The sequence below is a fragment of the Pectobacterium polaris genome, from assembly GCF_002307355.1.
Classification (GTDB): domain Bacteria; phylum Pseudomonadota; class Gammaproteobacteria; order Enterobacterales; family Enterobacteriaceae; genus Pectobacterium; species Pectobacterium polare.
The window spans coordinates 3629690-3687360 of record NZ_CP017481.1 but is presented as its reverse complement, the minus strand read 5'-3'; the positions used below and the strand labels follow the sequence as shown (position 1 = coordinate 3687360).

Sequence of the window (57671 nt, the reverse complement as noted above, 5' to 3'; positions counted from 1 at the left end):
GACATGAAAACCAGCCTCTCGGCGGGTCTGTCGCACCGTATCGGAAAGAACTACCTGAACGATGTCCTGCTGCAATCCAGCAGCCGTAAACTCAGCAGCGCGATTATCGGCATCAACCACAGTCAGAAGCTGTGGGGCGGGCTGGCGACGCTCAACCCTGCATACAGCCGGGGAACGCGCTGGTTCGGCGCTGAAAGCGATGAAGGGAAATCTGATGATGCGCTGCGCGCCGAATTTAACAAGGTGACGTTGGCGGCCAGTTATTACTACCCGATTGCTGACAACCTTCATTACCTCACCAACTTCTACGGCCAGTATTCACCGCAGCGCCTGTATGGCAGCGAGCAGGTCACGCTGGGCGGGGAAACCTCCGTTCGCGGTTTCAAAGAGCAGTATCTTTCAGGCAATCGCGGTGGTTACTGGCGCAACGAACTCAACTGGCGAGCGGCGCAACTGCCGCTGCTGGGCAGCGTCACTCTGACGGCAGCGGTGGACGGCGGGCATCTCTTCTCACATCAGGCCGACAGCGAATCGGCGGGTACGCTGTGGGGCGCGGCGGTAGGCGCGGGTGTCGCGAATCAATATCTATCACAACAAATCACGGTTGGCTGGCCGTTGGCACATCCCAACTGGCTAAAACAGGATAGTGCCGTGGTGTATTACCGCGTTGGGCTGTCTTTTTAGTTTTTAATTTTTCGTTGTTAATTATTAAGACCGGGGATCAGGGATGAAACCAGTAAAAACCACACAACGCCTGCTGGCGTATACGTTGATCCATTTGATTGCGTTTCAGCCGCTGCTGCCGGCGATGGCGGCGGGCGTGCAGGTCGCTACGGGCAATACCGCGCTGGATCAGGCCGGCAACGGCGTCCCGGTCATCAATATCGCCACGCCAAACAGCGCGGGGATCTCCCACAATCAGTACCAGGATTTTAACGTCGACAAGCCGGGTCTGATCCTGAATAACGGCACGGCGCAGCTCAATCCGACTCAGCTCGGCGGGCTGATCCAGAACAACCCCAACCTGAAAGGCAAGGCTGCCGACGCCATTATCAACGAAGTGGTGTCCACCAATCGCAGTACGCTGGCGGGCTACCTGGAAGTGGGCGGCAAGCAGGCCAGCGTGATTGTTGCCAATCCGAACGGCATTACCTGCGACGGCTGCGGCTTTATCAATACCCCGCAGGTGACGCTGACCACCGGTAAACCGCAGTTGGATGCGCAGGGGAATCTGCAGCATATCGACGTGAAGCGCGGCGATATCACGCTGACCGGGCAGGGGCTGGATGCGAGCAAGAGTGACTACCTCAGCCTGATAGCCCGCACCGCGCAGATTGATGCCGGGCTGAATGCCAACGATACCCGGATTGTGCTGGGGGCCAATCAGGTCGATGCGACGGGCAAGGTGACGGCGCAGGCGGCGGACGGCGGCGTGGCTGGCAGTAATGTAAAAGTCGCGCTGGATACGGGCGCGCTGGGCGGCATGTACACCAATCGCATCAAGCTGGTTTCCAGCGATAAGGGCGTGGGCGTTAACCTCGGTAATCTGAGCGCGCGCAGCGGCGATATCACGCTGTCGGCCAACGGTAAACTCAGCCTCGGCGATGCGGTGGCGCAGGGCAGCATTCAGGCCGACGCGGAGGCGCTGGCGCTGCGGGGCAAGCAACAGGCGGGTGACGCGCTAACGCTGAACGCCCGACAGGACATCACGCTGCAGGACGCGACGCTGCGGGCCGGACAACACATCGAACTGACATCGGGTGGCGGACTGCAGGCGCAAAACAGCGTCATCAGTGCCGGCGTCGATGCGCAGGGCACGGTCAACTCCGCTCATCAACTCGTTCTTAAAGGTGACAATGTCACGATTAATGCTACCCAGCTTGCCGCCGGCAAGGTGACGGTCGAGGCGGGGCGCTCGCTGCAGCAGGATGCGCAAAGCGGCATCAAAGCGGAGTCGGTGCTTGAGATGCGCGGCGACACGGTGTCGCTGGCGGGGAGTACGGGCGCTGAGGATGTACGACTCGAGGCGAAAACGCTTAACGGTGCCGGCAGCGCGCTGCTTCAGGCGAAGAACAACGCCACGGTGCGCGTGACGCAGCAGGGCGACTGGCAGGGAAATCTGACGGCCGGTCATGCGCTGAGCGTTGACGGCGGACATCTGGTACAGCGCGGCACGCTAGCGGGGAAAACCCTCGCGCTGACGCTGGACTCGCTGGATAACCAGGGCGATATCGCCGCGCTGCAGGCACTGACGTTCAGCGGCAACACGTTGACGAACCGCAGCACGCTGGCCGCCGCCGAGCGGTTGACAGTTAACGCGCAGCGTCTGGACAACACCGGATTACTCAGCGCCCGGCACGAGGTAAAACTTGAACTGCAGGAGGTGCTGAACAATCAGGGCAACATCCTGACCGATAATCAGCTGTTTTTGCTGGCCGACAGCATCACCAATGGCGGCACACTGCAGGCCGCGACGCTGACCGCACAGGCTGACCAGCTTAGTAATCAAGGCGAGGTCACCGCTAACGCCCTCGACCTGACCAGCCAGACGACCGAAAACCACGGCACGCTCAACGTACAGCAGATGCTGGCGCTGCACGGCGGCAGTCTGGTGAATCACGGCACCCTGAGTGCAGGTGAAAAACTGGCGCTGACGCTGGGCGACGCGCTGGATAACCGCGGCCTGATGCAGGCTGGCAACATCCTGCAAATAACCGCCGACCGCCTCAGCAATGACGGTACGCTCACCGCCCCGGCATTACAGTTGCACACCGGCACGCTTGCTAATCAGGGCACGCTGCAGGCTGACAAGGCGCTGCAGCTTGACGCCACACGCTCACTGACGCAGTCCGCTCACGGCACGCTGCTAGCGGGCACCGACCTGACGGTGAACGCCGCACAGGCAGAGACCGATGGCGCGATTCAGGCGCAGCAGTTCCTGCTGAATGCCGAGCGCTGGCTCAACGTGGGCAAGACCAGTATTACCGGCGACGGACAGATTACGGCGACCCAACTGGACAACCGCGGCAGCCTGCTGGCCACCGGAAACTGGACGATGAACAGCAATACCGCCAGCCAGGCCGGGGTGTTGCAGGGCACTGTGCTGAATATTGAGGCCACTACTCTTACGAGCAGCGGGCAGGCACAGGCGCGGGGCGCGGTGAACCTGACCGTCGCCGATACCTTTACCAATAGCGGTGACTGGCTCAGCGCAGAGTCGCTGCACCTTCAGGCGGCGCAGACCGACAACCGAGGCACGTTGCAGGCGTTAACCCTCACCGCAGACGGTACGTCTCTCGACAACCGTGGCACGATGAGCGGTATCAATAATCTGTCGCTCTTCTTAACTGGCAATCTGGATAACAACGGCACGCTACAGGGTAACCAGCTGCGTGTGGACGCGGCACAGCTCGATAATCGGGGCTCACTTCACGGCACGGATGCGCTGACCCTGGCGATAGCCGATAGTTTGGTGAATGCCGGTACGCTGCAGGGCAACTTGCTCCGCGTGGATGCGGCACGTCTGACCAATCAGGGTACACTTCACGGTACTGATGCGCTGACGCTGGCTATCACTGGCAATCTGGATAACGCCGGTACGCTGCAGGGCAATCAGCTGCGCGTGGATGCGGCACAGCTTGCTAATCAGGGCACGTTGCGCGGCACGGATGCGCTGACATTGGCGATAGCGGGCAACCTCTCCAGTCAGGGCGAACTGCTGAGCGACGGTGACAGCACCACGTCAGCGCAGCGGTTTATCAATCAGGGCACCTTGCAGGCGAAAAACGTCACGCTGCAGGTGGATGAACTGGATAACGCGGGGAAAATCCTCGGTGTGTCCTCGCTGGCGCTGGCGGCCACCCGCGCGCTTACCAACCAGCAAGCAGGAAAACTGCTGTCTCAGGGCATCGCGACGTTAACGGCGGCAGAGGCCATCAATGCCGGAGAGTGGCAGGCGAAAGCTCTGACGCTGGCGGCAGAGGATCTGACCAATGACGGCCAGATTCAGGGCGATGAGGCTTTGTCCCTGGCGCTGCCCGCTACTGACGGCAAGGGCACCTTCGTTAACCGTGGCACCGTGACGACAGGCGGAGATGCCACGTTGTTCGCGCGCCTGATGGATAACCAGGGCACGCTGTCCAGTCTGGGGCGCACTGAACTGACTGGTGCGTCGCTGATTAACGACGGGCGAGTGGTCGCGGCGACAGGATTGTCGCTGCGGGGCGACTATCAGGGCCGCGGCCTGCTGAATACGGCGGGCACACTGACGCTGCACGGCGACACGCTGGCGAATCAGGGGCACTGGGAAAGCCGGGCGCTGTCCCTGCAAGGGAAGGACGTGACCAATCAGGGCACGGTGCTGGGGAACTCCGTCACTATGTCCGCCGATCGTCTGGTTAACCACGGTGACTTCACCGCTGTTGATACGCTGACGCTGTCGCTCGGCGACCGCCTGCACAATACCGGCGCGTTGCGCAGTCGCGCGCTGGGTGTTACGGCAACCGACCTCAATAACCGTGGTGACATTGTCGGGACGGACTCGCTGCAGCTCACGCTCGCCGGTCAGTTGGATAACGCAGGGATAATCAGTGCAAACAACACACTGGCGGTGACGGCAGACGCCGTCACCCAGCGCGAGAATGGCACGCTGGAAGGAAAAACCGTCACGCTGGACGCCGCTTCACTGGTCAATCAGGGCAAGATACTGGGTGTGGACGCGCTGACATTGTCGATTGCCGGTAACCTGTCCAATGACGGCAGCCTGCTGACCCAGAAAGCTGGAGTGGTAACCGCTCAGCAGGTGGACAATAGCGGATTGATACAGGCCGCGACCCTCTTGCTTGACGCGGATGAGGTCACCAATGCCGGGCAACTGCTGGGGATTGACGCGCTGTCGATAACCGCACAACGCGGGCTGACCAACCAACAAACCGGCAAACTGCTGACGCAGGGCGCGGCGGTGTTACAGGCCGCGCAGGCGGAGAATCACGGCGAGTGGCGGGCGGAGCGCCTGACGCTGCAGGCTACAAACTTCACCAACGCGGGACGGGTGCAGGCCGCAGGGGACATGGACATCGCGGTAGTACCCGCGAGTGCTCCTTCTCAGCGTTCATTCCTGCCGATGGCGCTATCACTGGCGGCAGATATCCAGCAACTCAACGCGTCATCTTCACGTCAGAGCGGTGGAGCAACAGACGGTGTGCTGGACAACCGCGGCACGCTGGTGTCCGGTGGCGACACGCAGCTGCGCGCCACGCAGATAGCTAATCAGGGCTCCCTCGCCAGCAACGGCACGGCAACCCTTATCGGTGAGACGGTGGAGAATGCCGGAGATATCGTGGCCGTCACCGGGCTGTCACTGGCGGGCAATTATCAGGGCCGCGGGTCGCTGCAGACTGACGGACTGCTGGACTGGTCCGGCACCACGCTCACCAACCGCGGGCGCTGGCAGGCGAACGCTATCCAACTGCAGGGACAGGCGCTGGACAATCAGGGCACGCTGCTGGGGCAGCGCACCGACATCATGGCCGCTAGCCTGTTTAACGGCGGCGAGATTGCTGGGGTTAACGCGCTGCAGCTGACTGTTGCCGATAGCCTGACCAATCAGGGGCAGCTTTATGGCGCGACGCTGGGGCTGTCGGCGACCGACCTGTTCAATCAGGGCGAGCTCGCCGGTGACGCGCTGCACCTGACGCTGCAGGAGACGGCGCGCAATAGCGGCTTGATTAGCGGCAGCCAGCGGGTAGTGCTTGAGGCGAATCAGATCGAACAGCAGGGTTCACTGGAAAGCCGCCAGCTGCAGGTGCAGGCGGATGCGCTCGACAATCAGGGCACGATGCTGGGTGTCGATGCGCTGACGCTGGCGATTAACACCACGGCGCGCAACAGCGGAAAATGGCTGAGTCAGGGCGACAGCATGCTGACCGCCCGCCAGTTGGACAACCGCGGCCAGTGGCAGGCGAAGACGCTGACGCTGACGGCGGATGAGGTCGAGAATGCCGGCCAACTGCTGGGGCTGTCGGCACTGACTCTGACGGCGAAAAACATGCTGACCAATGCGCAAACCGGCACGCTGCTCACGCAGGGCCTGGCGGTATTGCACGCGGCTACTGCCGAGAACGACGGTGAATGGCAGGCGGACAGCCTGACGCTGGACGCACAGCAGCTGACCAACACCGGTCACATTCAGGGTGATGCAGCGCTGACGATGACGCTGGCGAATGGTGACCTGAACAATCAGGGGACGCTGTGGAGCAAGCTCGCCACTGTTACTGCCCGGTCGCTGACCAACGCGGGTGATATTACCGGCGTTGACGGTCTGCAACTGACGCTGGATGACGCGTTAACCAATCAGGGCGCGTTGAGCAGCTATCTGCTGACCACGCAGGCCGACAGGCTGGACAACCACGGGAAAATTAACGGCCTCGACCAACTGGACATGACAGTCAACGAGAGCCTCGACAATACCGGCACGCTGTACGGAGCGGCGCTGACGCTGAACGCCAGCGACCTGACCAACAGCGGCACGATCACCGGCGTCGACAGCCTGAATCTACATCTGAACGGGGCGCTGAATAATACGCGTGACCTCAGCAGTAATGCGCTGGCGCTCAGGGCCAATGACGTCGTCAACCACGGTACCCTGACGGGTGTGAACGGGCTGACGCTGCAGCTTGGCAATCATCTGGATAATCAGGGCGCGCTGAACAGCCAGGCGCTCACCATTGCGGCCCGCGACGTGACCAACGGCGGACAGCTGAACGGCACGCGCGACCTGCAGTTAACGCTGGACGGTACCCTGACCAACACCGGCGATCTCACCGGCCAGCGCACCGATATCACTGCGAAGGACGTGCTGAACCACGGACAGATGCGGGGTTCCGATGACCTGCAACTGAATCTGCGCAACACACTGGAGAATCGCGGGCTTATCAGCGGCAACACCAAGTTAGGTATCGTTGCGAACCATATCGACCAGCAGGGCACGCTGGAAGCGCGGGCGCTGACAGTGGACGCGCAGACGCTGGATAATCACGGCAAGATGCTGGGCGTGGATGCACTGACGCTGGCGATTGCGGGGACGGCCCGCAATCAGGGCAACTGGCTGAGTCAGGGCAGCAGCACGCTGACGGCGGATCAGGTTGACAATCAGGGGCAGTGGCAGGCGGGCGATATCACACTGCAGGCCAATGATTTGAGCAATAGCGGGCAGATTTTTGGTCTCAACGCCCTGTCGCTGACCGCCGCCAACGGCCTGACGAATCAGCAAAACGGAAAACTCCTGTCGCAGGGGATGGCTGTGTTACGTGCGGCGAGCGTGATAAATGACGGCGACGCGCAGGCAGACCGCCTGACGTTTGAGGCGCAGCAACTGACCAACCGCGGACGGATGCAGGGGGACCACGGGTTAGCCATCGCGCTGGACCGAGCCAACCCCGCCAGCCTGCTCACTAATCAGGGTACGCTGCTCTCCGGCGGCGACAGCTGGCTGAGCGCCAGCCGGCTCGATAATCAGGGCACCGTGTCCGGCGTGGGTAAGCTGACGCTCGACAGCGGTGCGATAAACAATACGGGCACTGTTATCGCCGACGGGGCGCTGACGCTTGACGGCGACTATCAGGGCACCGGCCTGCTGCATACTGCCGACACCCTGACGCTGCGCGGCAATCAGCTGCGCAATGACGGGCGCTGGGAAAGCCGGGCGCTGGCGCTGAACGGCGGCGCGTTCAACAACACCGGCACGGTTATCGGTGAGCGCGGTATCACGCTAGAGCTGCGGGATGGCCTGACGGTCGGCGGTACCGGCCAACTGCTGACCAACGGTGCCCTGCAGGCGCAGGCGGGCACGGTCATAAACGACGGGCTCTGGCAGGGCAACACGCTGGCGCTGATGGCGGATGAGGTCGGGAATGCTGGCCAACTGCTGGGTCTGTCGACGCTGTCGCTGACGGCGAAAAATAAATTGACCAATGCGCAAACCGGCTCGCTGCTCACGCAGGGCCAGGCGGTGCTGAACGCGGCCGAGGCGAGTAACGAGGGCGAATGGCAGGCGGACCGCCTGACGCTGGACGCACAAAACCTGAACAACCGCGGGCATATTCAGGGTGATACATCGCTGAAGGCGACGCTGGTAAACGGCGAATTACACAATCAGGGGACGCTGTGGAGCAAGCTCGCCACTGTTGCTGCCCGGTCGCTGACCAACGCGGGTGAGATTACCGGCGTCGACGGTCTTCAACTGACGCTGGATGACGCCTTAATCAATCAGGGCATGTTGAGCGGCTATCAACTCACCGCACAGGCCGACAAGCTGGACAACCGCGGAAAAATCAACGGCCTTGACCGCCTTGAACTGACGGTGAGTGACAGTCTCACCAATCGCGGCACGCTGTACGGGGCGGCGCTGACGCTGAACGCGAATGACCTGACCAACAGCGGTGCGATCACCGGCGTCGACAGCCTGACTCTACATCTGAATGGGACGCTGAATAATACCCGCGATGTCAGCAGTAATGCGCTGACGCTCAGGGCCAATGACGTATTCAACCACGGCACCCTGACGGGCGTGAACGGGCTGACGCTGCAGCTTGGCAATCATCTGGATAATCAGGGAACGCTGAACAGCCAGGCATTCACCATTGCCGCCCGCGACGTGACCAACGGCGGACAGCTGAACGGCACGCGTGACCTGCAGTTAACGCTGGACGGCACCCTGACTAACACCGGTGACCTCACCGGCCAGCGGACAGGTATCACCGCGGTGGACGTGCTGAACCACGGGCAGATACTGGGCTCGGACGATCTGCAACTGGATCTGCGTAATACACTGGAGAATCGCGGGCTTATCAGCGGCAGCACCACGTTGGGTATCGTTGCGAACCATATCGACCAGCAGGGTACGCTGGAAGCGCGGGCGCTGACGGTAGACGCCGGGACGCTGGACAATCAGGGCAAGATGCTGGGTGTCGATGCACTGACGCTGGCGATTGCGGGGACGGCCCGCAATCAGGGCCACTGGCTGAGTCAGGGCAGCAGCACGCTGACGGCGGATCAGGTTGACAATCAGGGGCAGTGGCAGGCGGGCGATATCACGCTGCAGGCTGCTGAGCTGACCAACCGTGGACAGATTTTTGGTCTCAACGCCCTGTCATTGACCGCCGCCAACGGCCTGACGAATCAGCAGAATGGGAAACTTCTGTCGCAGGGGATGGCGGTATTGCGTGCGGCGAGCGTGACCAACGACGGTGATGTACAGGCGGACCGCCTGACGTTTGAGGCCCAGCAACTGACCAACCGCGGGCGGATGCAGGGGGACAACGGGTTAGCCATTACGCTGGACCGCACCAACCCCACCAGCCGGTTAACCAATCAGGGCACGCTGCTCTCCGGCGGCGACAGCTGGCTGAGCGCCAGCCTGCTCGACAATCAGGGCACCGTGTCCGGCGTGGGTAAGCTGACGCTCGACAGCGGTGCGATAAACAACGCGGGCACGGTGATGGCCGACGGGGCGCTGACGCTTGACGGCGACTATCAGGGAACCGGCCTGCTGCATACTGCCGATACGCTGACGTTACGCGGCAATCAGCTGCGCAATAGCGGACGCTGGGAAAGCCGGGTGCTGGCGCTGAACGGCGGCTCGTTCAACAACACTGGCACGGTTATCGGTGAGCGCGGTATCACGCTGGCGCTGCGGGATGGCCTGACGGTCGGCAGCACCGGCCAGCTGCTGACCAACGGGGCCCTGCAGGCGCAGGCGGGCACGGTTGCGAACGACGGGCTCTGGCAGGGCAATACGCTGGCGCTGACGGCGAACGACCTGACGAACGGCGGGACGCTGCTCGGGCAGGATAACCTTCGCCTCGATTTAGTGGGTATCTATCAGGGGAATGCACAGTCTCGCCTGCTGAGCGACGCCGAGGCCATCATCACGGCCGACCGCCTGACGCAAATCGGTGAGATAGCCGCGGGCACGCTGAACCTGACCACCCATGCGCTGGATAACGGCGGACGCATACTGGGCAGTCACGGCCTGACGGTGGCTAACCGTGACGAACTGATTAACCGCGCTGGGGCGGAACTGCTGACCAACGGCGAAGGCCGCCTCGACAGCGGCACGCTGCGCAATGCCGGTACGCTACAGGCCAACGACCTGCAACTGCGCGCAGGGGATATCGATAATCAGGGCCGCATTCAGGGCACCGACGCGTTGCGCCTGCTCGACGTGCTGCGCTATGTCGGCAATAAAAGCAGCCAGCTGCTTAGCAAAGGTACGGCCACGCTCCAGGCTAAACAGGCGGACAACGCCGGGTTATGGCAGGCGGGCACGCTGACGCTGAACGGTGATACGTTCAGCAATAGCGGCACTGTCGCGGGGCTGAACAGCCTGTCGCTCAATGGCGACCAGTTACGTAATCAGGGTGAGCTGTTCTCGCAAGGCGCGGTGACATTGTTCGGTAAGACGCTGGAGAACAGCGGCACGCTGACGGGTGTCGGCGGCTTTACGCTGGATCTCACCGACCGTGTCGATAACCTGGCCTCGGGGCGCTTGCTCAGCGGTGGCACGGGCGAACTGACGACCGGCGTGCTGAGCAATCAGGGGCTGTGGCAGTCGGACGCGTTACGGCTGACCGCCCGTGACCTGGAACAGCAGGGCAATCTGCTGGGCGTGCAGCGCGGGACGCTGCAACTGAGCGGCGCCTATCGGGGCGCGCAGGGCAGCCAGCTGGTCAGCGGCGGCGACCTTAGCCTGACAGCGCATGACATCACCAACCGCGGGCAGATACAGGGCAGCACGCTGACGCTGGGTGCGGAGGCGCTCACTAATCACGGCACCCTGCGCGGCGACCGTGCGCTTAATGCTATCGTTGTCGGCCAGTTCAGTAATGCGCCGCAGGCGCGTTTAAGCAGCGACGGCACGCTGAACGTGCAGGCCGCGGCGCTGGACAATCAGGGCGACATCAAGGCCACCACCACCACGCTGACGGGCAATACCATCACCAACGGCGGCACGGTACAGGGCATCACCGCGCTGCAACTGGATGGAAAAGATAAGATTATCAACCAGCAAGGTGGGCAGTTGCTGTCTGACGGCACCACCACGCTGAACGCAGCGGCAGTGGACAACCACGGTTGGCTGCAGGGGCGCGGACTGGTGCTCAACACCGCGCAGTTGACCCAGCAGGGCAGCCTGATGGCGCAGGACAAACTGACGCTAAAAATCCCGCAGTGGGTGAATAACGGGCTGGTGCAGGCCGGCGAACTGGAGATTATTGCCGATGAACTGGACAACCACGGCACGCTGCTGGGCCTGACACAGCTGGCGCTGCAGACGCAGCGTCTCATTAACCGTCAGGGCGCGAAGCTTTACAGCGCGCAGGACCTGCGCCTGAAAACCCATGAACTGCAGCAGGACGGGCAACTGGTGGCGCTGGGCAACCTGAGTGCCGAACTCACCGGGCCGCTGATCTTTACGCAAGCTATGGCCGCCGGACAGCAGCTGACGTTAAACGTGGCGGGTGACCTCGATCAGCGCGGCACCCTACAGGGGAAATCTGTCCAACTGACCAGTACTGGCACGCTGACGAATCAGGGCAACATTCTAGCGGGCGGCGGGGAGTCACGCGTCAGTGCAAAAGACATCGTGCAACTGGAAGCAGGCAGCATTCAGGCGGGCGGCAACCTGATGCTGGTGAGCGATAACACGCTGAATAACCAAGGACTGATTGGCACCACCGGTGACCTGCTGGTGCAGGCGGGGAGCGTCTTGCATAACAGCAGCATGCTCTACGCGGGCGGCAATATGCGCCTGCTGTCGGATTCCCTGACCAACGTGTTCGGCACCATTCTGGCGGGCAATAATCTGTGGGTGCAGCGCGATGCGCAGGGCAACGCCAGCACCTCGCTGCTCAACAGCTCCGGCACCATTGAAACCCAGTCCGGCGATATCACCATTAACACCGGCACGCTGACTAATCAGCGTGAGGGGCTTGTGGTGACGGAAGGAGAATCGACGGCGGAATCTGTGCCAGACTGGGTGGGTAAAACGATGGTATATATTCCGATTGAGTGGTTTAAAGAGGGAGATTATGGGATTCTTGAAGATGGTATAGGATTGGAGAGCGGGCGGCCTGGTGAGTATTGGTGGATGTATGCGGCGTATGAAAAATCTGAATTTATAAAAGTAGCATTAGAGACTAGCAGTACTAAAGTAATTGCTGGTGGGAAAGTAGGTACAATGAATTCAGGTGGGTCTTTCTATTCGTACTCTGCCTTCTTACTTAACAATGCCTCTCAAATTACTGCGATTAAAGATATTATATTAAAAGGGCGTGATTTTGAAAATCGATCATATCAAGAGGGTTATGTAAAAAAATACCTGACATATAAATATTTAGGAGGTGCTAATTTCTTTGCTAATAATGATAAAGATGCAATATATAAATTTAATGATAGTAGATATGGACGAAGGGAGGAAAGAGAAAAACGGTTCAATAATGATTTACAGTATTCACTGTATGAAACCTCCCCAACCTACGAAAAAACCGAGGGTGAAAGCTATAACGCGTTAATTCAGGCGGGCGGCACCATTACCGCCGATTTCAAACAAGATATCAGCAACACTACTCTGCAGCCGGGCAGCGGTGGCTTTATGCCAGCTTCCACCAAACCGGTGCTGGATGCCATCACCACGCTGTCACCCTTACAGAAGCAGACCACGCGCCAGCTGGCCAGTCAGGACTCGTCGTTTAACGCGGGTGCGGTAGACGTCACCCAGGCAGGGAGCGGACAGGCTGCGCTGTCAGGTAATGCCGCAGGCGTGAATGCGACGGGTAAAACCGTGACGTTGACACAGCAGGCGAGTACCGCGCTGCAAGCGGGCGCACAGGCGGAGAACATCACAACGGCGATCGCGGCGCCGAATACCACCGGGCCGCTGACGCTCACCACCGGTGACGCGGTGGTGTTACAGCCTTCGATTTCCGGTCACGTGAACAATCCCAATGCGGTCACACTTACGCAGCAGGCGAGTACCGCGCTGCAAGCGGGCGCACAGGCGGAGAACATCACGGCGGTCATCGCGGCGCCGAATACTACCGGGCCGCTGACGCTCAACACCGGCGACGCAGTGGTGTTGCAACCTTCTACTTCTGTTCACGTCAACAACCCCGATGCGGTCGCACTGACGTCGACAGGTCAGCGGCCCGATGGCGGCAAGAGCCTGACGCCGGTGAGCGTGGACAATACCGCAACGGGCGTCACGATAGCGGGCACGGTAGGTAGCCCCGCCACACTGACTACACCGGGCATGGCCGCGATTGACGCACCGAAGCAGGCGGTCAGTGTAGACACCCCGTCGGGCGGAACTTCGCCTTCTGCGCCACAGCCTCTCTCTGCCGCCGCGCTGCTGAGCGCCATCGGCAACGGGCTGCAAAATCTGAGTACCAATCCGCTTGCCGATTACCCGCTGCCGACGGGCAATAACGGGCTGCTGGTTGTCGATCCGAATGCCGACAGTCGTTACCTGATCCACACTAACCCGAAACTGGAACAGCTGGGGCAGGTGGATAACGCGCTGTTCAGCGATCTGCAGACGCTGCTGGGGCAACAGCCGTCAACGGTGGTGCCGGTCGAAACGAGCTCACAGTGGACGCAGGCCGACCGGGTACTGGGCTCGTCCTATCTGCTGGATAAGCTGAATTTGGATGCGGATCATGATTACCGCTTCCTCGGGGATGCGGAGTTTGATACCCGCTACATCAGCCAGGCGGTGCTGAAACAGAGCGGGCAACGTCACCTGAACGGCACCGGTTCCGATCTGGCACAGATGCAAATGCTGCTGGATAACGCTGCGGCAGCGCAGAAAGGCATGAACCTGCAGCTGGGCGTCAGCCTGACGCCGGATCAGGTCGCGAACCTCAGCCAGAGTTTGGTCTGGTGGGAAAATATCGAGGTCAACGGGCAGACCGTGCTGGCACCGAAGCTGTATCTGGCGCAGGCGGATAAAAGCAACCTGCAGGGCAGCGCGATTGTCGCGAATAAAGTCGAGCTGAACGCGGGCGGCAACGTCACCAACAGCGGCACGCTCAAGGCGGTTGAAGTGCTGGCAATCGCCAGCGGCGACAGGATTGATAACCACGAGGGCGGTCTGATTAAGTCAGACGGCGGCCTGAATCTGGTGGCGCTGAATAACATCACCAACAGCGGCAGCCGGATGGAGGGCAACACGCTGCAGCTCGCCAGCATTAACGGCGATATCATCAACCGGACGGAAAGCCGCAACTTCCAGACCGCGCAGCCGACGGCTTCCCACAGCGGTACGGGCTCGCTCACGTTCACCGAACTGGGTAAAACCGCCGAAATCGTCGCGGGCAACAGCCTGACGCTCAGCGCGGGCAAGGATATCCGCAACGTGGCGGCTACGCTCAACGCCGGACAGGACATGGCGTTGAACGCCAAAGGTAATGTGGCGATTGAGGCGCTGACGCTGACCAACAACCGTGTAGATATCGGGTGGCGCAGCAGCAACACCGCGCTGAACACGGGCGTGCAGGGCAGCACCGTCAATGCGGGCGGCGCACTGAGCGCGGTGGCGGGTCAGGATATTCAGATTGACGCCAGCTCGCTTTCCGGCGGCACGGCGCTGACGCTGGCGGCGGGCAATGACATCCGCCTGACGTCGCAGGACACGCTGAAAGAGACGTTGTATCAGGGCGGCAGCACCGCACAGCGCCGCACGCAGGACTTGGCAAACAGCCAGCTCCTGAGCGGGGGCGACCTGAATCTGGTGGCTGGAAGGGATGTGCTGTCCGAAGCGGCCAGCCTGAACGCCAAAGGCAATGCGACACTGGCAGCCGGACGCGATCTCAACCTGCTGTCTCAAGAGGAAGAAACCTACAGCGGCAACTGGTGGAACCGTCACGCCGACTGGCAGCAAAACATCACCCAGCAGAGCACCGAGTTAACGGCGGGCAAAGGCCTGAACCTGCAGGCGGGCAGAGATATCAACCTGCAGGCAGCACAGGGTGTGGCGAGCGGCGCGGTGACGGCACAGGCGGGCAACGACATCAACCTGCTGTCGGCCACCGAAACGCAGCACACGTTCTTTGAAGAGACGAAGGTCAAGAAAAAAGCCTTCTCGAAGACGGTGACGCATACCGTTCGCGATAATTTCCGTAGTGACGAGAAAGAAAGTGTCCTGTCTGGCGATAAGGTTGTGTTGCAGGCCGACCATGACATCAATATGTCGGGATCGGTGTTGTCCGGCGAGCAGCTTGTTGCACTCAGCGCTGGTAATGACATTGATATGGCGGCCAGCGTCGAAACGCAGCGTGTTTATGAAAAACAGACGAAGAAAAAATCCGGGCTGATGAGCGGTGGCGGTTTGGGCTTCACCATCGGGAAACAGTCCAGCAGTGCAGAGTATAACGGTGCGGAAACGCGTCAGAGTGAGTCGCGTAGTGTCGTTGGTGCCGTCGATGGCGATGTCATGATGCAATCAGGGCAACGTATTGCGATTAGCGGCAGTGACATTATTGCCGGCGGCGGAGAGGGACAGCGTGGAAATATCACGATCCGCGCGCAGGAGATCGACATTACCCCCGGCCAGGACACGCGGGATATCACGATCCGTTCTGAAACGAAAAGTAGTGGAATCGGTATCGCCCTGAAAGGCACGCCGTATGACAGCTATCAGAATCTGCGGGATATTGGAAAAACAGAAGGAATAACACAGAAAGCCCGGTTATACATGAGTGAAGCCGCTGCGATGGTGTTCGATGCACCTCAGATTGCGCTCTCGATAGGCCGTAACAGCAGTAAAACAGAGCAACATACGCAGGGGGTTTATCAAACGGGCAGCGCGTTAACCGCCGCCGGGGATATTCAACTTCAGACCACCCTTGCTGAAGGGACGACAAACGTATCCCGCCCCAATGCAGGAAATATTCTGGTATCGGGGAGCTCAATTCAGGCCGGGGGCAACCTGTTACTGGATGCCGTGCGGGATATCAACCTGCAAAGTGCCAGCGACTGGGAAAAAACGACGGAAAACCGTACCCAGAGTGGCTGGTCGTTCAGTGATGCTATTCCGGGGATCGGCTCATCGATTCGTCACCTCAGCGGTGGCCCTAACCATGGTGTCAGTCTGATACCGTTTGCCAGCGAGTCCGTACGTGAAAAGCAGCAGGGCGATACGCTGGCACAAACAGCCAGCACCCTGAGCGGCAAAAACGTGACGCTGAACAGCCAACAACGGGACATTCTTATCACGGGTAGCGCGGTCACGGGTATCAATGCTGTCTCTATTTCGGCTAATAATGGCAATGTCGTTGTTAACCCTGGGCAAAACCATGCACGCAATGAAACCGCTGGCAGCCGTAGCACCATCGGCGATCTAGGCGGCGATGGCTACAGCGGCACGATGGGGTGGCAGTCGAGTCGCTATCGCTCAGTCGATGACGTTAGTCAGCAAAGTGCGATTCGCAGCATTATTCAGAGTGGCAATGGTGATATCGGTATTGCCGCAAAAGAAAAGGTCGTGATTGCGGGAACGGATGTGCAGGCAGGAAAATCCCTGCTCGTGCGCGGCCGTGATATTACGGTCGACCCAGCAGTTGATACTGAGCATCGGTTGCGTGAGCAGCAAAGCAGCCAGTACGGTGTGACGACGGCCTTATCCGGCTACGCCGTAAGTGCCTTACAGGCCGTTGAACGCCTGTCGCAATCGGTCGAGGATAAAAGAGATCCGCGGCTGAGTGCGATCTATGCAGCACAGTCGGCGCTCAGCCTCGCAACACAGACCGTCGCGAACAATATGAATACGGCGGCGATCAAAGTCACGGTGAGTGTAGGCGGGGGCTCCAGCCAGAGTAAACAGCAACAAGATGCGGTGACACGTGAAGGAAGTACCTTATCTGCTAACAGCGATATTCGTCTGGATGCAGAAAAAGATATTACCCTTACGGGTGCGGATATTCGTGGGCGTCACATCGATTTGACCGCGGGTGATTCGCTGACGCTGGTGTCGGCGCAAAGTGAATCGCAGCTTACCGGGAATAGCAGCAGCCAGCATGCCGGTGTGGGTGTCGGTTTCGGGCTGGGCGGACAACAAAACGGCTTTACGATAGAGCTGTCTGCCAGCGGGCAGAAGGGAAAAGAAAACGGTAATAGCCAGACGCATCAACTGACGCACGTGGCTGCCACCGAATCGGTAAACCTCCGCAGTGGTGCTGACACCGTTTTAGCGGGTGCGGTTGTCTCTGGCAAGCATGTGGAAGCCGACGTCGGGGGGGACTTGCTTATCAGCAGCCCGCAGGATACGTCCCGCTATGATAGTAAGACGACCAGCGGGGGGCTGAATGTCAGCATCTGCGTTCCACCGATTTGTGGTGGGCAAACCGTGTCAGCCAGTGGTAATGCCAGCCTGAGCCAACAGATATTGAATAATCGCTATGCCTCAGTACAGGAGCAAAGTGGTATTCAAGCAGGGGAAAACGGCTTTACGATTCTTACCCGTGGTCACACTCAACTGGACGGAGCGATTATTTCCTCTGAAGCAACGGCAGAGAAAAACCGCCTCAGTACAGGAACGTTGGGCTGGCAGGATATTGTCAATGTGTCCCGTTATAGCGGGAGCGGATTTAGCCTCAGTGTGTCAACAGACAGTATGCCGACTGCGGGGTTAGGGTTGGTTAAGGGTTCCGCCACTGGCGTGACATATTCTGCGGTGTCTCCGGCAACGATTGAGATTCGAAATAGCGACGCACAGCAGCAGGATGTTAGCACGCTCAGTCGTGATACCTCCGGTGCCAATGGCAGCGTAAAAGACGGGTTTGATCGGAACAAGATTGAGGACAAACTGACCATTCAGCGAGAAGCGACGGCGCTGGGGGTTCAGGCTCTTGATGCTTATAAGACAAGCAAAAAAGGTGAGGCGGAAGAACAGGCCAGAACTCGTTTGATAGCTGAAGGTGTACCCGCTACGGAACTGGACGCGCGGATACGGACCAGCAATGAAGTGAAGCAGGTCGAAAAAGATTATGGCGTTGGCAGCGCCTTCTGGATGGCGGGATCTGCACTGACTTCACTCGCATCCGGGGGACTGGGCGGGAATCTGAATGGAGCCATCAGTGGTGCGGCAGCACCCTATCTGGCCGCGCTGGTGAAAGATGTCTCTGCGGGTAGCGAACCGGCTCGCATTGCCTTGCATACGGCACTCGGCGCTGTTCTGGCGCACACGCAAGGAGGAAGTGCAGCAGGCGGTGCCGCTGGCGGGTTGGTCTCCGCGGCGGGTGCAGACGTGCTGACCAGTTTGCTCTACCCGGAGGTGAAAAAAGGCGAGCTCTCTGCCGAGCAAAAACAGCTGATCGCCAATCTGGTGACGATCGCAGGCGCTGGTGCGGGAGGCATTGCCGGTGGTAATCTCGCTGGTGCAGGAAGCGGTGCGAATACAGCGAAGAATGAGGTTGAGAATAACTTCCTGAGTAAAGGAAGTCCGCAGGAATACACCGAACGCTATAAAGGATGTGGTGGAGAGGCTAAATGTGAGCAGGACATCCGCAAGGAGATGGCGAAAGAGTCAGCGGAAAATGTCCAGAAACTGAAGTCCTGCTGGGAAGCTGGCGATAGTGCCTGTGTTGAAGCTATCGGCAAGGAAATAGAGCTCAGCGAGAAGGCTTATACTGAATTACGTCAGCAGGATAATATGGCGGGCCGTGCTTACGAGTCTTTAGCGCAGCATTACGCAGATATCATTGCGAACTGTGCAGACTGTGGCTGGCTGGAAGCCGCACTGGCTAAGACTGTTGCGGGTGGGCTGACTGATATAGCGTATGGGGCGCTGGGTGTGGGGAGTTTGCCAAAACCGGGGCAAGCCGGTGGTTCAGCCAGAGATGCAAAATTAAGCCAATCTGAAATAAATGAGATTGTTAATATCCCTAAAGGGCAACGACCTGATCCATCAACATACATGTCAAAAGCTGAAATGGATGCGCATTTGGCTAAGTTTGAGGATGGTGCGGTGAGATTTACCTCAATGAGTGATGTGAAAAAATATGGAACTCTTGGTCCAGATAATGGGTTTGTGATGCCCAAATCTGAATTTGACAAATTGATAAAAGAATCAAGTGGTAATCTCAGGATCATAGAGAAAAGACTGGGGTTGGAATCGGGTTACTTAGGTAATTCAAATACGGGTGCTTTTTATATTAAGAGACAAGATCTTAAGAACTTGAAAATCCCATCAGGGAATGAATCTGGCGCAAATCAGTTTTGGTTGCCAGGAGGAAAGACATCTGGTGGTATTTCTGAGGCTGTAATGGATTTTTCACACAAGCCAAACGCCCTGTTGATTGATTTGAGTAAATATAATGGTGGTAAGTAAAATGAATGATATGGATAAATACTACACAATGAAACCATTTTCATATCCTGAGAAGGCACCATTGGCAGATGGCGAATTCTCAACCGAGAATTGGTGGAGGGTAAGGAAAATAAATGATGATCAGTATATTTTTTTCTGTTTGTCAGGAACACAGGGGACTGAAGAACAAAAAACGGAAATCACAGAAAGTGAATATAATCAATTGATTAATGGTTATTTAACAGCGAGTGACATTTGTTTGAAATATAAAATTGGCTAATGGGGATGCTGTAAATAATTCTGTGTGCAGGTTCCCCTATTGGATATGTTGAATAAAAAAATCCCGGTGACTAAAGATACCGGGATTTTTTTATCTGTCACTCAGTCATAATACGTATCACCAGTTGCCCCTGTTCAACAGTGATGACGACCGGTGTATCGGTCGCAAATCCCGCCGCCTCCAGCCAGTTGCCGGTAAGGTGCAGGCTGGGGCTGCGGCTGTAATAGCGTGTCATATCATGACGATTGGCATGGCGACGGCAGTCTGTTGTTGTGGGATACGGCGAAGCAGGTGCAGGATATCAGCTACGCTGAGCCGTGATGTTGAGCACGCGAATAACGCGCTCAGCCCGATCTTTAACAAAGAGAAAGAGCAAAAACGCCTGAAACAGGCGCAGCTGATTGGTGAAATCGGCGCGCAGATGATGGATATCGTGCGCACGGAAGGCGAGCTGAAAGCGCAGAAAGCGGCGGAAGCCAAGGGCGACGCCAAAGTCAACCGTCCGAAAGACGGTGATTCGGCGAAGGAATGGGAAGTCTATAAAAAAGCGCTGACGGAATCGCCGACCTACAAAGCCGAGATGAAGAAATACGGAACGGGCAGTGATTTCCAGCGTGCGGCACAGGCGGTCACGGCGGGCGGGGACATTCAGAAAGCGATTGCCAGCGGTGCCTCACCGTATCTGGCGCAGTTGGTGAAAGATGTCACGATACCGAAGGATGAAAGCAAAATCACGGCGTCGGATATCGCAGCAAACGCGATGGCGCACGCGGTGGTGGGGGCTGTTGTTGCCCAGCTATCATGTCAGGATGCGGCGACAGGGGCGATTGGTGCCTCCAGTGGTGAACTGATCGCCCGCGCCATCATGGCCGATCAATACCCCGGCAAGACGGCGAACGACCTGACGGAAGAAGAAAAACAGTCGGTCAGCGCGCTTTCCACGCTGGCCTCCGTGCTGCTGTCCGGTCTGGCAAGCAACAGCACGGCCTCCGCCGCCAGCGGCGCGCAATCCGGGCGTAATGCGGTGGAGAATAACTTCTTCGACATGTTGATTGTACAGATTGTTCTGATATCGCTCCTAAACTTCTGGATGCGGCGGGAGATCGAGGGAGAATCATTGAAGTCAGACCTACAACCCCAGATAGTAATTTGAGCGTCTATGAGAATGGTAAAGTCGATCATGAACAGGTTTTTCATCAGGTTTATACTGACGGTAAGTATGTTTACGATCCTAGGGTGTCATTAAAGCCTATTCCTAAAGGTGACTGGGAAAAACATATCAAATCTATAAATCCTAATGGAGTGATGATCTCTGATAAAATTCAAGGGTTAAAAAATGATGAATAGACAAGATAGATGCTTACTTTCTGTTATTGAAAAACTTGGGGAATTAGAGTGGAAACGCTATAGAGAGCGTTATCCTGAAATATGGAACAATGATCATTTTGAGAGGGCTGACTGCTCTAATATACCTCCTTCTACAAGCTTTCGTTTTAAAGAAGAAAATCTTCATGTAATTAATCTTCTCAAAGAGGCATTGGATTTTTATAAAGGGCGGCTTCAATGGAGTATGATAGAGCAACCTAAAAAATATACAGAAGGCGTAAATCGATGCATTATTCCTACATATGTAAAAGAACTAAGAGAAAAAAAGGATGAGACATTTGAGGTTTATGATTATATATCCGAGCACTTGCCAGAATTTGGCCTAATAGCATATGAAGATCTTGTTGGGTTGGCTGACCATGTGCGTTTAGCATTCAAAAATGCTGGGTATGATGTATGAATATTCGTGTGGAATTTTTATCGGTAAGAGTGTAAGCATCCCTTTAAACTGACCTTAAGGTATTGTAATGCTTGGGGGCTGATTCTGACTTATTATGCTGCCTGGCCATACTAGCGCTCCAGAACTGGTATCACTAACAGTATTGGATGGTACTGGAATTTATTAAACTGGGCAAGCGGAGGGCTAAATGAAGTTATTGTTATTTCCCCATATGGGCAACTAATAAAAATTAAGTAAGGTGCGTAAATGTCAATTGACATAACATGTTACACATCAATAGATATTGGTGAGTTGAAGGAAAGGCTAGATATGACGAGGAAACACACTGGTCATCTCTTTGATGGCTCATATATTATGTTTGAGCCGCATGTAATTTTAGGCCGCCAACAACTTGAGTTGATTGATGATCGTATAGAAAAGTACAACCAGGAAACTAAGTTATTAATTGCTGAGGAATTTGGCCTAAAAGAACCAAAATCCTATTTTTTAGTTGCGGTCAATGACAAATCCTTTCCCGATTTGAATATTTCTGAAATAGCAGATGTATTCAGGCAAGAGTTAGGGGAAAAGAACGTTATTGTGCTTCTAAATGGCGAAGATTTAATCTAAATTTTATGATGAATCCCATCCCTAAATACCGCGCTCAACAGCCACAATCACCGACTGTCCGGTATTAGGTTGAATAAAAATCCTCAAGCTTCTTCGAGTGATAGAGTTGCAGTAGAAAACGTTCTTAAAGATATGCTAAATGCTCTTAAGGGAAAAATAATGGTTGAATACATTAATGAGTATCTGAGTATGTTTACTCAGAGGTCAGAGTACATAAAAAATGAAGTAAACCAGAGCATCGAATATTGGTTACCAGATGATCCACCGACAATTTTATTGTTCTCATTGGTAGGTAAGGCATTAGTGAACCAATTGGTGTTGTTAAGAGAGTCAGATAAATTAAATTTTTTCCAGCATATCGAAATGGGAATAACTTCAGAAAATACTGATTTAGCAACTGCGGTAGCAACTGGGCTTGTTGAAGCGTTAGTTACAGCTTCCGATGAAGATGAGTCTGTGTGGGAAAAAATTGAAAATTATCTACATAGTGAATCAAAAAATCATGCGTTATCGTGGAGGGATTTTGGGAAGTAATCGAAGAGTATCGTTTTATTACAAATAATTTTAAAAATGGCCCTCTGAAGAACGTATAATTACTGATACGTTTTATTTTATATCATGGGTAAATAAAAGTAGGATATTAAATGACAAACTCACCTCATATAAATCATGCCATTGAACTATCGCTTGCTGAGGGTAATTCAGTAAAGGAGATCTCAGATGGATGGACTGACTTTTCTCAGGTGATATTTTTTTCTAAAAAAATGTCTCGCAAGTTATGTGTTGAAATAAAAAACAAAGAGCCAATGCTAAGGTATTTCTCCTCGGATAGGACACCGCATAATGAAGCTGATGAAGGATTTATATGTGATGAGTCTAAGATTGCGGTTTCCTATCCAAAATGAATTTTTATAACAAAGTGATCCAAAAATAACGCTCACCAAAAGCACGAAGGAGAAAAATAGATGATCCCCGTCGGATATTTAGCTAAAAGAGTCGCACTAAAATCTGACTGGCTTAGCTCTGAGCAGATAAAAGACATTTACTCGGTGAGCTGTTGTGTCTCTGATGCCTTTTGTGAATATATTCAGTTTTGGCGTCATAACGGTTACTGGCTGTTTGATTCGCCGGAGGTAATTTATTCTCTGGCGAAAGAAGAAGGAATTGATCTGGCCGAGACTATGATGTTTTATTACGAGGCATACGAGTATCAGTACGATGAAGATACAGTAGAATGGAGCCTGTTCGAGCCGGAAGCATCTTTTGACACCGATGTGAAGATACCACAGCAAAAAGTGTTGCAGGGTTTTGATATTGTCTCTTTCCACCTTGAGCAATCACCAGAGTGTTCCTATTTATCCTGCAACCATATGGCACAGGAGCTGGAGGTCAATGCGCATTGTCTGCTGGCGTCTTTTGATGAGGCGAAAAGGCATCTGGAAAGTGGCGTTTTTCACGGCTGTGAGCCGGGGCCATGCAGAATATTTGCGGTGTATTCGGTGCCGGACATATAATTTTATCCCACATAAATTATACGAAACCGAATAGATAAAGCTTCCGCTATAAATAAACATTTCATATTTTTCATTTCTCATGTTGTGTGATATAAGCCATGCATGACTTTATTTAGATAAGCACAAGGTATTTACAATGAAAATCTGTGTCGCGCAAATAGCATCCGTGGTTGGTCATGTCGATGAAAATGTGAAAAAGCATCAGGATATGGTAATTACCGCGGCACAAAATGCTGTCGATATTATTGTCTTTCCTGAACTCTCATTAAGTGGCTATGAGCCTTCATTGGCTGAAGAATTAGCGTTACCATCTGACGAGATTAAATTTGATGCCTTTCAGTCAATGAGTGATGCATATGGAATTTCTATTGCGGTAGGTTATCCTGTCAAATTCAGCGATGAGATAAAAATAACGATGATTATCTTTCAGCCTGAAAAAGAGACGTTATTTTATTCAAAGCAGTTACTTCACCCTGATGAAATGCCTTTTTTTAAACAAGGCAAGCAACAGACTACGGTTAGCGTTGAAGGGAAAGTCGTTGTGCCAGCGATATGCTATGAGTCTTTGCAGCCAGTTCATGCACTTGAGGCCGCGAAATTGGGGGCCGATCTTTATGTGGCGAGCGTGGCAAAGTCCGCTAATGGCGTGATGCAAGCTTATGAGCATTATCCTGTCGTTGCCAGGAAGCACGGGATGTTTGTCCTGATGGCAAACGCGGTTGGTAAAGCCGATAACTTTGTCTGTGCAGGACAGCCGGCGATTTGGGATCGCGAGGGAAAACTTCTCATACAGGTTAATGCGACACAAGAAGCCTTGCTTATTCTGGATACCGAGACAGGCAAGGTAATGATGATTGAAAAGGATCATTGTTCCCGATCTTAACAGTCATTATGTGAATATTAACACTTATGTATTATTGCATTCGGTGAGCGTATCAGTGTTCACCTTTAATTTTCTGGAAGGGGGCAGTAACGCGAATTTTATTAGCTGGTATGATTATTAATAATATCATTTGACTTTGAATTATTGTGATTGGTAAGTAATTCCATTCTATTTTATTAAGATATTGCATCTATCCCACACGAAAGCGTAATCTCATTTTAGCTATTCAATATTTTTAACTATATTGTTCGCTTTTTCTTCGTATGCGTTTTTATTTAATCCTGTAAACTCAAGGCTAAATGTCCCAATGGAAACGGGGAGAGTATCCTCGGACGGGAGATATATTAATGAAGGACTATGCGCTTTCTATTCTGATTTATTTTTGACGATTCTACTTCGTCGCTCCGATCCTGCGTGTCGCTGGCTTGCGATCCGCTGGTTAGACCGTTGCCGTTTTAACGGCGGATAGTTGTCGTTTGTCGGTACGGGTTTTATTCATTAAGTGAAGGAAATCACAATGCAATACACTGGGAAGTACCTGAAGAAAACAGTGCTGATGCTGGCCATGATGGCCGGTCTCAGCGTCGGGCAAAGTCAGGCGGGCGTCGAAATTGAGACGCGTTCGCTGGATCAAATCTATCAGAGTGCGCTGAGAGAAGGCGGAACGGTCACCGTCTATGCCGGTGGCGATGTGCAGTCACAGCAGGCGGGTTTCAAGCGGGCATTTGAGACACGTTTTCCTGGCATGAAACTGAATGTGATTGTTGATTACAGCAAATACCATGATGCTCGTATCGATAACCAATTGGCGACCGGCACCCTGATTCCTGATGTGGTGCAACTGCAAACGGTGCAGAATTTCCCGCGCTGGAAAAAAGAAGGCGTGCTGCTGAATTACAAAGCGCGTGGTTGGGATAAAATATACCCGGAATTTCGTGATGCAGATGGTGCCTGGACCGGTGCCTATGTCATCGCATTCAGTAATTTGGTCAACACCCAGCTTCTGGATGAAAAATCCTGGCCGCGTGAGGTTAATGATTACCTTCGTCCCAATCTAAGAGGTAATTTGATTCTGGCTTATCCGAACGACGACGATGCAGTACTGTTCTGGTACAAGCTGGCCGTGGATAAATACGGCTGGGATTTTGTTAAAAAATTGCAGGAGCAGGATCCCGTCTATGTGCGCGGCACCAACGTACCCGGTGCTGAGATCGCGACCGGAAAATATAGCGCGACGTTTACCAGTTCCGGTGCGCTCGTTCCGGCAGCCGATGCTGTGACCCGCTTTGTCCTGCCGAAGTCCGATCCTTTTGTCTCCTGGGCGCAACGTGCCGCTATCTTCAAACAGGCTAAACACCCGGAAAGCGCCAAGCTCTACCTGAGCTGGGTGCTGGATCCGCAAACGCAAACTCAGGTTTCACGTATGTGGTCGGTGCGTACCGATGTTGAGCCGCCAGTAGGTTACAAACATATCTGGGAATACCGTAATACCCGTCCGCAGGCATTTGCTGATTTCATGTACGATCGCGGTGCGGTAGAACGTTTTCGCGCACAGCTGAGTTTGTATGTGGGTGAAGCGAAAGGCGAACCCACGCCGGGCTGGCTGGGTGTGAATCCAGAGGTGCCTCTGGTTAACTAACGCTTGAAATTATTGCGTTACTTCATGCTGGTCACGTTAATCGTGGCCGGCATTGCATCTGTAAGTACGACATAATTAAGTACCACACGGTTAAGAATCACATCCGAGAATGGCGGTCTTGTTCTGTGAATGGTTTGAGCAAGGTTACAAGAGGGGAATTGCCAATGGCAGCGAACCACCATTGGCGTGTTGAGGATTAATGCTTACTTCTTATTGTTGGGTTTCAAGGTTTCGCCAACGTTCAACAGGAAAATCTCGTTATCGCGAGTGGACACGCGAGTTGAGCCATCCTCCATACGGTAGCCGCCTTCGGTGAAGCCCGCACCATTCAGGAACGGTGCAACGGACTGTGGCTGATTGCGTACCGCCGCTTCCAGCGCTAACAGGGCATAAGGCTCGATGGTATCGACATCAGCATATTGTCTGTTGGGATCGGCCATAAAGAAGCCGTTTTGATAACGCGTGCTGATAATGTTATCGCCCACTTTTTCCGCCAGCGATAGATAGTCTTTCACTTTGCTCGCCTGATACAGATCCAGCAGCGCGAACAGGGCGTAAGGATCGTTGTTCTTGGTAGCGAGATCCACTTTGGTGTCTTTACCCGGCGCTGAACCTAACTCACCCAGCCCCTGTGCGCGAGCGATGCCGCGTGCGACACGCCACAGTTCGGCGTCCGGTGAAACGGTATAGGCGCGAGAATACGAGAGCAGGAATGAATTATCCGCAGGATAAGGCTTGATCACGGTGCCTTTTTTGCCGTAATAGCCATCACGCGGCAGAACGTAGTTGGAAAGATCTTTGCCGTTAGCGAGCATCGGACGGAACGTGTTATCCGATTCGTTGTAGGCATGCTTGGCAAAAGCTTTCAGGCCATCGGTTGTCCACGTCAGAAGTTCCTTACCTTCCGCCCCTAAATCTTTACCCAACTGGAGCTGCATGAGCGCATTTTCGGAATAGATCGTGCTGGTACGTCCTTTCAGCATCATATTGCCTTCCAGTGCGGTAGGGCCGAACTCTGGGCCAAACTGGCGCTGGGCGCGGTCGCCGTATTTGGAATGCGTATCGGCATCGTCAGTCGTTTCATCACGCTTCAGCGCCTGCGTAAACTGATACACGCCGAGTCCAGTTGCTTTATCCCGTGGCAGCACGTACTGCTGTGCCAAACGTTTTGCCCAAACCAGCGCGCCGTCTTCCTTATTGTATTTGTACAGCAGCGAGGCGGAATAGATCAGATCGTTACCCGCATTCAGGAAGCTAAGGCCTTTGGTGGCGAAGAAGGGCGGCTGTTGCTCAAACGGACTTTGCCAGAGCGCGCCTATTTTTTGCCCGTATTTCCCGTGGCGACTGGTTTCCATAATCTTCCAGTCATAAACGTGCGCATTCCAGAAACCGCGGATAAAGCGTGCAGTTGCGTCTTTATCGACGCTGAACATCAAATCGTAGTAGGGATAAGCATTTTTCAGCTCATGCACCATCTCTTTTTCACTCGGTCCTTCCGGCTGTAGCGTTTTTAGATCCACAAAACGGTGGCCGCCCCAAATCAGCAGGCCGCTCTCATCCTGATAGTGCTGAAAGTGATACTTCACGATCGCTTCGGCACGTTGCTTATAGCTAGGGTTGCCGCTCAGGTTGCTGAGCCCGACCAGCACGCGCATCAGGTTCTGCTGAGCGGAAAAGTTGGATAACACGGCGTGGCGACCATCGGGGAAGATCCACTCCATTTGTTTGCCCGTGCGAGGATCGACACCATCAGCAAGCAATGGCGTAGGCGACTGACCGTGATAATGGTCGCCAGCTTTGGTCAGCACGTTATCAACATACTGATTGACGATGGTGAGACGGTCAGGCGTGGCGGCGCTGGCTTGTAAAGCGACCAGACCCGCAAGGAGCGACAGCGCAAATCTTTTCATTTTGTCTACCTGTAACGATGATTCATCCAGAGCTGTAATAAAGGGATCCCGCTTGATGAACAGGATCCCCGAGAAATATGGCGTAGCAGTAAGTTGTTTTAGAAAGGTAAGTCGTTGTTAGAACGTATAGGTGAAGCCGACTTTCCCTTTCCCTTCACGCGATTTCACATCGCGCCCGCTGGCAACATCTTCAACGCCAACGTGTGCGGTCCAGTTGTCGTTGATGGTGTAAGACACGTCGAAATCCTGCTGGTAGTCATGCTTTTTGTTGTTTTGCAGCACGTAATCCGCGTGATAGTAGTAAGCGGTGTACGCCAGCGTGAAATTGTCGAAACCTTTGTAGGCCACGCCCGCTTCATAGCGGTGACGGTGAGTGTCATCATCCGTGCTGGTACGTTTGCTGCGGGTGATTTTTCTGAGGTCATAGCGATATTGCGCATGAAGATCCGTCTTATCAGTCACAGCCCAGGTCAGTTTCAAACCTGGCGTATAGCGTGCGCCGGAACTCTGGCTAGCGCCGATATCGCCCACGGTGCCTTCACCGCTGGTGCCACCGGAATAGAAGCGCGCTTCCAGATTCGGCGTCAGGGTTAATTCAGGCGTTAAGCTATAGGCATAGCCGGTATAAAAAGCATAAGAATTCGAGACGACATCATCGATGGTCAGATCTTTATTCTTATTATAAAAACTCAGTTCAACGCCGACGTACAGGCCATTATCCATAAAGTGCCGCATGCCGATTTCATCACCGTGATAGCGATTCATTGTTCCCCAGCTATGTTCATAGCTGAGTTTAGTATCAGAGGCAGACGCGGAAACAGCATAAATTTGGGCAAAAAGAATACCGGCCACAAGGTAGCGTTTTTTCATTATGGGCACCATTAATATTGATCGTTAATTATGAAAACTGTGCGCTGATAGACAAAATTCATTCATGAATTTATTTTTTCATCAACACGGCAGGAAATACGGCGTATTTCCTTTATAAAATCCTGCATTTCTTAGAAAACGTAGTTGAAACCAACTTTGATTTTCCCCTGACGGCTTGATGATGTGCTGGATTGGCTAATATCATCATACTCAATGTAAGGAGTTAGCTGTTTGTTTAACTTATATTGAACTTTGAACTGATGTTCATAATCCGTTTTCCCATTATCGTAAACCGCGTATTCTCTTTCCGTGAATTCACCCTTGCTATATTTATACGATTTTGTGGTGTTATCACCGATGTAGTAGTTAAAGACGTAAGTCAGATTAATATTATCCAAACCAGAATACGTTACCCCTGCATCCAGACGATGACGACCGGTGTCGGATTTTGACAAATAAGATTCCCCTGCGTAACCATATTTGTCAGATGCGGAAATGGTTGAATAGCGTGAGCTACGAGTGGGCTTTTTATATTCATAGCGGTAGCGGCCATAAGTGGACCAGTCGCTGTTAATTCGGTAGTTATATTTCAGCCCCGACTGGTACATCATGGTTGAATTGCCGATGGAAAATTCAAAGGTCGGCGTTAAGGTGGCGGCCTTGCTGAGCTTGAAATCTTTACCGATTACCATGCCGCCAGAGCCGCCCTGCATGTCATCATAGGCAACGTCGTAGTTGCTGTTCCCACCTGCTGAGGTACTGAATTTGACTTCGTACGACCAGCCGTTGGTTTTCTTATGAATGAGCTTAATGGAGTCTGAGTGGCGGCGATCTTCCGTCTTCCAGTTATGTTCATACTGGAAGGTGGTTTTGCCGTCGGTTTCTGCCTGAGTGAGGAACGGTGTGAATCCGGCACAAACAATGAGTAGGTTACGGGTATTTATTTTCATTTTATCTTTCTCTTTTGGGTAAACAATATTATTGGCGAGCGCAGTCTCTATCTTTAAAACCAGACAGTTGATGTCATTTTTTGGGCGTAAAAATAGAATCACCAGGAATGATGATGACGCCATTTATAATGTCAGACAGGGCTTTCTCCCTGGTAAATCAGGTTGCTATCAATGCATCGATGACTCCTTATATACGACGTAGCTTATGAGTATTTCAATCAGCGAAATGGCTTATGCTGCTGAGTGAAGGTTGATAATTCCCACCGTTTACCGGTTAATCTAATTATCATCAGACTTGATAATTAGGATGAGTGGCATTATGGTGAAAAGGAAACGTTGTTTCATTTATGTGGATCACACATTTGGTTACTCTTTGAAATTTTTTGTAATCATTTCGTCTGATTATTGTAAGTGTCAGGAATAGGCGTAACGGAGAAAAAGATTATCAGAGAAGGAGTGGTATCTCTTGAATGTTAGTGATAATAATGACATGTAATTGAACAACAATTAACCTGTTATCGGCCTTATTTCCCCGCCATCATTCCGAGAATATTCTGTGGAAAGCGATTTCCATAAAATGAATAAGCGGCCAATAGCCATCAAACACCCCTGAATATCGTCAGGAACTTATCGTCGTTTTACCCCACTCAACGCCTAGTTACCTTCGTCATGCTGCGATCGGCACGCTTGCAGGCCTTTCTGTGTTTGCATGACGCGGGAGATCCGTTTGTTAAGCCTGATGACAGTAGAATGAGGACGTGAATGGTCAATCGTATTGAGGGCGGAAGCCGTTGGGGAAGTGCCGCGTCTTTGCCTGCGCAGCATGATACTGAGACTCGCAGGCCGAGTGGGCAACAGACGGCATCGCCAGTTACGCCGTCGGGTTCGCGTTCCATCGATTTTGGCGATGCGTCGCCGAACGTATCGCAGCTTTCCACTGAACGGACTACGACGGCACCTACTCGCATTTTACCCGCTGTGCCGAACGTTGCAGACCGTTCACTCATTGCGGAACCCAAACCGCCCGTCGATCTTCAGGCGATCGACAGCTCAGAGCACAGTAATGCCAGAGCATTGGAAAAGTGGTCGCCGCTATTAAGCGATCTACCGGAAAATGAACGCGAGAAGGCGGCAAAGGCGCTGAATCGCCCGCTGGCGGCGGCGAAAATGCTACAGGATGGCGGAGCGAACGCGGAAAAAGCGCTCATCTACCTGCGTGACAATCCCGCGATCTATACGGCGATGGATACAGCGAAAGACGGTGGCAGAGCCGACGGACATATCTCGAATCGCGATACTAAATCCTTTATTAAAAGCATGGAGCGACGCGCCAGCGATGCCAGCCACGCCGTGAAGGAATATAGGGAGAAAAATCCGGCAGCCGATGCGCAGTCGCTGCGGTTAGTGCAATCTTCCGCGCTATTGCTGGCTAACGAGCCGCTGCTGAATGCCGCCGATGCCAAAACATCCTACACGCATTCTCCGCCGCAAAAGAACGATCGCACCAGTACTCTGACCGATCTGAACGCGATCATGACCGATAACCCGACGCTGTCGCCACAGCTAAAAGCGGCGGCCCAACTGTGGTCGCACCCAGGGTTATTCGGGATTCTGGAACATGCGGATGTCAAAGGGGAGAAACTGGCGCGAGTCCCACATGATGGCAAGCTGATGATGAAGGACATGAAAAGCTGGATTCGCGAACAGGCACCAGTGAACCGTCAGGAAGCGGCGGATATGCTGCACAATGCGGCAGCATTGGGGTTGGCGGCGAAAACCGATATCAGCAAGCTGAATGAGGCGGTTTTCACCCAACCGCAGCAGCACAGCGGGGCGCAAAAATCGGCAGCGCTGGTCAAACTGCAACAGACGCAGGAACAGGTGATAGCGGGGCGCGAATACCGGAATACTGAAGAAACGGAAAAGGTGCTGAATCAACGTATTGAAGTGCTACAGAAAGATGCGGATGTGATTCAGCATTTTGAGCAGGCGGTACCGCGCGAGATAAATACCATTTTACGGTCCGATCCACTGCTGGCGCAGGCGGCGATGAGCCAACGTTTCTCTGCGGCGTCACCGACTGCATCGCGATCTGTTGGGCTGGATTCCGCGCTTTGGGCTGAGTCACACGCGGGGGCTGGAGCAAAAAGCGATGCGCAGGCAGTGAAAGAGGCCGGGCGCAGCGTAATGGATTTTGCCAAATCGTCGCTGCACGCAGAGGATTTAACCAAGGCGGCGGGGAGCAAAACGGCTATTGGACTGGCTGGCAAAGCTGGCGCAGCGATTGCCGGAAAGGTGGTCGGTGCCATTGCGGGTGAGGCCGCCGGTGCGGCTGCCGCCTCTGCCGTTGGCGCGGCCGCAGGGCCAGTGGGGTGGGCGGTAAGCGGGGCGCTCAGCATCGGTATGGGGATCGCAGCGCTGGTGAATTTCTTCAATGCCAAAAGCAAACTCAATAACCGTCGGGAAGATTTTGCCAAAACGGTTAATCCCGCGCTGGAACAGTTCAATATTCCCAAACCGCGCTAATATGCCAGCTTAAATCTCGAAGGCTTAAATTTCAAAAGCTTAAATCTCGAAGCCCGGGGCGACTTCTTTCACCGGTTTTTTACACTCTTCGGGCTTTGGCTGATTCGCCGGGAGGTTTTTACAGTCCGGCGCAAAAGGATTCAGCGCATCGCGATTCAGATAGAATACAAACAGGATCAGAATGATGAGAGGGATCAGAATACGTTTTCTTTTCATGGTTATCTTTAGTTGCGTTGCGGAAAATGTGGATATGTTAAAAAAACAGGAAAAATTCTAACGCGTTACACGGCTTTTGTCTTTAGCCCGCTCGGTTTCCGCCTTATTGTAGTGGCTCGGCATGACGATATCGGCAGAGGTGAAGATGAAAAAGATTCGATTTGCGGCGATTGGGTTAGCGCACAACCACATTTATGACATGTGTCGGCAACTGGTTGATGCGGGCGCGGAACTGGTCGGCGTGTTTGAGTCCGATCCGAATAATCGGGAAAAATTTATCTCACTGTTCCCCGCCGTTCCTTTTGCCGATTCTGCGGAACAACTGATTGCCGACGCGTCTATCGATCTTATTGCCTGTGCGGTCATTCCTAGTGACCGAGCCGAACTGGCACTGCGTACGCTGGATGCCGGCAAAGATTTCTTCACCGCCAAACCGCCGCTGACCACGCTGGAGCAGTTGGATGCCGTCCAGCGTCGGGTCGCGGAAACCGGCCGCAAATTTGCCGTGTACTTTAATGAGCGTATCAATGTGGATAGCGCGCTGTTTGCCGGTGAACTGGTGCAACGGGGTGAGATCGGTCGAGTGATTCAGACGATCGGCGTTGGCCCGCATCGTGAACGCGGCGCGCGACCTGACTGGTTTTATCAAAAACGTCAGTACGGCGGGATCCTCTGCGATATTGGTATTCACCAGATCGAACAGTTTCTCTATTTTACTGGCAATACCGACGCGCGAGTGGTAACCAGCCAGACGGCGAATTATCACCATCCGCACCAGCCAGAATTTGAGGATTTTGGTGATGCGATGTTGCTGGGCGACAATGGGGCAACGGGCTATTTCCGCTGTGACTGGTTTACGCCGGATGGGCTGAGCGTCTGGGGCGACGGCCGCCTGACGATATTGGGGACGGAAGGCTATATCGAAATCAGGAAATATGTCGATCTGACGCGCGGCGAAAGCAACGTCGTTTATCTGGTGAATGGCAAGGGTGAACAGCGCTTTACCCCCGCAGGCAGCGTCGAACGCACTTTTTTCCCAAATTTTCTTCGTGACTGCCGTGAGCGCACCGAACTGGTGATGTCGCAAGCGCATATCTTCAAGGCGACAGCGCTGTCGATTCTGGCGCAGCAGGCCGCGAAGAAGATCGCCTGAGAGAAGGCATTATCCGTATATCAATGACAAACCTTTTTTTCAAACCGTGCTCCGCGATGGCGCACGGCTGTTCCTTTTTTGTGCATGAAAATTGAGCGCCTCAATCTAACTTCATAAAAATCAACAGGGTAAAAGCTGGCATGGTTTTCGCTTTAGTGAATTCAATCTTGTATACCAGATGGGATTCACATCATGCCAAGAATGACAGGGCTCACGCTTCAGGAATGGAAACAGCATTATCAACAGCAGGCCGATCGCGTTGGTGAAACGTTAGGCGCGCTGCTCGCCAGCTTGTCGCCGGACGATCCCGCGTGGATCGCGCTAGCGACACCTGAATTGCTTCAGGTACAAATTGCGGCGCTATTGCCTCGGTATCGTGAAAATCCAGATGCGCTGCCGCTGTTTGGCGTTCCTTTTGCCGTCAAAGACAATATTGATGTTGCGGGCTGGCCGACGAGCGCGGCGTGTCCGGCATTTACCTATCTGGCTGATAAGGACGCGACGGCCGTTGCCAAACTGAAAGCGGCGGGGGCGATTGTCATGGGTAAAACCAACCTCGATCAGTTTGCGACCGGTCTGGTCGGCACGCGCTCACCGTTCGGTGCGGTGCCGAACACCTTTAATGCGGAATACATCAGCGGCGGATCCAGTTCCGGTTCGGCGTCGGTGCTGGCGCGCGGGCTGGTTGCGTTTTCATTAGGCACCGATACCGCTGGGTCGGGGCGCGTTCCCGCCGGGTTTAACAATATTATCGGCCTGAAGCCGACGAAAGGGTGGCTATCGGCAAGCGGTGTCGTACCGGCCTGTCGCCTGAATGACACCATCTCCGTGTTTGCGCTGACTGTCGACGATGCATTTATCGTCGCCGAACTGGCTGGCGGGTACGATGCGGCGGATGCTTACTCGCGCCACCATCCCGCCAGTACGCCTGCGGCGCTGCCAGCGAAACCGCGCTTTGCGATTCCCAGCGATCCGACTTTCTTTACTGATGCCGTTGCACAGGCAGCATGGCAGCACGCGCTGGTTGAATTGGAAGCGGCGGGCGCGACGCTGCATCCCATCGATTTCAGTATTTTCACGCAGCTAGCCGATCAGCTTTATCAAGGCCCTTGGGTGGCGGAACGCACCGTCGCGGTGGGCGACATGCTGCAACAGCCAGAAAATATGGATTCAGTGGTGCACGGCATTGTGGCGAGCGGCGAGCGTTTCAGCGCGGTAGAGGCTTTTAAGGCTGAGTATCTGCGTGCCGAACTGGCGCGTCAGATTCAGCAGACGCTGGCGTCGTTCGATGCGCTAGTCGTGCCGACCTCACCGACGATCCACACGCTTGAAGCGATGAAGCAAGAGCCGGTGCGTTACAACTCCCAGTTGGGCACTTATACCAACTTTACCAATCTGGCCGATCTCTCGGCGCTGGCGCTGCCGGCACCTTTCCGTACCGATGGTTTACCGGCGGGTATCACGCTGATTGCACCTGCCTGGCACGACCGTGCATTGGCGAGTTTTGGTCTGCGCTGGCAGGCACAGCTGGCGCTCACGTTGGGAGCAACGGGAAAAACGCTGTCCGCCGTATCAGGCACCTTGCCGCCTTCGGCATTGCACGTTCGCCTCGCCGTTGTTGGCGCGCACCTGACGGGCATGCCGCTCAATCACCAACTGACCAGCCGCGATGCGGTGTGGGTGGAAGAGACGCGCACGGCGGAAAACTATCGCCTTTATGCGCTGGCGAATACGCAGCCGGCCAAGCCCGGTTTAGCGAAAAGCACCGACGGCGCGGCGATTATCGTCGAGCTGTGGGACATCCCGCTGGCGCGCTTTGGTGAGTTTGTCGCAGAAATTCCTGCGCCGCTGGGCATTGGCACGCTGACGTTAATCGACGGGCGACAGGTTAAAGGCTTTATCTGCGAACCGGCTGCGCTGAGCGATGCCGTGGATATCACCGAATTCGGCGGCTGGCGTCACTGGCTTGCTCGTCAGGAGGCGTCCCATGTTTAAGACGGTATTGATCGCTAACCGGGGTGAAATTGCCTGCCGCGCCATTCGTACGCTGAAACGCCTGGGAATAACCAGCGTGGCGATGTATTCCGATGCGGATAAAAACGCGCAGCATGTGAAAGACGCAGACATTGCCGTACCGATTGGCGGCGAGAAGGCCAGCGACAGCTATCTGTGTATCGATAAGGTACTGGCTGCCGCAAAGCAGACGAAGGCAGAGGCGGTCTGGCCGGGCTACGGTTTTCTGTCAGAAAGTCTGCCGTTTGCTGCCGCGTGTGAAAAAGCAGGTATTGCGTTTGTCGGGCCAACCGCACAGCAAATTGGCGAGTTTGGCCTGAAACACCGCGCCCGTGAATTGGCCGCTGCCGCTGGCGTGCCGATGACGCCAGGAACACCGCTGCTGGCCTCGCTGGAGGACGCGCTGGTCGCCGCCGAAGACATCGGCTATCCGGTGATGCTGAAAAGTACCGCGGGGGGCGGCGGCATTGGCCTGACGCGCTGTGCGGATGCCGTAGCGCTACAGGCTGCGTGGGAAAGCGTGCGCCGTTTGGGCGAACAGTTCTTTAGCGATGCCGGCGTCTTTCTTGAGCGTTGCATCGATCGGGCGCGTCACGTCGAAGTACAAATTTTTGGCGATGGCAAAGGCCGGGTGGTCGCGCTGGGCGAACGCGACTGCTCACTGCAACGCCGTAACCAGAAAGTCGTGGAAGAAACCCCCGCACCGCATTTGCCGGACGCCACGCGAGCCGCGCTGCTGTCCTCGGCGGTGAAACTGGGCGAACTGGTTAACTATCGCAGCGCGGGAACGGTGGAATATATCTACGACGCTGAGCGCGATGCGTTCTTTTTCCTCGAAGTGAATACCCGTTTGCAGGTTGAACATCCGGTGACGGAGTGCGTCACCGGGCTGGATTTGGTCGAATGTATGCTGCGCGTCGCGGCGGATGAGCCATTGGATTGGGCACAACTGACGCAGGCACCGCGTGGGGCCGCGATTGAGGTGCGCATTTATGCGGAAGACCCGCTGAAAAATTTCCAGCCTAGCCCCGGCGTGCTGACCGAAGTGGCGTTTCCCGATGGTGTGCGGGTTGACGGCTGGGTGAGCACAGGCACCGAGGTGTCTGCCTATTACGATCCGATGATCGCCAAACTGATCGTTCACGCGGAAACCCGTGAACTGGCACTGGAGAAGATGCAGCAGGCACTGAATGCCGCGCGTTTGCACGGCATTGCCACCAATCTGGATTACCTGCGCCAGATTATTGCTACTGACGCGTTCCGCAACGGAACGGTATGGACGCGGATGCTCGACAGCTTTACGCCGTCCGCGTCGATGATTGAAGTGATTCAACCTGGCACCTGGAGCAGCGTGCAGGACTACCCCGGACGCCTTGGCTATTGGGATATCGGCGTACCGCCGTCCGGCCCGATGGACGATTTCGCATTCCGTCTGGCGAACCGTATCGTTGGCAACGATGAGGCAGCGTCAGGGCTGGAGTTTACGCTGCAAGGCCCGACGCTCCGTTTTCACCGCGAGGCGGTAATTGCGCTGACGGGAGGAGACTGTCCGGCGACGCTGGATGGGAAAACGGTGCCGTACTGGCAGCCAGTGACGGTAGCGGCGGGGCAAACGCTGACGCTGGGGCGTGCGCAGTCCGGCTGTCGCACCTATCTGGCGGTGCGTAACGGCATTGATGTGCCGCAGTATCTCGGCAGCCGCTCGACTTTCGCGCTGGGGGAATTTGGCGGTCACGCCGGGCGAACGCTGCGCGTGGCGGATATGCTGGCGATTTCTCAACCCGACTTGCCTGCCTGCACCACGCCCGCGCCGGTGAGCGCACCGCAGGCCGTGGACGCCACGCTGATTCCGCCGTATGGCGATGAGTGGCGCATTGGCGTGCTCTATGGCCCGCACGGCGCGCCGGACTTCTTTACCCACGCGGCGATTGATGAATTCTTCGCAGCAGAATGGCAGGTGCACTACAACTCAAATCGGCTGGGCGTGCGTCTGGTCGGGCCAAAACCTACCTGGACGCGGGCGAACGGCGGCGAGGCTGGCCTGCATCCTTCCAACGTTCACGACTGTGAATACGCCATTGGCGCTGTGAATTTTACCGGCGATTTCCCAGTGATCCTCACGCGGGACGGGCCGAGTCTGGGCGGGTTTGTCTGTCCGGTCACCATCGCCAAAGCGGAACTGTGGAAAGTTGGTCAGGTGAAGCCCGGCGACCGTATCCGTTTCCATCCCATTAGCGCGGATGAAGCGCTGGCGCTGGAACAGGCGCAGTCTACCTGCGTGTCCACGCTGGGAACGGCGCATTCACCCGCGTTTGACGTGCCGTCGTTGGCAACAACGGAATTGGGTTCCGCCACGGTGCTGGCTGCGGTACCCGCCACCGCGACGACACCCGCTGCCGTGTATCGTCAGGCGGGAGATAACTACGTTCTGATCGAATACGGCGACAACGTGCTGGATCTGGCGCTGCGCCTACGCGTTCATCTGTTAATGGCGGCGATCCGCGCCTCAGAAACGGCGGGGATAGAAGAGCTATCGCCCGGCGTACGGTCGCTACAGGTGCGTTACGACAGTCGGGTTCTCCGCCAGCGTGCGCTGCTGGACGTGCTGCTGCATTTGGAACGTCAGCTTGGCGATGTGAGCCAGATGAAAGTGCCGTCGCGGATCGTCTATTTGCCGATGGCGTTTGAAGACAGCGCCACGCTCGGCGCGGTGGAGCGCTACCGTGAAACCGTACGTACTAGTGCCCCCTGGCTGCCGAATAACGTCGATTTCATTCAGCGCATTAACGGCTTGCCGAGCCGTAATGACGTGCGCGACATCATTTTCGATGCCAGCTACCTGATTCTGGGATTAGGTGACGTTTATCTCGGCGCACCCTGTGCGGTGCCGGTCGATCCGCGCCACCGTCTACTGAGTTCCAAATACAATCCGGCGCGCACCTTCACTGCCGAAGGCACCGTCGGTATCGGTGGGATGTACATGTGCATCTATGGCATGGACTCGCCGGGCGGCTATCAACTGGTGGGGCGCACGCTGCCTATCTGGAACAAATTCCTCAAAAACGATCAGTTCATTGCGGGTGAACCGTGGTTGCTGCGCTTCTTCGATCAGGTGCGATTCTACCCAGTCAGCGAAGCCGAACTCACGGCGCTGCGCGATGACTTCCGCGAAGGACGTGCGGCGATCCGCATCGAAGAAACCGAATTTGATTTTGCTGAACACTCGCGCTTCCTGACGGCGCAAGCCGACGATATTGCCGCGTTCCGCCAGCGTCAGGCCACGGCGTTTGAAACGGAAGTGGCGCTGTGGCAGCAGGAGGATGACAGCACGCCGCAGGACGTGGTTTCGGCCGCTCCTGTGGAAAACGACGAGAGCGCGTTTCAGGTCAGCGCGGATATGAACGGCAACATCTGGAAAGTGTTAGTGAACGTGGGGGATGTCATCGAAGCCGGACAGCCGCTGATTATCGTTGAAGCGATGAAGATGGAGCTGACGATTAGTGCGCCGCAGTCCGGCCGAGTAAAACGCATCGGCTGCCAGCCGGGTCGACCAGTCAGCCCCGGCGATGCCTTGCTGTGGTTGGAGTAGGCAGCGGTTGGAACAAGCGGTTAGAACAAAAGGACAGGCTGGAATAAGGCGCGAACCTAAATAAACGGCAAAGGCGGAGAACACGATGCGAGCAGGCACACAAAAGAGCAGTAAAGATCGCCCGGAAGCGCTGGCGGAGCGGGTGTATCAAACGCTGAAAAACGACATTTTCGACTTTCGCCTGATGCCGGGTGACCGCTTTAGTGAAAATGAGATTGCCGAACGGATGTCGGTCAGCCGTACGCCGGTGCGTCAGGCGCTGTTCTGGCTGGAGCGGGAAGGCTATGTCGAAGTCTATTTCCGCAGCGGCTGGCAGGTTCGCCCGTTCGATTTCGAATATTTTGAAGAACTGTATGACTTTCGCATTGTGCTGGAGCGCGAAGCCATTCGACGGCTGTGCGGGATGCCGCCGGGGCGCTGCGCCGAGCTATTGGCGGACCTGAAACGCTTCTGGATTGAGGATCCGCGACTGGACGACGGCAAGATCGTCTCGCGCTACGACGAAGGGTTTCACCGTGGGCTGGTGACGGCGGCGGGCAACAGCGAAATGGCGCGGGTCCACGGCGAACTGACGGAGAAAATCCGCATTATTCGCCGTCTCGATTTCACCCGTGAAGATCGTATCGACGCGACCTATAAAGAACACGCCCGCATTCTGCTGGCGATATTGCAACAGCACACCGAGGAGGCGCAGCGCATTCTGACCGACCACATTGCCGTCAGTAAGGCCGAAGTCAGGAAGATCACCTTACACATGCTACAGCAGGCGCGGCCTCAATCTGTTTCAACGGAAGTGGTTGCACCTGACGCCTCACACGATTCCATTCTCACTCAACACGACTTAAGGGCTAATAAATGAAAAGACGTTCATTGCTAAAAATTTTTGCGCTTTCTGCGACAGTGGTTGGTATGGGGTTGACCTGGAGCGTGCAGGCGGCGGACACCATCAAGGTCGGGATTATGCATTCGCTGTCCGGCACGATGGCGATTTCGGAAACGCCGCTGAAGGATGTGGCGCTGATGGCTATTGATGAAATCAACGCCAAAGGCGGCGTGTTGGGTAAAAAACTGGAGCCGGTGGTGGTCGATCCGGCGTCAAACTGGCCGCTGTTTGCCGAAAAGGCGCGTCAGTTGCTGACGCAGGACAAAGCGGCGGTGGTGTTCGGCTGTTGGACCTCGGTGTCGCGTAAATCGGTTCTGCCAGTATTCGAGGAACTGAACGGGCTGCTGTTCTACCCGGTGCAGTATGAAGGCGAAGAGATGTCGCCGAACGTGTTCTACACCGGCGCGGCCCCAAATCAGCAGGCGATCCCTGCGGTGGAATATCTGATGAGCGAAGACGGCGGGGCGGCGAAGCGTTTCTTCCTGCTGGGTACGGACTATGTGTATCCGCGCACCACCAACAAGATTCTGCGCGCGTTCCTGCATTCCAAAGGCGTACAGGACAAAGATATTGAGGAAGTCTATACGCCGTTTGGCCACAGCGATTATCAAACCATCGTTTCCAACATCAAGAAGTTCTCGACGGGCGGTAAAACCGCAGTGGTTTCCACCATCAACGGTGATTCCAATGTGCCGTTCTATAAAGAGCTGGCGAATCAGGGAATCAAAGCCACCGATGTGCCGGTTATCGCGTTCTCTGTCGGTGAAGAAGAGCTGCGCGGGATCGACACCAAGCCGCTGGTCGGCCATTTAGCCGCGTGGAACTACTTTGAGTCGGTCGATAACCCAACCAATGCCGACTTCGTGGAAGCCTACAAAGCCTATGCTAAAGCGAAAAACTTGCCGAATGCGGGCACGGTGGTGACGAACGATCCGATGGAGGCCACGTATGTCGGCATTCATATGTGGGCGCAGGCGGTAGAGAAAGCGGGCACCACGGACGTGGATAAAGTCCGCGCCGCGATGGCCGGACAGACCTTTGCCGCACCGGATGGCTTTACGTTGACGATGGACAAGACCAACCACCACCTGCACAAGCCGGTGATGATTGGTGAGATTGAGGAAAACGGTCAGTTCAACGTGGTCTGGCAAACCGATCAGCCGGTTCGCGCTCAGCCGTGGAGCCCGTACATCGCCGGTAACGATAAGAAGCCCGATCATCCAATCAAAGCCGCGCAGTAAGCATTGTTCCTATACGCCCCGTCCAGCATGTCGGACGGGGATACTCCCTCTCTTATATGGCGGACATTGCGATGATGAGTCATCGATTATCTACGTTTGTGCTGTCGCTGTGTCTGATGTTTCCCGTGCTGGCACTGGCCGGGCCGGCGGCCGATTTCGCTGCGGCTAATCGCACGCAGCAGGCCGAACTGTTGCAACAATGGGCCGCCACGCCGGAACCCGCACGCTTGCCGTTGTTACAGGCGTTGCGCGACGAGTCGGTTGTGCTCGATCGGAACCAGCAGCCGTTTATGGATGTGCAGGGCACGCTAACGCAGCTGGAAGGGAATGCGGAACCGGTTGGCGCGACCAAAAAACTGTTTATGAATAACCGCCTGCGCGGGCTGGTTGCCACCGCGCTGGCTTCGCATCAGCTCGTCAGCGATGACGCCGCAACGCGCCTGAATGCCGTACGGCAGTTGCAAAGCGACAGCAGTGCGGAACAGCTGCCGCTGTTGGTACAGCGTCTTGGGGTAGAAAAAGATGCGCAGGTGCATGATGCGCTGAATACCGCTATTGCGACGCGGCAGTTAAACGATCCCAATCCGCTGGTACGCCTTGAGGCGGTCAAACGTTTAGGGCAGACCGGCGACCCGCAGATGCAGGCGCGCTTACAGCCGTTGACGCAGGTGCAGAACGAACCAGATACCGGCGTGCGGGCGGCGGCGCAGGAAAGTCTGGATCAGATTAAGCAAAGTTTGATCGTCGGCGATCTGCTGGGGCAGGCGTTTACCGGGCTGTCGCTCGGCTCTATCCTGCTGCTGGCGGCGCTGGGACTGGCTATTACTTACGGGCTGCTGGGTGTCATCAATATGGCGCACGGCGAAATGCTGATGCTGGGCGCGTATGCAACCTGGCTGGTGCAGTCGCTGTGCCAGCAGTTTGCGCCGAGCTGGCTGGCGTATTATCCGCTGTTGGCGCTGCCTGTTGCCTTCTTTATCACCGCCAGCGTCGGTATGGTGCTGGAACGCACGGTGATTCGTCATCTTTATGGCCGACCGCTGGAAACGCTGCTGGCGACCTGGGGGATTAGCCTGATGCTGATCCAACTGGTGCGGATGCTGTTCGGTACGCAAAATCTGGAAGTCGCAAACCCCGCGTGGCTGTCCGGTGGGCTGCGCCTGCTGCCGAATCTGGTACTGCCGTATAACCGCATCGCGGTGATTGTGTTCGTCCTCGGCGTGCTGCTGCTCACTTGGTTAATCCTCAATAAAACCCGTCTTGGCATGAATGTACGGGCGGTGACACAAAACCGGGCGATGGCGGACTGCTGCGGCGTGCCGACCGGACGTGTCGATATGCTGGCCTTTGGGCTGGGCTCCGGCATCGCCGGGCTGGGCGGTGTGGCGCTGTCGCAGTTGGGCAACGTCGGGCCGGAGCTGGGACAGGGCTACATCATCGATTCATTCCTCGTCGTCGTGCTGGGCGGCGTCGGACAACTGGCGGGGACGGTGGTCGCCGCGTTCAGCCTCGGCATTCTCAACAAAGTGCTCGAACCGCAGATTGGTGCTGTGCTGGGAAAAATCGTCATTCTGGTATTGATCGTGCTGTTTATTCAGAAACGGCCACAGGGGCTGTTTGCATTCAAAGGACGGGTGATTGACTGATGACGCAACCTATTACGCAACCCGTGACGATAACGCTGACGCAGCGCGCGCCGCGGCTCATGCTTAGCCTGGGGTCGATCGCGTTTCTGGCTTTGCTGATCCTGCCGTTTCTCGCGCTGTTGCCCGCAGAGAACCCGCTAGCGATCTCGACCTATACGCTGACGCTGATCGGCAAAATTCTGTGCTATGCGATTGTCGCCGTCGCGCTGGATCTGGTGTGGGGCTACGCCGGACTGCTGTCGCTCGGTCACGGCCTGTTTTTCGCGCTGGGTGGCTACGCGATGGGCATGTACCTGATGCGACAGGCCGCTGGTGAAGGAATGCCTGCGTTTATGTCATTTCTGTCGTGGACGGAACTGCCGTGGTTCTGGGCGGGAACCCAGTACTTTGCTTGGGCGCTGTGCCTGATTGTGCTGGTGCCGGGCGTGCTGGCATTTGTGTTCGGCTGGTTCGCGTTCCGCTCCAAAATCAAAGGCGTGTATTTCTCGATCATGACGCAGGCGCTGACCTACGCCGGTATGCTGCTGTTTTTCCGTAACGAAACCGGCTTTGGCGGCAATAACGGGTTTACCGGCTTTACGACGCTGCTCGGTTTCCCCATTACGGCCACGGGTACGCGCATTGGGCTATTTGTCGCTACCGTGCTGCTGTTGATTGCCAGCCTGCTGGTGGGATTTGCGCTGGCGCGCAGTAAATTTGGCCGCGTACTCACAGCGGTGCGCGATGCGGAAAACCGTCTGATGTTCTGCGGCTACGATCCGAAAGGCTTCAAGCTGTTTGTCTGGACACTTTCCGCCGTGCTGTGCGGGCTGGCTGGCGCGCTGTATGTGCCGCAGGTCGGCATTATCAATCCTGGCGAAATGTCGCCGACCAACTCCATCGAAGCTGCTATTTGGGTGGCGCTGGGTGGGCGCGGGACGTTAATCGGACCGCTGCTCGGTGCGGGTATCGTCAACGGGGCGAAAAGCTGGTTTACCGTGGCCTTTCCCGAATACTGGCTGTTCTTTTTGGGGCTGATGTTTATTCTCGTCACGCTGTTTTTGCCGCGTGGCGTGATTGGACTGCTGACGAGGAAGAAACATGACTGAGTCTTTATCTGTGCCATCGGTTCCAGTACAAGACGTGCTTTCACAAGCCATGCCTTCACAAACCGCGCCTTCACAAACTGTCGCGGCTCAGCCCGTATTGACGGAGCCAAAGTTCGCGCAGCCGCATCCGTCGGATCGCCATCGGCATCAGACCGATCCGGTGCTGCAACTTGACAAGATTAACGTGAGTTTTGACGGCTTCCGTGCGCTTACCGATCTCTCGTTACAGATTGGTGTGGGCGAACTGCGCTGCATCATCGGCCCAAACGGCGCGGGGAAAACCACGCTGATGGATGTCATCACCGGTAAAACGCGACCAGATAACGGCAAGGTGTTTTACGATCAATACACCGACCTGACGACGCTGTCGCCGGTAGACATTGCCCGCGCGGGAATTGGCCGGAAATTCCAAAAGCCGACCGTGTTTGAAGCGCTGACGGTGTTTGAAAATCTCGACATCGCGCTGAAAACCGACAAATCGGTGTGGGCGAGCCTGCGTGCCAGACTGAACAGCGAGCAGCGTGACCGGATTGATGAGACGCTGGCGCTGCTGCGGCTCGGTCATGAACGGCAGCGACCTGCGGGGCTGCTGTCGCACGGGCAAAAGCAGTTTCTGGAGATTGGCATGCTGCTGGTACAAGAGCCGCATCTACTGCTGCTTGATGAACCTGCGGCGGGGATGACGGACGCCGAAACGGCCTATACCGCCGAGCTATTTCGCAGTCTGGCGGGCAAACACTCGCTGATGGTAGTGGAACACGATATGGGCTTTGTCGAGAGCATCGCCGACCGTGTCACCGTGCTGCATCAGGGGCAGGTGCTGGCAGAGGGATCGCTGCGCGAGGTGCAGGCGAATGAACAGGTGATTGACGTTTATCTGGGGCGCTAACATGTTAGAGATTGCTGAACTGAATCAATATTACGGCGGCAGCCACATTCTGCGCGGCCTGTCGTTTGAGGTAAAACCCGGCGAAATTACCTGCTTGTTAGGGCGCAACGGCGTGGGAAAAACCACGCTGCTGAAATGCCTGATGGGGCTGATTCCGGCGAAGTCCGGCACGATTCGCTGGCAGGGGGAAGCGATTAACTCGCGTAAACCCTATCAGCGTGTGCAGTCTGGCATTGCCTACGTGCCACAGGGACGGGAGATTTTCCCTCATCTGACGGTAGAAGAGAATCTGCTGATGGGGCTGTCGCGCTTTCCGGGCAAACAGGCGCGGCAGGTGCCGGATGAGATCTACCAGCTTTTCCCTGTGCTGGATGAAATGAAACAGCGGCGCGGCGGCGATTTGTCTGGTGGGCAGCAGCAACAGCTGGCGATTGGACGTGCGCTGGCCTGCAAACCGCAGTTGCTGATTCTGGATGAGCCGACAGAAGGCATACAGCCGTCGGTGATCAAAGAGATCGGCGCAGTCATCCGCCAACTGGCACAGCGTGGCGACATGGCGATTCTGCTGGTCGAACAATTTTACGACTTCGCCGCCGAACTGGCCGACAGCTATCTGGTGATGTCCCGTGGGGAAATCATACAGCGTGGACGGGGAGACACGATGGAACAAGACGGCGTACGGGGGCTGGTCGCGATTTAATACGTGTTACTTATTATTTCATTCTGGAGTTGGAGATAGGCTGCATCCACATATTTTCAATATTACATAATGAGGAGCGGCAGCCTAATTTTATATAGCAGACATATTGCTAGCGCGATAATTATTTCGTTATCCGTAACGTTAACGTGCTGTCCAGATTTTCGAATCACTTAGGATGTAAAGTGAAAATTGAGTCTTGATGTTTAAAATTAAATCCAAATTCGAAAATTAAGTTGACTGAAAGTTCGTTATTCTGCTTTTTGGATTAACAATGTTGCCTTGCCGGCATTGTCATTACAATTATCGTCAACGATATAGGCTACAAACTGCGATGTTGTTGTATCGACAACCGTCGGACTGCTGGTCACAGAAACTCCCCAGCGTGCATTTTTAAACCCACCTTGCAACATAACACTATCGATAATGCAACTATTAGAGGCTCCCATGCAATTCATAGTATTAGAAACGAGAGAAACAACATATCTCCCTTGATCTAAATTAAACTTCACGGGGGTGCCTGTTAACGTGTCAGTAAACGGAGCGCTCAAACAATTTCTTTGAGAATCAATCGTTATATCTGTTGCGGCTTCCGCAGCGAAAGAAAAAAATGCCAGCATGAACATGCTGATGGATGTCTTGCGCATGAGTAAATCTCCTGAAAAAGTAATTTATTGGTAAATTAATACAGCCTTACAATGCATGTAATAATCAATAAATCGGTCCATTAAAAACCGCCATTATCTTAAACTATAAAAATTAGAAAAGCGTCAATGTTTTAACCTATCAATCAATTTATTTCTCCAAATATAATTTTGTGCCTATTGGTTGTTTGTAATTTCCTAAAGTTTGTTTTTTGGAATTTATTATTCAATAAATTTATACTGTATTAAGCATAATGCTGCGTTCAAAAAATTGTTGTTTCTGGATGAACCAACAGAAGGAATACAGCCGTCAGTAATTAAAGAGATCGGCTCGGCGATTCGCCAACAGGCGCAGGGTAGTGACATGGCGATTCTACTGCTTGAGCAAATTGTGTAAAATACCGTCTTAAGAAGATAATTCATTGTTTATCTTCAGCTAAAAGGAAAGGGAACTTAAGGATGAGTAAACTGCTGAAAACTTTTGCTGTTATCGGCATCATCGCTATTGCTGTTGTGGGTGGTTCTCTATGGCCGTATATCAAAATGGATTTTGCCAGTAGCGCACATTATACCGAACAGGATGAAAGGGAATATGCGTTCTATAGCCCCGATATTCTGAAAAACATGCCGCGTATTACCGCTCTCTATGACTTCAATTTTTCGAACGTAACGGGGCCGGAAGCTAAAGTCTGGACGGTGAACTTCTATGGCACTGGCGATACCAGCAAGGTTCACACCTATCTGACGTCGATGGGTTATGAGAAACAGGATCATTGCGATGTTGAGGCTGAATGTTGGCGAGCGGCGGGCACTCATGACGTTGTGACGGTGGCGACGTTTGATACAGATAAAAGCGTGATGGTTCAGGTTTACAGCAGTCCGTATGCTGAGCCATTGCCAGCAAAATAATCATTTACGCCCGATCTCATCAGGCTCACTCGTAGCGAGCCTGATTCATATGTAATCGATAACTTACCTTCTCTTTTCCTCACAGCACCTTATTCAAAAAGTTGATCGTTCTCGGGTGACGGGGATGGTTCAGTACCTGCCAGGAATCCCCGCTTTCGACGATTTTCCCGTCCACCATGAACACCACGCGGTCGGCCACTTCACGTGCAAAGCCGATTTCATGTGTGACGACGACCAGCGTTACGCCAGAGCGGGCGAGCGACTTGATCACGTCCAGCACTTCCCCAACCAGCTCGGGATCGAGCGCGGACGTCGGTTCATCAAACAGCATCACTTTCGGCTTAAGCGCCAGCGCGCGGGCGATGGCGACACGCTGCTGCTGGCCGCCAGACAGGTGACGGGGATAAGACTGCGCTTTATGGCGCAGGCCGACGCTTTCCAGCAGGGTAAAGGCGATGTCTTCGGCTTCCTGACGCGAATAAAGCTTATGCGCCAACGGGGCTTCAATGATGTTTTCCAACACGGAAAGGTGCGGGAACAGATTGAAATTCTGGAACACATACCCGACGTTGATGCGCTGGCGTAGTACTTCCTTTTCTTTCAATTCATAGAGCGTATTCCCTTTGCGCCGATAGCCGATGTAGTCGCCGTCGATGCGGATAAAGCCTTCATCCACGCGCTCAAGGTGATTAATGGTACGCAACAGCGTGGATTTTCCCGAACCGGACGGCCCCAGAATCACCGTGACAGAACCGGGTGCCAGCGTCAGATTGATATCCTCCAGCGCTTTGTGCTGACCAAAATGTTTCGCCACGTTGCGGATCTCAATCAGCCCACGGGCGCTTTCTGCCTGTGGCTGGGCGGTGGTGCGCGCGTGAGCAAAGTAGTCGATAGCTTCAGACATAGTGACTCTCCAGAATCGGGTAGATTAACGTGCGCGCTTGCGCGTGAGGAAACGGACGAGTCTCTGGCGTGGTGTGGGTGGCATTTCACGCACGGCACCGCGGGACACATAGCGTTCCACGTAGTATTGGACGACGGATAGCACCGTGGTGATCAGCAGATACCAAATGGTGGCGACCATCAGCAGCGGAATAACCTGCTGCGTACGGTTGTAGATGACCTGAACGGTGTAAAACAGCTCTGGCAGCGCCAGCACGTAAACGATCGACGTACCTTTTGCCAGACTGATGATCTCGTTGAAACCGGTCGGCAGAATCGAACGCAGCGCCTGCGGCAGAATGATGCGTACCGTACGGCGACCGCCGGGCAGACCGAGTGCGGCGGAGGCTTCAAACTGCCCAGCATCCACACCAAGAATACCGCCGCGAATAATCTCTGCGGTATAGGCGGACTGCACCAGCGTCAGGCCAAGCACCGCGACGGAAAACTGATCCAGTAAATCGATGGTCGGATAGCGTAGGAAGACAACAGAGGTAAACGGAATTCCCAGCGCCAGCTCGTCATAGAGATACGAGAAATTGTAGAGAATGATCAGCACCAGAATCAGCGGCAGGGACCGAAATAGCCAGATATAGAGCCACGACAGGGTGGACAGCAGATAAGACGGCGAAAGCCGGGCCAGCGCCAGCGCGGTGCCGAAAATAATGCTGAATAGCGTGCCCAACGCGGTCAACAGCAGCGTTTGCCCCAGTCCGGCGAGAATGACCGGATTAAAAAACCACTCGGCAAAGACCGCCCATTCCCAGCGCGGGTTCAGTGCGATTGACTGAATCACCCCAGCAAAAATAAACAGGGAAAATAGTGCCCCGGCAATACGAAAGGGATAACGCGCGGGCACAACGTGCAACGGCGGTTCCTGCGTTTGTCCCAGCGGTGCTTGCTGAGATGTGTGTAGAGATTGCGTCATAATCGATACCCTTTGAAGGTGATTCTGAAAAACGTCCTTTTGCTTTTAATCACCGCACAGGGTGAGTCTCGGTGTGCTGGGGTCAACACACTTTCAAATGGCGAGCGATAAGATCGACTTCCGTTTGGCGGGCAGTCTGAGGCGCTGCGACGTCAAATAGCGCTTTCTTGAACGGCAGCCGTCCATCGTAAGGCGGAATGCTGTAGGTCGCGGGATCGACGCTGATATCGAACTGAGGCGTATAGCCGTGGGTCAGATAGAGGTTCACCGCTTCTGGCTGACGGAAACCCGTGGTCAGGAAAAAGTGCTGATAGCCTAACCGACGGGCGTGCTGCTCCAGCTCCTGCATCACTTTTCCTGCCAGCCCCTGACGACGCAGCGAATGATCCGTCCATACCCGTTTAATCTCGGCGGTGGTGCTGTCGTAGCGTTTAAACGCGCCGGTGGCAATCGGTACGCCCCGACGCAGCAGCGCAATAAAGATGCCGTGCGGCTGCTGGTAGATTCCTGGCGGATCGTTTTCCCGCTCACCAAAAAAGTCGCCATAGCGTTGTTCATATTCCGCGAACAGGCCGTCGATAATGGGGGCCACGATAGGGTCCTCGGGCTGGGTCACAATGAAGATGTCGTCGGACATGGGATGCTCCTGATTCGTTAGCGTATTCGAGCTATCGGTAACCATTGCGTGGCGTCCCGATAGCCATCGGCGGTATTAGTCGCCCAGTCCCGGCGGATTGATTTCTGAACGGTCAATACGTTCGATGCTTTCTCCCCAGCGGTTCAGCACCTTGTCGTACTCACCGCTTTTAATTACGCCGTTCAGCGCGGTATTAATCGGCTGCACCAGCCCGCTGCCTTTGCGTGTGGTGACCGCGATATGCGCGACGTTGGGGTAGCCGCCGTTGACCGTACCGACATGCTTAACCTTGCCGGTCAGCTCCGCTTTGTAGGCACCGATGACGTTCGGGCCGAAATAGGCATCGGAACGACCGGATTGCAGACTCAGGTTGGCCGCCGCATCGTCCGTGACATAAATCGGCTGAAAGGCGGGCAGGCCGCTAGCGCGATTCTGCTTATCCCACGCCAGCAGCACCGCTTCCTGATTGGTGCCGGAGCCGACAATAATCTTCAGTCCAGCGATGTCCTTCGCTTCCTTGATGGACTGAATTTTACTGGTGGATTTCACATAGAAGCCGAGCGAGTCGATGCGGTAGGTGGCGAAATCGAACTTTTCCTTGCGCGTTTTGGTGACGGTAATGTTGATGATGGCGGCGTCATACTTGCCGGAAGCGACGCCGAGTGGCCAGTCTTCCCACGAGGTTGGAACAATATTGAGTTCCAGACCGAGGCTGTCGGCCACCAGTCGGGCGATATCCGGCTCGCTGCCTACCACGGTTTTGTTGTCGTCGGCCAGAAACGCCAGCGGCGGTGACGACCCCAGCGCGGCAATCGCCACGGTGAATTTACCCGGCGTGACGAAGGTAAAGTCAGCCGGAATCTGTGTGATAGCTTCTGCGTTTTTCGGAGCATGGATCGGCTGCTGATTGGCTTTCAGATCGATGGCGGCCTGTGCGCCAGTCGTGACGGACAGCGATCCGAGCAGCAGCGATCCCGTCAGTAGCCTTGTCAGCAGTGAGGGACGTACACGGTGTGTCTTGGATGAATAGGCGATCTCTTTTTGCATTTGTTTTTCCCTTGCAGGTGACTATTTATAATGGTTTTAGTGACGTTGTCACTTTATGGTGTACTGTTTTTACTCAATCGCCGATACCCGGCGGATTCACGACGGACTGTATGATTTTTTCATCGTCTTCACCCCAGCGATCCAGCACTTGCGCATAGCTGCCGTTGTGGATCGCGCCATTGATGGCGGTGCTGATGGGCTGGGCCAGACCGTTACCTCTCTGCGTGGTGACCGCGACGTAAGCGACCGTTGGGCCTTTGCCCACCATGCGCGTTTTCCCCGTCAGCGCCGCTTTATACGCCCCGATGGAGTGCGGACCGAAAAACGCATCGACGCGCCCGGACTGAATGCTCAGGTTGGCGGCGGCATCATCGGTAACGTAAACAGGTTGTACGGGAGGAAGGCCGTTAGCGCGGTTTTGCCGATCCCAGCCCAGCAGAATGTTTTCCTGATTGGTGCCGGAACCGACGATCACTTTCAGACCGGCCACATCCTCCGGCTTGTTAATCGACGTAATCTTGCTGGTCGATTTCACGTAGAAACCGAGCGTATCAATGCGATACGTGGCGAAGTCGAACTTCTCTTTGCGGAGTTTTGTCACCGCGATATTAAAAATGGCGGCGTCGTATTTCCCCGCAGTGATGCCCAGCGGCCAATCCTCCCAGGAGGCAGGCACCAGCTTCAGCTCTAGCCCGAGTCCGTCGGCAACCAGCCGCGCAATATCGGCATCGCTGCCGATAAGCGTTTTGTTATCGTCAGCCAACAGCGACAGCGGCGGTGAACTGAGCGCCGAGACGGCAATCGTTAGCTTTCCCGGCGTCACGAATTTGAAATTAGCCGGGATCTGCGCGATAGCCTCAGCGTTTTTCCCAGTACGAATAGGCGTTTGGTTGGCTTTCAAGTCGATACGGCTAACAAATCCCGTATCTTGCGCCTGCGCATGGGTTACCAGCGTGGCGCTCAATAATGTCGCCAGACCGGTAGCGGTGATAAAAGGGGAACGCTTCACGGTGAATCTCCTGTTGCGTGAATTAACGCGTGAATTGATTCACCGGATAATCCAGCGCCAGATTTTCCCGCAGCGTGTAGCCGGGATATTCCTGACGGAACAGGCCACGCTGTTGCAGTAGGGGAACGACGCGATCGACAAAGTGGTTGAGCGTATCCGGCGTGCCGCCCTGAATGATGAAGCCGTCGGCGGCACCATTTTCAAACCAACGCTGCAAGCCATCCGCCACCTGTTCGGGCGTGCCGCTGAAGACGGGGCGCGGCGATGCTGCTTCCAGCGCGACCTGACGCAGCGTTAAGCCTTTTTCCTGCGCGTTGCGTTTGATTTCATCGGTGGTGCTACGGAAGCTGTTTTTCCCCAGATCGCCGATATCAGGGAAGGATTCATCCAGCGGATGCTGTGAGAAGTCGTAGTGCTCAAAGTAGCGTCCCAGATAATTGAGAGCATCTTCAATCGTGACCAGCTGTGCGGTTTCCTGATACTGACGCTCTACGTCTTCCGCATCGTTGCCGACAATTACGCTGACACCCTGAAAAACATGCAGTTGATCGGCTCGGCGACCGTTTTCTTCCAACTTCTGTTTTACCTCGCGGTAATAACGCTGCGACTCTTCCAGCGTGTGTTGATGAGTGAAGATGGCGTCGGCGTGTTTGGCAGCCAGTTTTTGGCCGTCTTCAGATGCGCCGGCCTGAAACACAATAGGGCGACCCTGCGCGGACCGGCCAATATTCAGCGGACCCTGTACCGAGAAGAATTCCCCTTTATGGTTCAGCGTGTGTAGCTTTTCGGGATCGAAGAACTGCCCACTGGCTTTGTCACGAATAAAGGCATCGTCTTCCCAGGAATCCCACAGGCCTTTCGCCACCTGAAGGAATTCATCGGCAATGCGGTAGCGCAGCGCATGTTCCGGGTGCTGCGCGCGGGAAAAGTTTTTCGCCGATCCTTCCAGCGGCGATGTCACCACGTTCCAGCCTGCACGACCGTTGCTCAGATGATCGAGGCTGGCGAACTGCCGGGCGGTGGTAAACGGTTCGGAATACGACGTCGAGAGCGTGCCGACCAGACCAATGTGGGTGGTGACGGTAGCCAGCGCAGACAGTAGCGTCAGGGGCTCAAAACGATTGAGAAAGTGGGGGATCGATTTTTCATTGATATACAGGCCGTCGGCCACGAAGACAAAATCAAATTTCCCTTGTTCGGCTTTTTTTACCGCATCCAGAACAAAACCAAAATTAATGCTGGCGTCGGGTACGACGTTTTTATGCCGCCACGCGGACATATTTCCTGCTGCGCCTTGTAATATTAAACCCAGTCTTAATTGTCGGTTTGAAGATGTTTTTTGTTTACTCATTATCAAGAACCTTTTATTAATTGAATGTGCTTGTTATTCGTTGAATATGTTTATTCTTAATTGGTCGTACTTCCATGAAAGTGAAAACAGTCCATCAATAAACTGGCTATCAATTAACAAGCCATCAATAGGCATTCACGTATTCAATGAAAGGTTAATAGAGCGTTAACTGCGTGTTTTCACTATTGATGAGGCGAGGCATGATGTAAAACAACAAAAATGGATAATGAAATTTGAAAATTTCAGATGATGATGCGGCTTATTTTGTTAGTATCATGTTAATGATTGTGTCTCTCGCCGTATTTAAAGGAAGCATGTAATGTCTGATCTTGTTGCTGAACGACTCGTTACCGCGAATGACGCGGCTCTCTCTGCGGCGGTTGCCAGCGTTGACCAGCAGGCGTTTCGCGATGCGATGGCAAAGCTGAGCGCGGCGGTCAATGTCGTTACGACGGATGGCCCGGCAGGTAAGGCCGGATTTACGGCATCCGCCGTGTCCAGCGTCAGTGATGCACCCGGCACGCTGCTGGTGTGTCTGAATCGCGGGTCGTCGGTGTATCCCACGTTTCAGGCGAATACGCATTTGTGCATCAATACGCTGGCCGCCCATCATGAAACGCTGTCGACGCTGTTTGGCAGCCGCTCCTCTACTGAAGAACGGTTTGCCGCGGCGGAGTGGGACGTGTTACACACGGGCTCACCGGTGTTGCGGGATGCGCTGGTGGCGTTTGACTGCCTGGTTGAAGAAGTGGTGAGCGCGGCGACGCACGATATCTTTATTTGCCGGGTGTTAGCGATTAAGCAGGGCGAAAGCACTGATGGTCTGGTGTATTTTTCCCGCCGTTATCATGCGGTTCGCGGTTAATATTTATAACTTTCTCACCTAATGCACTCATCGTAATTAATTGATTTATAAAAATTGCCGCCTCCGTCAGGTCAATCTGGCGGAGGTGATGAGTTGATTACGTCAGTCCGATATTAGGAGAGACACGGGGATGAGGTTCCCGCAGGGACGCCTCCCCCCGTGGTTGCTCCGGGTATCTCGCTCGTCAAACGATCGGCATTACGGCCTTTGGTGGGGTGACTTTCGTGGTATGCAGGCGATGCAGTGCGGCCTCCGCCAATTGAGCGAAATAGCGTGAGGCTGGCGCAATCGCGCTTTCATCTGGGTTGAACTGAGGATGATGCAAGCCAAATTCGCTGTTTGAGCCAATGCTGACGAACGTGCCCGGCACGTCCTGAAGATAAAGGGCAAAGTCCTCGCCGCTCATTTGCAGTTCGGCGTTTTCTACCTGATAGCCCGCATCTCGGGCAATTTGCTTGCTGAAATCGGCCCATTCGCTGGTGTTCACAACCGCGGGCGGGCCGGGATACCATTTCAGCTCCGCTTTTGCGCCCAGCGCAAGGGCAATACCACCAATCAACTGTTCAATGCGTTCCGGTATTTCCGCGCGAATCGCGGCATTGTAGGTGCGTACCGTGCCTTCCAATTCTACCGTTTGCGGCAGGACGTTCCAGGTGTTGCCGCCCTGAATACGCGTGACGCTGATGACCAGCGATTCCAACGAACTGAAGCTGCGGCTGGGCAACGTTTGCAGCGCGTTGACGATATTGCAGGCGGTGACGATGCTGTCGATGCCCTGTTCGGGTTTGGCCGCGTGTGCGCCTTTGCCCGTGATGTGAATAGCGAAGCGATCCACGTTGGCATAAAACGGGCCGCTGCGTGTCGCGAAGGTGCCAGCGGGAAGTTCAGGTGCATTGTGCAGGCCGAAAACGGCGGCGACATCGGCGAGCGCGCCGGCGCGGATGAGCTGTTTAGCACCGGTAGAAACTTCTTCTGCGGGCTGGAAAAACAGCCTGATTTTACCCGGTAAGACAGATTCGCGTTTTTTCAGCAAACAGGCGGCACCGAGCATCACAGCGGTGTGGAAGTCGTGTCCGCAGGCATGCATGACGCCAGCGTGCTGAGAGCGAAACGGCACATCGACCAATTCTTCAATCGGCAGGGCATCAATATCGGCTCGCAACGCAATCGTCGGGCCGCTGCCGTGACCGATCTCGGCAACGACGCCTGTGGTTAAGGCAAGGGGTAACAGGCGGATGTCTTTCTCTTGTAACCAGCGGGTAATGTGCGCGGTGGTTTGGTGTTCCTGATTGGACAGTTCTGGGTACTGATGCAAGTGCCGTCGCCAGTTAATTAACTGCTGCTCGAATGACATATCACAACAGGGGATAGAGTCAGCCATATCAATACACCTCCTTAACAAAACGTAAACACGATAAAGGTAGCTGATAGCCACTCAATGGATAAATACCGTCTGGTTATATTTCATATCTTTTTATCCCGGCGTATTTCAGACTTCGCGCATGTCGTCGTTATTAAAATATCTGCTAACAAAACCCATTATTGATATTTATATTTCACACTATTATGCAACATTCTTCTTATCTGCGTTTGCACTGGCTGATTTTTATTGCCCTGTTTATTTAAACGAATTTTTTAAATGACGGGTTTTTAAATGCATAGCTTTGCAATAAATAGCGCTAACGGATAGTCGCTGAAAATAAGGAAACATCGTGGGATATAAGCTCAGTTTATTAGATCAAAGCCCTATCGCCGAAGGAATGAGTGCGGCGCAGGCGTTGGCGCAAACCGTGTCGCTGGCGAAAGCGGCAGAAGCGCTCGGTTATTACCGCTTTTGGGTTTCCGAGCATCATAATTCCGATGAGTTGGCGGGGTCGTCTCCCGAGGTCTTGATCACCTGGCTGTTGGCGCACACGACAACGCTACGCATTGGCTCCGGCGGAGTGATGTTACAGCACTACAGCCCGTATAAGGTCGCGGAGAATTTTCATGTGATCAGCGCTTTGGCGGGCGGGCGTGTGGATTTGGGGGTCGGCAAAGCGCCGGGCGGACTGCCGCTGGCGACGCGGGCGCTACAACAGGAAATCGGTGAAACGCAGCGGGTTGCCTTTACGGAAAAGCTACATCAGCTAAACCGCTTTCTCGACAGTTATGACGAGACGGCCGAGCGCCTGAATGCCACGCCATTACCTGAACATTCGCCACAGCGCTTTCTGCTGGGTGCCAGTCAGGAGAGTGCGCAGTTAGCTGCCTCGCTGGGCTGGAGTTTTGTGTTCGCCGGGTTCATCAATGCCAGTGAAGCGCTGCTGACGGAATCTCTCTTGAGCTACCGAGAGTTGAAACCCGCCAACGCCCAGACGCTGCTGTCGCTGTCGGTGATTGCCGCCGAACGTCATGAGGATGCGGAGGCGCTGGCCAGCACGCAGCATAACTATAAAGTTTACATTGAGAACAAGCCGCCGCTGACGGTCGGCAGTCAGGAACAGGCTGATAACTTCGTTCGGCAGGCAGGCGCGACGGATTTCCGTATCGTACAGGAGCCGCGCAATGTGCTTTACGGTACGCCAGAGCACATCCATCAGCGTCTGGAAAGTTACCATCAGCGTTTTGGCGTGGACGAGTTCATCATCCATACGCCCGTGACGTTACCCCGCGAGCGTGAGGCATCGATTCGGCTGCTGGCGCAGCGCTGAAAACGTGAGCGATGACAAGGCGGTGCCGCTATTTGAGCAGTAACCTGATTCTGTATAGCAAGAATAGTCGGGGGAGATGATGGCGGTGCCAGACAGCAAGGAAGCCTTGATCAAGGCAATCAACAGTCAGTTTGCGCTGTTAATGAAGCGAATCGAGGCCGTTCCCGCCGATCGCGCATTCTCGCCGGAAATGGCAGGACATGCGCAGGGAACGCAGATGAGCGCGGCAAATCTGGTGGCGTATTTGCTGGGCTGGGGCAATCTGGTGCTGAAATGGCATCAGCAGGAAGAGCAGGGTAATCCTATCGATTTTCCAGAGACGGGCTACTAGTGGAATCAGCTTGGTTTACTCGCGCAAAAATTCTATCAAGACTTCGCCCACATTACAGAGTGGCCTGAACTGGTCGCGTTGCTTGTCGCGAATAAACGGGAACTCATCGCGCTGGTTGAACGTTATACCGATGCACAGCTTTACGGTGAATGCTGGTACGGTAAGTGGACGCGCGGTCGGATGATTCAGTTCAATACCGCCTCGCCTTATAAAAATGTGGCAGGACGACTGCGCACGTGGGAGAAGAACGCATAACTCACTGATAGAAAATAAAAAAATAGTGCTGATTGTTTGTCTTCTCTTTCCCTTCGTCAGTGGCGCACTAGCGGTGTTTTTTCAGACAAAACCTTACATATTCCCCCTGCTTGATTGTTCTATACTCAGTAGTAAGCAAGATAAGTTTTACTGACAGATGAGATGAATAGGGGGAAGAAAAATGATTGGTCTTAACCTAGTTTCTCCAGTGTCATATAGCGCCATGCCTGACAAACCTGATCATGTTCAGGGCATTTCCCGCTCGTCGCAGCTGTCTGGTTACCCTAATCAGGACGCGTCTACCCGAACCCGAACGAC

At 54.7% G+C, this 57671-nt stretch carries 38 protein-coding genes and 2 pseudogenes (2 of these 40 running past the window's edge); 27 read left to right on the top strand and 13 right to left on the bottom strand.

Annotation, left to right across the window (positions count from 1 at the left end; genetic code table 11):
• The 3 genes in view from BJJ97_RS16565 to BJJ97_RS16555 are tightly spaced (at most 43 nt apart) and all read left to right on the top strand, a layout consistent with a single transcriptional unit that may run on beyond the window.
• Positions 1–684, top strand: the 3' portion of a protein-coding gene (locus BJJ97_RS16565; RefSeq protein ID WP_095994656.1) for a ShlB/FhaC/HecB family hemolysin secretion/activation protein. Its footprint begins 981 nt before the window's first position; 684 of the gene's 1665 nt are visible here — the last part of the coding sequence; its start codon lies off the left edge, out of view; the stop codon is at positions 682–684.
• Between the two features lie 43 nt (positions 685–727).
• Positions 728–19381, top strand: a complete 18654-nt coding sequence (locus BJJ97_RS16560) for a hemagglutinin repeat-containing protein (RefSeq protein ID WP_095994655.1) — start codon at positions 728–730, stop codon at positions 19379–19381.
• Between the two features lies 1 nt (position 19382).
• The gene (locus BJJ97_RS16555) at positions 19383–19640 is read left to right on the top strand and encodes a hypothetical protein (protein ID WP_095994654.1); all 258 of its coding nucleotides are present in this window, start codon (positions 19383–19385) and stop codon (positions 19638–19640) included.
• Positions 19641–19737: 97 nt separating this feature from the next.
• On the opposite strand, the gene BJJ97_RS16550 is transcribed toward BJJ97_RS16555, so the two are convergent.
• Positions 19738–19875: a SymE family type I addiction module toxin gene (locus BJJ97_RS16550; RefSeq protein WP_095994653.1), complete on the bottom strand. Its 138-nt coding sequence runs from the start codon at positions 19873–19875 to the stop codon at positions 19738–19740.
• A gap of 3 nt (positions 19876–19878) precedes the next feature.
• On the opposite strand from BJJ97_RS16550, the gene BJJ97_RS16545 reads away from it, so the two are divergent.
• The 8 genes from BJJ97_RS16545 (at position 19879) to BJJ97_RS16510 (ending at position 26071) form a co-directional block, all read left to right on the top strand.
• Positions 19879–20793 carry a VENN motif pre-toxin domain-containing protein gene (locus BJJ97_RS16545; RefSeq protein WP_095994652.1) on the top strand — a complete coding sequence of 305 codons (915 nt, stop codon included), beginning with the start codon at positions 19879–19881 and terminating at the stop codon, positions 20791–20793.
• Positions 20794–20976: 183 nt separating this feature from the next.
• Positions 20977–21426, top strand: a complete 450-nt coding sequence (locus BJJ97_RS16535; RefSeq protein ID WP_095994651.1) for a hypothetical protein — start codon at positions 20977–20979, stop codon at positions 21424–21426.
• Between the two features lie 246 nt (positions 21427–21672).
• Complete coding sequence (locus BJJ97_RS16530) at positions 21673–22035, top strand: hypothetical protein (RefSeq protein ID WP_095994650.1); 363 nt, start codon at positions 21673–21675, stop codon at positions 22033–22035.
• A 69-nt stretch (positions 22036–22104) separates the two neighbouring features.
• Positions 22105–22569: a hypothetical protein gene (locus tag BJJ97_RS16525; protein ID WP_227003530.1), complete on the top strand. Its 465-nt coding sequence runs from the start codon at positions 22105–22107 to the stop codon at positions 22567–22569.
• Positions 22570–22679: 110 nt separating this feature from the next.
• Positions 22680–22940 (top strand): hypothetical protein, encoded by a 261-nt coding sequence (locus BJJ97_RS22015; protein WP_125460911.1) that lies wholly within the window; start codon positions 22680–22682, stop codon positions 22938–22940.
• 60 nt (positions 22941–23000) lie between these two features.
• Positions 23001–23549, top strand: a complete 549-nt coding sequence (locus BJJ97_RS16520) for a hypothetical protein (protein ID WP_095994648.1) — start codon at positions 23001–23003, stop codon at positions 23547–23549.
• 136 nt (positions 23550–23685) lie between these two features.
• The gene (locus BJJ97_RS16515; RefSeq protein WP_167385204.1) at positions 23686–24432 is read left to right on the top strand and encodes a carbon-nitrogen hydrolase family protein; all 747 of its coding nucleotides are present in this window, start codon (positions 23686–23688) and stop codon (positions 24430–24432) included.
• 517 nt (positions 24433–24949) lie between these two features.
• Complete coding sequence (locus tag BJJ97_RS16510) at positions 24950–26071, top strand: ABC transporter substrate-binding protein (RefSeq protein ID WP_039286330.1); 1122 nt, start codon at positions 24950–24952, stop codon at positions 26069–26071.
• Between the two features lie 203 nt (positions 26072–26274).
• On the opposite strand, the gene BJJ97_RS16505 is transcribed toward BJJ97_RS16510, so the two are convergent.
• From BJJ97_RS16505 to BJJ97_RS16495, 3 genes are all read right to left on the bottom strand, one after another.
• Positions 26275–27981: a pectate lyase gene (locus BJJ97_RS16505; protein WP_095994647.1), complete on the bottom strand. Its 1707-nt coding sequence runs from the start codon at positions 27979–27981 to the stop codon at positions 26275–26277.
• A 117-nt stretch (positions 27982–28098) separates the two neighbouring features.
• Positions 28099–28851 (bottom strand): oligogalacturonate-specific porin KdgM family protein, encoded by a 753-nt coding sequence (locus tag BJJ97_RS16500; protein WP_095699562.1) that lies wholly within the window; start codon positions 28849–28851, stop codon positions 28099–28101.
• 131 nt (positions 28852–28982) lie between these two features.
• Positions 28983–29801, bottom strand: coding sequence for an oligogalacturonate-specific porin KdgM family protein (locus BJJ97_RS16495; protein WP_095995388.1), 819 nt, complete (start codon positions 29799–29801; stop codon positions 28983–28985).
• Positions 29802–30563: 762 nt separating this feature from the next.
• On the opposite strand from BJJ97_RS16495, the gene BJJ97_RS16490 reads away from it, so the two are divergent.
• Positions 30564–32327, top strand: coding sequence for a type III effector HrpK domain-containing protein (locus BJJ97_RS16490; RefSeq protein ID WP_095994646.1), 1764 nt, complete (start codon positions 30564–30566; stop codon positions 32325–32327).
• Between the two features lie 39 nt (positions 32328–32366).
• Here the strand turns inward: BJJ97_RS16490 and BJJ97_RS22160 are convergent, their stop codons facing one another.
• Positions 32367–32543, bottom strand: a complete 177-nt coding sequence (locus BJJ97_RS22160; RefSeq protein ID WP_167385203.1) for a hypothetical protein — start codon at positions 32541–32543, stop codon at positions 32367–32369.
• A gap of 145 nt (positions 32544–32688) precedes the next feature.
• On the opposite strand from BJJ97_RS22160, the gene BJJ97_RS16485 reads away from it, so the two are divergent.
• From BJJ97_RS16485 to urtE, 9 genes are all read left to right on the top strand, one after another.
• The gene (locus BJJ97_RS16485; protein WP_095994645.1) at positions 32689–33696 is read left to right on the top strand and encodes a Gfo/Idh/MocA family protein; all 1008 of its coding nucleotides are present in this window, start codon (positions 32689–32691) and stop codon (positions 33694–33696) included.
• 192 nt (positions 33697–33888) lie between these two features.
• Positions 33889–35691 (top strand): allophanate hydrolase, encoded by a 1803-nt coding sequence (atzF, locus tag BJJ97_RS16480; RefSeq protein ID WP_095994644.1) that lies wholly within the window; start codon positions 33889–33891, stop codon positions 35689–35691.
• Positions 35684–39298, top strand: a complete 3615-nt coding sequence (gene uca, locus BJJ97_RS16475) for an urea carboxylase (RefSeq protein ID WP_095994643.1) — start codon at positions 35684–35686, stop codon at positions 39296–39298. Before atzF ends, uca begins: the two co-directional genes overlap by 8 nt.
• Before the next feature lie 85 nt (positions 39299–39383).
• The gene (locus tag BJJ97_RS16470; RefSeq protein WP_095994642.1) at positions 39384–40157 is read left to right on the top strand and encodes a GntR family transcriptional regulator; all 774 of its coding nucleotides are present in this window, start codon (positions 39384–39386) and stop codon (positions 40155–40157) included.
• A complete protein-coding gene (gene urtA / locus BJJ97_RS16465; RefSeq protein ID WP_095994641.1) occupies positions 40154–41422 on the top strand; it encodes an urea ABC transporter substrate-binding protein in 1269 nt (422 codons plus the stop codon). Before BJJ97_RS16470 ends, urtA begins: the two co-directional genes overlap by 4 nt.
• 56 nt (positions 41423–41478) lie before the next feature.
• Complete coding sequence (urtB, locus tag BJJ97_RS16460) at positions 41479–43068, top strand: urea ABC transporter permease subunit UrtB (protein ID WP_095994640.1); 1590 nt, start codon at positions 41479–41481, stop codon at positions 43066–43068.
• An 11-nt stretch (positions 43069–43079) separates the two neighbouring features.
• Positions 43080–44156 carry an urea ABC transporter permease subunit UrtC gene (gene urtC / locus BJJ97_RS16455; protein ID WP_095995386.1) on the top strand — a complete coding sequence of 359 codons (1077 nt, stop codon included), beginning with the start codon at positions 43080–43082 and terminating at the stop codon, positions 44154–44156.
• A gap of 49 nt (positions 44157–44205) precedes the next feature.
• Positions 44206–45045: an urea ABC transporter ATP-binding protein UrtD gene (gene urtD, locus BJJ97_RS16450; protein ID WP_405083411.1), complete on the top strand. Its 840-nt coding sequence runs from the start codon at positions 44206–44208 to the stop codon at positions 45043–45045.
• Position 45046: 1 nt separating this feature from the next.
• Complete coding sequence (gene urtE / locus BJJ97_RS16445) at positions 45047–45745, top strand: urea ABC transporter ATP-binding subunit UrtE (protein ID WP_095994639.1); 699 nt, start codon at positions 45047–45049, stop codon at positions 45743–45745.
• A 248-nt stretch (positions 45746–45993) separates the two neighbouring features.
• Here urtE and BJJ97_RS16440 read toward each other — a convergent pair whose 3' ends face one another.
• Positions 45994–46389: a hypothetical protein gene (locus BJJ97_RS16440; protein ID WP_095994638.1), complete on the bottom strand. Its 396-nt coding sequence runs from the start codon at positions 46387–46389 to the stop codon at positions 45994–45996.
• Between the two features lie 268 nt (positions 46390–46657).
• Between BJJ97_RS16440 and BJJ97_RS16435 the strand changes: the two are divergent.
• Positions 46658–46774, top strand: a pseudogene (locus BJJ97_RS16435) (ABC transporter ATP-binding protein); the annotation flags it as partial.
• A 71-nt stretch (positions 46775–46845) separates the two neighbouring features.
• The gene (locus tag BJJ97_RS16430; protein WP_095994637.1) at positions 46846–47295 is read left to right on the top strand and encodes a hypothetical protein; all 450 of its coding nucleotides are present in this window, start codon (positions 46846–46848) and stop codon (positions 47293–47295) included.
• 79 nt (positions 47296–47374) lie between these two features.
• Here the strand turns inward: BJJ97_RS16430 and BJJ97_RS16425 are convergent, their stop codons facing one another.
• The 6 genes from BJJ97_RS16425 to BJJ97_RS16400 all read right to left on the bottom strand — a co-directional run bounded on the left by BJJ97_RS16425 (position 47375) and on the right by BJJ97_RS16400 (position 53209).
• Complete coding sequence (locus BJJ97_RS16425; RefSeq protein ID WP_014915501.1) at positions 47375–48199, bottom strand: amino acid ABC transporter ATP-binding protein; 825 nt, start codon at positions 48197–48199, stop codon at positions 47375–47377.
• Positions 48200–48223: 24 nt separating this feature from the next.
• Entirely contained in the window at positions 48224–49165 is a 942-nt protein-coding gene (locus BJJ97_RS16420) for an amino acid ABC transporter permease (protein WP_095994636.1), read from the bottom strand.
• An 82-nt stretch (positions 49166–49247) separates the two neighbouring features.
• Positions 49248–49802, bottom strand: a complete 555-nt coding sequence (locus BJJ97_RS16415; RefSeq protein ID WP_095994635.1) for a GNAT family N-acetyltransferase — start codon at positions 49800–49802, stop codon at positions 49248–49250.
• A 75-nt stretch (positions 49803–49877) separates the two neighbouring features.
• Entirely contained in the window at positions 49878–50849 is a 972-nt protein-coding gene (locus BJJ97_RS16410; protein WP_095994634.1) for an ABC transporter substrate-binding protein, read from the bottom strand.
• Positions 50850–50922: 73 nt separating this feature from the next.
• A complete protein-coding gene (locus tag BJJ97_RS16405; RefSeq protein ID WP_095994633.1) occupies positions 50923–51858 on the bottom strand; it encodes a transporter substrate-binding domain-containing protein in 936 nt (311 codons plus the stop codon).
• A gap of 22 nt (positions 51859–51880) precedes the next feature.
• Positions 51881–53209 (bottom strand): LLM class flavin-dependent oxidoreductase, encoded by a 1329-nt coding sequence (locus BJJ97_RS16400; RefSeq protein WP_095994632.1) that lies wholly within the window; start codon positions 53207–53209, stop codon positions 51881–51883.
• A 319-nt stretch (positions 53210–53528) separates the two neighbouring features.
• Here BJJ97_RS16400 and BJJ97_RS16395 point away from each other — a divergent pair, with 319 nt between their 5' ends.
• The gene (locus tag BJJ97_RS16395; RefSeq protein ID WP_095994631.1) at positions 53529–54074 is read left to right on the top strand and encodes a flavin reductase; all 546 of its coding nucleotides are present in this window, start codon (positions 53529–53531) and stop codon (positions 54072–54074) included.
• A 184-nt stretch (positions 54075–54258) separates the two neighbouring features.
• Here the strand turns inward: BJJ97_RS16395 and BJJ97_RS16390 are convergent, their stop codons facing one another.
• Positions 54259–55455, bottom strand: a complete 1197-nt coding sequence (locus BJJ97_RS16390; protein ID WP_095994630.1) for a M20 peptidase aminoacylase family protein — start codon at positions 55453–55455, stop codon at positions 54259–54261.
• 331 nt (positions 55456–55786) lie between these two features.
• Here BJJ97_RS16390 and BJJ97_RS16385 point away from each other — a divergent pair, with 331 nt between their 5' ends.
• From BJJ97_RS16385 to BJJ97_RS16375, 3 genes and pseudogenes are all read left to right on the top strand, one after another.
• Positions 55787–56767: an LLM class flavin-dependent oxidoreductase gene (locus BJJ97_RS16385; RefSeq protein WP_095994629.1), complete on the top strand. Its 981-nt coding sequence runs from the start codon at positions 55787–55789 to the stop codon at positions 56765–56767.
• Between the two features lie 79 nt (positions 56768–56846).
• Positions 56847–57353, top strand: a pseudogene (locus BJJ97_RS16380) (ClbS/DfsB family four-helix bundle protein).
• Between the two features lie 181 nt (positions 57354–57534).
• Positions 57535–57671: the 5' portion of a hypothetical protein gene (locus tag BJJ97_RS16375; protein WP_072012457.1), read on the top strand. 91 nt of this gene lie beyond the right edge of the window; only the first 137 of its 228 coding nucleotides appear in the window; its start codon is at positions 57535–57537; its stop codon lies off the right edge, out of view.

Excerpts from the sequence above, each read along its gene's own strand:
- BJJ97_RS16390 (WP_095994630.1), bottom strand. The coding sequence starts at position 55,455 with ATGGCTGACTCTATCCCCTGTTGTGATATGTCATTCGAGCAGCAGTTA.
- BJJ97_RS16520 (WP_095994648.1), top strand. The coding sequence starts at position 23,001 with ATGATCCCCGTCGGATATTTAGCTAAAAGAGTCGCACTAAAATCTGAC.
- BJJ97_RS16485 (WP_095994645.1), top strand. The coding sequence starts at position 32,689 with ATGAAAAAGATTCGATTTGCGGCGATTGGGTTAGCGCACAACCACATT.
- BJJ97_RS16550 (WP_095994653.1), bottom strand. The coding sequence starts at position 19,875 with ATGACACGCTATTACAGCCGCAGCCCCAGCCTGCACCTTACCGGCAAC.
- BJJ97_RS16530 (WP_095994650.1), top strand. The coding sequence starts at position 21,673 with ATGTCAATTGACATAACATGTTACACATCAATAGATATTGGTGAGTTG.
- BJJ97_RS16425 (WP_014915501.1), bottom strand. The coding sequence starts at position 48,199 with ATGTCTGAAGCTATCGACTACTTTGCTCACGCGCGCACCACCGCCCAG.
- BJJ97_RS22015 (WP_125460911.1), top strand. The coding sequence starts at position 22,680 with ATGACAAACTCACCTCATATAAATCATGCCATTGAACTATCGCTTGCT.
- BJJ97_RS16430 (WP_095994637.1), top strand. The coding sequence starts at position 46,846 with ATGAGTAAACTGCTGAAAACTTTTGCTGTTATCGGCATCATCGCTATT.
- BJJ97_RS16490 (WP_095994646.1), top strand. The coding sequence starts at position 30,564 with ATGGTCAATCGTATTGAGGGCGGAAGCCGTTGGGGAAGTGCCGCGTCT.
- BJJ97_RS16400 (WP_095994632.1), bottom strand. The coding sequence starts at position 53,209 with ATGAGTAAACAAAAAACATCTTCAAACCGACAATTAAGACTGGGTTTA.
- atzF (WP_095994644.1), top strand. The coding sequence starts at position 33,889 with ATGCCAAGAATGACAGGGCTCACGCTTCAGGAATGGAAACAGCATTAT.
- BJJ97_RS16395 (WP_095994631.1), top strand. The coding sequence starts at position 53,529 with ATGTCTGATCTTGTTGCTGAACGACTCGTTACCGCGAATGACGCGGCT.
- BJJ97_RS16415 (WP_095994635.1), bottom strand. The coding sequence starts at position 49,802 with ATGTCCGACGACATCTTCATTGTGACCCAGCCCGAGGACCCTATCGTG.
- BJJ97_RS22160 (WP_167385203.1), bottom strand. The coding sequence starts at position 32,543 with ATGAAAAGAAAACGTATTCTGATCCCTCTCATCATTCTGATCCTGTTT.
- urtA (WP_095994641.1), top strand. The coding sequence starts at position 40,154 with ATGAAAAGACGTTCATTGCTAAAAATTTTTGCGCTTTCTGCGACAGTG.
- urtE (WP_095994639.1), top strand. The coding sequence starts at position 45,047 with ATGTTAGAGATTGCTGAACTGAATCAATATTACGGCGGCAGCCACATT.
- BJJ97_RS16505 (WP_095994647.1), bottom strand. The coding sequence starts at position 27,981 with ATGAAAAGATTTGCGCTGTCGCTCCTTGCGGGTCTGGTCGCTTTACAA.
- BJJ97_RS16560 (WP_095994655.1), top strand. The coding sequence starts at position 728 with ATGAAACCAGTAAAAACCACACAACGCCTGCTGGCGTATACGTTGATC.
- uca (WP_095994643.1), top strand. The coding sequence starts at position 35,684 with ATGTTTAAGACGGTATTGATCGCTAACCGGGGTGAAATTGCCTGCCGC.
- BJJ97_RS16495 (WP_095995388.1), bottom strand. The coding sequence starts at position 29,801 with ATGAAAATAAATACCCGTAACCTACTCATTGTTTGTGCCGGATTCACA.
- BJJ97_RS16420 (WP_095994636.1), bottom strand. The coding sequence starts at position 49,165 with ATGACGCAATCTCTACACACATCTCAGCAAGCACCGCTGGGACAAACG.
- BJJ97_RS16515 (WP_167385204.1), top strand. The coding sequence starts at position 23,686 with ATGAAAATCTGTGTCGCGCAAATAGCATCCGTGGTTGGTCATGTCGAT.
- BJJ97_RS16500 (WP_095699562.1), bottom strand. The coding sequence starts at position 28,851 with ATGAAAAAACGCTACCTTGTGGCCGGTATTCTTTTTGCCCAAATTTAT.
- BJJ97_RS16410 (WP_095994634.1), bottom strand. The coding sequence starts at position 50,849 with ATGCAAAAAGAGATCGCCTATTCATCCAAGACACACCGTGTACGTCCC.
- BJJ97_RS16470 (WP_095994642.1), top strand. The coding sequence starts at position 39,384 with ATGCGAGCAGGCACACAAAAGAGCAGTAAAGATCGCCCGGAAGCGCTG.
- urtB (WP_095994640.1), top strand. The coding sequence starts at position 41,479 with ATGGCGGACATTGCGATGATGAGTCATCGATTATCTACGTTTGTGCTG.
- BJJ97_RS16510 (WP_039286330.1), top strand. The coding sequence starts at position 24,950 with ATGCAATACACTGGGAAGTACCTGAAGAAAACAGTGCTGATGCTGGCC.
- BJJ97_RS16545 (WP_095994652.1), top strand. The coding sequence starts at position 19,879 with ATGACGATTGGCATGGCGACGGCAGTCTGTTGTTGTGGGATACGGCGA.
- BJJ97_RS16535 (WP_095994651.1), top strand. The coding sequence starts at position 20,977 with ATGATGAATAGACAAGATAGATGCTTACTTTCTGTTATTGAAAAACTT.
- urtD (WP_405083411.1), top strand. The coding sequence starts at position 44,206 with ATGCCTTCACAAACCGCGCCTTCACAAACTGTCGCGGCTCAGCCCGTA.
- BJJ97_RS16555 (WP_095994654.1), top strand. The coding sequence starts at position 19,383 with ATGAATGATATGGATAAATACTACACAATGAAACCATTTTCATATCCT.
- BJJ97_RS16440 (WP_095994638.1), bottom strand. The coding sequence starts at position 46,389 with ATGCGCAAGACATCCATCAGCATGTTCATGCTGGCATTTTTTTCTTTC.